This is a genomic window from Sphingobacterium suaedae (assembly GCF_042684625.1).
Lineage (GTDB): Bacteria > Bacteroidota > Bacteroidia > Sphingobacteriales > Sphingobacteriaceae > Sphingobacterium > Sphingobacterium suaedae.
This window is the reverse complement of the sequence record NZ_JBHULR010000021.1, coordinates 353,322-410,992: the sequence shown is the minus strand read 5'-3', so window position 1 is coordinate 410,992 and position 57,671 is coordinate 353,322. Positions and strand designations below refer to the sequence as shown.

Annotated in this window: 39 protein-coding genes and 3 tRNA genes (2 of these 42 cut by a window edge); 32 read left to right on the top strand and 10 right to left on the bottom strand. The window is 46.2% G+C overall.

The annotated features are described in order from the left end of the window. Positions 1-887, top strand: partial view of an aspartate-semialdehyde dehydrogenase gene (locus tag ACFSR5_RS21030; protein ID WP_380906548.1) — the 3' portion only. The gene continues 103 nt to the left of window position 1, outside the view; only the last 887 of its 990 coding nucleotides appear in the window; its start codon lies off the left edge, out of view; its stop codon occupies positions 885-887. Positions 888-1,127: 240 nt separating this feature from the next. On the opposite strand, the gene ACFSR5_RS21025 is transcribed toward ACFSR5_RS21030, so the two are convergent. Both ACFSR5_RS21025 and ACFSR5_RS21020 read right to left on the bottom strand, forming a co-directional pair. Continuing rightward, a complete protein-coding gene (locus ACFSR5_RS21025; protein ID WP_380906547.1) occupies positions 1,128-2,138 on the bottom strand; it encodes a Kelch repeat-containing protein in 1,011 nt (336 codons plus the stop codon). Between the two features lie 3 nt (positions 2,139-2,141). Then, a complete protein-coding gene (locus tag ACFSR5_RS21020; protein ID WP_380906546.1) occupies positions 2,142-3,512 on the bottom strand; it encodes a DUF4270 family protein in 1,371 nt (456 codons plus the stop codon). 223 nt (positions 3,513-3,735) lie between these two features. On the opposite strand from ACFSR5_RS21020, the gene ACFSR5_RS21015 reads away from it, so the two are divergent. The 3 genes from ACFSR5_RS21015 to pncA are packed head-to-tail and all read left to right on the top strand — an operon-like array spanning position 3,736 to position 6,435. Then, positions 3,736-5,160 (top strand): sensor histidine kinase, encoded by a 1,425-nt coding sequence (locus tag ACFSR5_RS21015; RefSeq protein ID WP_380906545.1) that lies wholly within the window; start codon positions 3,736-3,738, stop codon positions 5,158-5,160. 1 nt (position 5,161) lies between these two features. After that, positions 5,162-5,848, top strand: a complete 687-nt coding sequence (locus ACFSR5_RS21010; protein WP_380906544.1) for a response regulator transcription factor — start codon at positions 5,162-5,164, stop codon at positions 5,846-5,848. Further along, the gene (gene pncA, locus ACFSR5_RS21005; protein WP_380906543.1) at positions 5,845-6,435 is read left to right on the top strand and encodes a bifunctional nicotinamidase/pyrazinamidase; all 591 of its coding nucleotides are present in this window, start codon (positions 5,845-5,847) and stop codon (positions 6,433-6,435) included. The genes ACFSR5_RS21010 and pncA overlap by 4 nt, the downstream gene beginning before the upstream one ends. Before the next feature lie 64 nt (positions 6,436-6,499). Here the strand turns inward: pncA and ACFSR5_RS21000 are convergent, their stop codons facing one another. Next, positions 6,500-9,235 carry an outer membrane beta-barrel protein gene (locus ACFSR5_RS21000; RefSeq protein ID WP_380906542.1) on the bottom strand — a complete coding sequence of 912 codons (2,736 nt, stop codon included), beginning with the start codon at positions 9,233-9,235 and terminating at the stop codon, positions 6,500-6,502. Positions 9,236-9,354: 119 nt separating this feature from the next. Here ACFSR5_RS21000 and ACFSR5_RS20995 point away from each other — a divergent pair, with 119 nt between their 5' ends. The 5 genes from ACFSR5_RS20995 (at position 9,355) to ACFSR5_RS20975 (ending at position 14,698) form a co-directional block, all read left to right on the top strand. Then, on the top strand, positions 9,355-9,897 hold the full coding sequence (locus tag ACFSR5_RS20995; protein WP_380906541.1) for a TetR/AcrR family transcriptional regulator: 543 nt from the start codon (positions 9,355-9,357) through the stop codon (positions 9,895-9,897). Between the two features lie 91 nt (positions 9,898-9,988). Next, a complete protein-coding gene (locus ACFSR5_RS20990) occupies positions 9,989-11,692 on the top strand; it encodes a glycoside hydrolase family 3 protein (protein WP_380906540.1) in 1,704 nt (567 codons plus the stop codon). Between the two features lie 213 nt (positions 11,693-11,905). Continuing rightward, the gene (locus ACFSR5_RS20985; RefSeq protein ID WP_380906539.1) at positions 11,906-13,333 is read left to right on the top strand and encodes an L-serine ammonia-lyase; all 1,428 of its coding nucleotides are present in this window, start codon (positions 11,906-11,908) and stop codon (positions 13,331-13,333) included. A 2-nt stretch (positions 13,334-13,335) separates the two neighbouring features. Further along, a complete protein-coding gene (locus ACFSR5_RS20980; protein ID WP_380906538.1) occupies positions 13,336-14,166 on the top strand; it encodes an MBL fold metallo-hydrolase in 831 nt (276 codons plus the stop codon). A gap of 136 nt (positions 14,167-14,302) precedes the next feature. Continuing rightward, a complete protein-coding gene (locus tag ACFSR5_RS20975; RefSeq protein WP_380906537.1) occupies positions 14,303-14,698 on the top strand; it encodes a hypothetical protein in 396 nt (131 codons plus the stop codon). A gap of 30 nt (positions 14,699-14,728) precedes the next feature. Here ACFSR5_RS20975 and lipB read toward each other — a convergent pair whose 3' ends face one another. Next, on the bottom strand, positions 14,729-15,427 hold the full coding sequence (gene lipB, locus ACFSR5_RS20970; RefSeq protein ID WP_380906536.1) for a lipoyl(octanoyl) transferase LipB: 699 nt from the start codon (positions 15,425-15,427) through the stop codon (positions 14,729-14,731). A gap of 186 nt (positions 15,428-15,613) precedes the next feature. Here lipB and hflX point away from each other — a divergent pair, with 186 nt between their 5' ends. After that, positions 15,614-16,804 (top strand): GTPase HflX, encoded by a 1,191-nt coding sequence (hflX, locus tag ACFSR5_RS20965; RefSeq protein ID WP_380906535.1) that lies wholly within the window; start codon positions 15,614-15,616, stop codon positions 16,802-16,804. A 10-nt stretch (positions 16,805-16,814) separates the two neighbouring features. Here hflX and recG read toward each other — a convergent pair whose 3' ends face one another. The 4 genes from recG to ACFSR5_RS20945 all read right to left on the bottom strand — a co-directional run bounded on the left by recG (position 16,815) and on the right by ACFSR5_RS20945 (position 20,844). Continuing rightward, positions 16,815-18,920 (bottom strand): ATP-dependent DNA helicase RecG, encoded by a 2,106-nt coding sequence (gene recG / locus ACFSR5_RS20960; protein WP_380906534.1) that lies wholly within the window; start codon positions 18,918-18,920, stop codon positions 16,815-16,817. Positions 18,921-19,003: 83 nt separating this feature from the next. Then, positions 19,004-19,417 (bottom strand): hypothetical protein, encoded by a 414-nt coding sequence (locus ACFSR5_RS20955; protein ID WP_380906533.1) that lies wholly within the window; start codon positions 19,415-19,417, stop codon positions 19,004-19,006. Between the two features lie 119 nt (positions 19,418-19,536). Continuing rightward, entirely contained in the window at positions 19,537-20,454 is a 918-nt protein-coding gene (locus ACFSR5_RS20950) for an EamA family transporter (protein ID WP_380906532.1), read from the bottom strand. Positions 20,455-20,457: 3 nt separating this feature from the next. Continuing rightward, a complete protein-coding gene (locus tag ACFSR5_RS20945; RefSeq protein ID WP_380906531.1) occupies positions 20,458-20,844 on the bottom strand; it encodes a RidA family protein in 387 nt (128 codons plus the stop codon). An 822-nt stretch (positions 20,845-21,666) separates the two neighbouring features. On the opposite strand from ACFSR5_RS20945, the gene nagA reads away from it, so the two are divergent. From nagA to ACFSR5_RS20845, 20 genes are all read left to right on the top strand, one after another. Beyond that, complete coding sequence (gene nagA / locus ACFSR5_RS20940) at positions 21,667-22,782, top strand: N-acetylglucosamine-6-phosphate deacetylase (protein ID WP_380906530.1); 1,116 nt, start codon at positions 21,667-21,669, stop codon at positions 22,780-22,782. 73 nt (positions 22,783-22,855) lie between these two features. Beyond that, positions 22,856-24,502 (top strand): glycoside hydrolase family 10 protein, encoded by a 1,647-nt coding sequence (locus ACFSR5_RS20935; RefSeq protein WP_380906529.1) that lies wholly within the window; start codon positions 22,856-22,858, stop codon positions 24,500-24,502. Positions 24,503-24,589: 87 nt separating this feature from the next. Then, entirely contained in the window at positions 24,590-25,225 is a 636-nt protein-coding gene (locus tag ACFSR5_RS20930; RefSeq protein WP_380906528.1) for an N-acetylmuramoyl-L-alanine amidase, read from the top strand. A 207-nt stretch (positions 25,226-25,432) separates the two neighbouring features. After that, positions 25,433-28,564 (top strand): SusC/RagA family TonB-linked outer membrane protein, encoded by a 3,132-nt coding sequence (locus tag ACFSR5_RS20925; protein ID WP_380906527.1) that lies wholly within the window; start codon positions 25,433-25,435, stop codon positions 28,562-28,564. 4 nt (positions 28,565-28,568) lie between these two features. Further along, positions 28,569-30,209 (top strand): SusD/RagB family nutrient-binding outer membrane lipoprotein, encoded by a 1,641-nt coding sequence (locus ACFSR5_RS20920; protein ID WP_380906526.1) that lies wholly within the window; start codon positions 28,569-28,571, stop codon positions 30,207-30,209. Between the two features lie 100 nt (positions 30,210-30,309). After that, the gene (locus ACFSR5_RS20915) at positions 30,310-31,536 is read left to right on the top strand and encodes an exo-beta-N-acetylmuramidase NamZ family protein (RefSeq protein WP_380906525.1); all 1,227 of its coding nucleotides are present in this window, start codon (positions 30,310-30,312) and stop codon (positions 31,534-31,536) included. A 232-nt stretch (positions 31,537-31,768) separates the two neighbouring features. Beyond that, entirely contained in the window at positions 31,769-34,921 is a 3,153-nt protein-coding gene (locus tag ACFSR5_RS20910; protein WP_380906524.1) for a SusC/RagA family TonB-linked outer membrane protein, read from the top strand. A 14-nt stretch (positions 34,922-34,935) separates the two neighbouring features. Continuing rightward, on the top strand, positions 34,936-36,801 hold the full coding sequence (locus tag ACFSR5_RS20905; protein WP_380906523.1) for a SusD/RagB family nutrient-binding outer membrane lipoprotein: 1,866 nt from the start codon (positions 34,936-34,938) through the stop codon (positions 36,799-36,801). Between the two features lie 33 nt (positions 36,802-36,834). Continuing rightward, positions 36,835-37,701: a hypothetical protein gene (locus tag ACFSR5_RS20900; protein WP_380906522.1), complete on the top strand. Its 867-nt coding sequence runs from the start codon at positions 36,835-36,837 to the stop codon at positions 37,699-37,701. A 239-nt stretch (positions 37,702-37,940) separates the two neighbouring features. Next, entirely contained in the window at positions 37,941-41,405 is a 3,465-nt protein-coding gene (locus tag ACFSR5_RS20895) for a SusC/RagA family TonB-linked outer membrane protein (RefSeq protein WP_380906521.1), read from the top strand. Between the two features lie 11 nt (positions 41,406-41,416). Further along, the gene (locus ACFSR5_RS20890) at positions 41,417-43,285 is read left to right on the top strand and encodes a RagB/SusD family nutrient uptake outer membrane protein (RefSeq protein ID WP_380906520.1); all 1,869 of its coding nucleotides are present in this window, start codon (positions 41,417-41,419) and stop codon (positions 43,283-43,285) included. A 73-nt stretch (positions 43,286-43,358) separates the two neighbouring features. Beyond that, positions 43,359-45,221 carry an outer membrane protein assembly factor BamB family protein gene (locus ACFSR5_RS20885; protein WP_380906519.1) on the top strand — a complete coding sequence of 621 codons (1,863 nt, stop codon included), beginning with the start codon at positions 43,359-43,361 and terminating at the stop codon, positions 45,219-45,221. Continuing rightward, positions 45,214-47,691 carry a glycoside hydrolase family 9 protein gene (locus tag ACFSR5_RS20880; RefSeq protein ID WP_380906518.1) on the top strand — a complete coding sequence of 826 codons (2,478 nt, stop codon included), beginning with the start codon at positions 45,214-45,216 and terminating at the stop codon, positions 47,689-47,691. The genes ACFSR5_RS20885 and ACFSR5_RS20880 overlap by 8 nt, the downstream gene beginning before the upstream one ends. A gap of 70 nt (positions 47,692-47,761) precedes the next feature. After that, positions 47,762-48,571 (top strand): N-acetylmuramic acid 6-phosphate etherase, encoded by an 810-nt coding sequence (gene murQ / locus ACFSR5_RS20875; RefSeq protein ID WP_380906517.1) that lies wholly within the window; start codon positions 47,762-47,764, stop codon positions 48,569-48,571. A 101-nt stretch (positions 48,572-48,672) separates the two neighbouring features. Then, entirely contained in the window at positions 48,673-50,157 is a 1,485-nt protein-coding gene (locus ACFSR5_RS20870) for a sodium:solute symporter (protein ID WP_380906516.1), read from the top strand. A 77-nt stretch (positions 50,158-50,234) separates the two neighbouring features. Then, positions 50,235-50,309, top strand: a tRNA-Val gene (locus ACFSR5_RS20865). 194 nt (positions 50,310-50,503) lie between these two features. Next, entirely contained in the window at positions 50,504-51,319 is an 816-nt protein-coding gene (locus tag ACFSR5_RS20860; RefSeq protein ID WP_380906515.1) for a purine-nucleoside phosphorylase, read from the top strand. A gap of 51 nt (positions 51,320-51,370) precedes the next feature. Beyond that, entirely contained in the window at positions 51,371-53,371 is a 2,001-nt protein-coding gene (locus ACFSR5_RS20855; RefSeq protein WP_380906514.1) for a putative porin, read from the top strand. A gap of 120 nt (positions 53,372-53,491) precedes the next feature. Beyond that, a tRNA-Val gene (locus ACFSR5_RS20850) sits at positions 53,492-53,566 on the top strand. 11 nt (positions 53,567-53,577) lie between these two features. Further along, positions 53,578-53,655: transfer RNA gene (locus ACFSR5_RS20845), tRNA-Val, on the top strand. A gap of 25 nt (positions 53,656-53,680) precedes the next feature. On the opposite strand, the gene ACFSR5_RS20840 is transcribed toward ACFSR5_RS20845, so the two are convergent. Then, a complete protein-coding gene (locus ACFSR5_RS20840) occupies positions 53,681-54,139 on the bottom strand; it encodes an Lrp/AsnC family transcriptional regulator (RefSeq protein WP_380906513.1) in 459 nt (152 codons plus the stop codon). Between the two features lie 149 nt (positions 54,140-54,288). Here ACFSR5_RS20840 and ACFSR5_RS20835 point away from each other — a divergent pair, with 149 nt between their 5' ends. Continuing rightward, entirely contained in the window at positions 54,289-55,347 is a 1,059-nt protein-coding gene (locus ACFSR5_RS20835; RefSeq protein WP_380906512.1) for a PLP-dependent cysteine synthase family protein, read from the top strand. Positions 55,348-55,364: 17 nt separating this feature from the next. Next, positions 55,365-57,053 (top strand): protein-disulfide reductase DsbD family protein, encoded by a 1,689-nt coding sequence (locus tag ACFSR5_RS20830; protein ID WP_380906511.1) that lies wholly within the window; start codon positions 55,365-55,367, stop codon positions 57,051-57,053. A gap of 71 nt (positions 57,054-57,124) precedes the next feature. Here ACFSR5_RS20830 and ACFSR5_RS20825 read toward each other — a convergent pair whose 3' ends face one another. After that, positions 57,125-57,671 carry the 3' portion of a 3-keto-disaccharide hydrolase gene (locus tag ACFSR5_RS20825; RefSeq protein ID WP_380906510.1) on the bottom strand. Its footprint extends 176 nt past the window's final position, so only the last 547 of its 723 coding nucleotides appear in the window; its start codon lies off the right edge, out of view; it ends in the stop codon at positions 57,125-57,127.

The following is a 57,671-nucleotide window of genomic DNA, read 5'->3' as shown; positions in this document are numbered from 1 at the left end:
CTGAAAAGAGCAAGGGCAAGGAAATCGAGTTTAAGGGAAAGAAGTATAAGGTCGTGACACCTGCCGAAGCTATTGCACTTCAGCCACAGGTGGCGCTTTTCTCTGCAGGTGGTGGTACATCCACCGAATTTGCGCCTCAATACGCGGAAGCGGGCATTACCGTGGTCGACAATTCCTCAGCCTGGCGTATGGATCCGTCAAAAAAGCTCGTTGTTCCTGAAGTAAATGGCGACGTGTTGACCGCATCGGATAAAATCATTGCCAACCCAAACTGTTCAACCATTCAAATGGTTGTGGTACTAAAACCGCTACACGAAAAGTATAAAATTAAACGTGTGGTCGTATCTACCTATCAATCCGTAACAGGAACAGGCGTAAAGGCTGTGAATCAATTGATGGACGAACGTGCAGGTAAGGATGGCGAGAAAGCGTATCCGTATCCTATTGACTTAAATGTTATTCCACATATTGATGTATTTCAGGATAATGGCTATACGAAAGAGGAGATGAAGATGATCAAGGAAACAAACAAGATCATGGGAGACGAGTCGATCCGGGTGACGGCAACGACCGTACGTATTCCGGTAATGGGCGGACACTCTGAATCCGTAAACATTGAATTCGAAAGTGATTTCGACGTAACCGAGGTTCGCGAGTTGCTCGCCGCACAAGAAGGCGTCATCGTAGTAGACGATCCGGCGAATCTAAAATATCCGATGCCCAAAGATGCCCATGGCAAAGATGAGGTGTTAGTCGGACGTATCCGTCGTGATGAATCTCAAGATAAAACATTGAATCTCTGGATTGTCGCGGATAACTTGAGAAAAGGAGCAGCAACAAATGCTGTCCAAATTGCCGAGTTACTAAGTAAGAGAGGTTTAATCTAGCCTGACATTCTATAACAAGAAACAGCCGCTCCTTCAAGAGCGGCTGTTTCTCGTTAGGATTCCTGGGGCATGTGACGTAGGGTAGTTCTCATTCCGCACGACTCCATAAGCCGCTCATCGATGCGTGCTGAAGAAACCGATTATTGTACCGACAGGTATTAGAGATCTACACATAGCATCATAAAAAAGGTGGACTTTTCGCGAGTCCACCTTTTTTATGATGCTATTCGATAAGACGAATTAACGCACAGGAGCAAATTCGTACATATTGTCGAAAACAGTAGAACCGTTGACGCCAGTTACAATATAACCTTTTCCGTTTAGCGAGAATCCCACGGCTTTTTCGCGAGCATCAGCAGTCATGGCTTGGTGTTTGTCCGTCCACGTGTCTGTTGATGGTTCGTATTTCCAAACACTGCTCGTGATACTCGAGCCATTTCTTCCACTAACAACGTATCCATAGTTTCCGATAACAAAGCTGCTAGCGCTATATTTTCTCGCATCGTATGTGTTGTTGTCGTCCGAACGGTTCAAGCTATTCAACGTGCCCCAGCTCGTTCCATCGAAGGAGTAGAAGCCGTCTGGTAAGTTGGCACTTTTGTTGTAACCACCGCCGATGTAAGCTTTATTGCCAATCACGAATGCAAAAGCATACGCCAACTTATCTTTGAAAGGTAAGTTCTCGACCACAGACCAACTATTGTTCGCTGGATCGTATCGGTATAGGTCTCCAAGGCTACCTCCACCTACGTTGGTCCCTAGACCGACATAACCATAGTTTCCTAAAGAAAATGCAATTGCACCTGAACGAGCTACGCCAGGGAAGTCTGCAATTTTTGTCCACGTATCAGCTGCAGCGTCGTATTTATAAAAATCGTTGAAAAACTCGTTATTGAGGTTCTTGCCTGTTCCAACGTAACCATTATTACCGATGGCAAAACCGACAGCCTCATGACGTGCTGGACCTCCGAAGTCGGCAATATTACTCCATCCAGTACCATTGAAAGCAGCTCCGTCTAGCGTGATGCCAACGGCTGGATTTACATACCCACCCACCACGTAGGCTTCTTTACCATCTATCGTGAAGGATGCTGCTCCACTGCGTGGATCGCCTGTAAATACGATCGATTTACTCCACTCGGTTGGTCCTGTGTCCGTTGTATCCTCCTCATCATCTTTGCTACAGGAATTGAATGACGTAAAAGCAACAGCACAGGCTAAGATTAACAATAGCCAATTTTTCTTATTCATAAATTATTTAAATTTAGTGTACAATATATTCAATTTTATTTTCGGTTTTCCATTTTCTGTGGCAAAAAACGCCGTGTTAAATGTGTTAAATAGACCAGAACTGACATCGGCTACGTATAGCGAAGTATTGTCGTAAACACTCGTCGACTTAACGTTTTTTAAATAAACGATCATATTAAAAGTGTACGTTCCATTTCCTGTAACTTGACCGCTTGGTACATAGGCCGCCTGCTGAACACCGGTACCATACGGAGTCGTTAAGAACGACGTGGGGATACCCTCAGGATTGGCAACAAATAGCATCAGGCTTCCCGGGATCCCGTACACAGAATTCATGTTGGAAGCTGATTCAATAACCAGTTCCGCTTTATTGATCGCAATATTTTCATCTTGCAAAAACTCTTTTAACGAAGGAAAGGAGAGTTTTGCTACAACACCAGTCCCCGACTGCACATAGGTAAGGCCCGCTGTAGCCGTGGTTTTAATCTCAGGGGTTGTCGTTGATAAGCTTTCAAAAGCTGTTCCAGCGCGGTCATACGAAATATGATTGTATTGATAAGTCCGGTCCGTAATGTTTAATTCTTTCGCTGCGGTACGTTTATTTCCGTCGGCTCCTAAATAACTGTAGTTTATCTTAACCTGAAGTGTATCCGTGAAACCAAATACTGCGCTATTGCCTGCTTCAGGGACTAAAGCCATTCCTTTGAAATAATTTTGGAAATTTTCGTTCGAAGAGACACGGACGTCTCCCGATTTGATCAAATCAAATAGATTTTGGCCCAATGCTTGACTCAGTTTGATACTCAAGGTATCCACGGACGAAACGCGCGGACGGAATGTCAATGAACCCAATGGGGTATTATCGTAATTAAATTGTTGCCCCGAGAATATAGAGGCCCCCGTCACATAAACCGGAAGAGGCTGGTTCGGAAAAGAAGGAGTTGGCGTTTTCGTCTCCAAGGCCTGTGTTACTCGATGTACATGGATCGTTTGTATTTGGGTGGTGTCGCCAAAATAATAACGAGCACGATTTGGCTTTAATACAAGATTTAATGAATCAAATACAGCTGCGGCTGGAATATCATTTGCCACGTTCGAGAAGCCTATCCGAAAATAAGAGGATGCCATCACCTCACCGGCGTTTGGAACGGTTGCTTTTCCGACCAAAAGTGTACCTGTGGCTGCGCTAGGCATATGAGTCAACTGAACAGTCGATGTATTAACCGTAAAGGAATCCAAGGTCGAAACGCCCACATTGCCTGCTGTACCATTGTCGAGCGTGACACTCATGTCTTTGTCGCATCCCGCTACGATAAGTAAAAGAAAAATCGGTATAGTAAAAAAGTTAATACTTCTCTTAAAAAATTGATTCATACTTCATGTTTGACTAGCAAAAGTAATCAAATAGAACAGTTAATCAGTGTTATATTTTGTTAAAACTCCAATGATTCAGCCTCTTAAAAAGCTGCGAAATTTGCAAATGCTCGCAGATAACCACCACTATTTGCGCATAGAACTGTTAATCAGTGTTATATTTTGTTAAAACTACCCGATTACTTGTGCGTTGCAAATCTACTAATTTAAATTTGTTTTAATCATGTTAAAAAAGTATAAAATCCTAATCGCCATCATTGCCCTAACGGCCGCTGGAATCGCAATTGTGTTAGGCATTTGGCTCTACGGAAACTATCGAAATGAGCGCGAGTTATTTATCGGTACAGCTGAACGCTCCTTATTTAACGTACTTCAGAATTATTACCAGAACGAGTTCTCGGAGAGTAGGCGTGGTCTCGGATCCGACTCCCTAAGCACAAACCGTCGCCACAAAGGCCTACTGTCCCTCATGAGCACCGTGTATCCAAACTTGGATCTGTCGCCATTGAAGTACACCTTGGATACGATAGACCACCGTCGCTGGCAGAACAGACGATCCCGGGAGCGAGATCGTAAGGATTCTCCTGATCAACTACTACCGGTGTATCTCCTGGAGAAAATCGATTTTAATCAACCCTTGTTGGATACGCTGGAGCCTCGCTTAGAGCAGGCACTACGACGGAGAGGTGTACATACCGGATTTCAGCTGACCACCGAGGAGATCCGGCGCGAGGATTTTGACCGATATGTTAAAGGACGAAATGATCGAGGCGATTTAATTACCCGGCCCATTTTGATTAACCCAGAAAATGATCAATTTCTGTTGGCCCAATTTGATAATCCTTGGAGCTACCTCTTGCAAAAACTTGGCGGACAGCTTTTACTATCGGTGCTGTTGTTTACAACGCTAATCGGCTCGTTCATGTACTTGTTAAAGACCATTCGCAAACAAAATCAACTCGCCATCCTCCGGAAATCCTTCGTAAATAATATGACGCATGAGTTGAAAACGCCAGTGGCAACAGTTATGGCTGCCATAGAAGCAATCCAGCGTTTCGTAGCCAAAGATGATAAAGAAAAGATGCATAAATACCTAGAAATATCAAAAGGGGAGTTGGAACATCTGAATGCGATGATTGAGCGCGTACTACAACTAGACGTCGATGAGACCCATCGTATACGGCTAGAAAAACGGCAAATTGATCTGGTGCCCCTGGTTGCCAACAGTATAGAAACGGCAAGGGTAGGGACACGCAAACCAATAACTTTTCACTTCGCCCACGATTTGGACCGTTTGCTTTTGCGTGCCGACGAATCGCATATGAAAAATGTTGTTAGTAACTTGTTGGACAATGCCATAAAATATTCGGGAGATTCTGTTTATATTGTTGTTGGGTTGGAAGAAGCGGATGAGTGTATCGAATTATCGATCGCCGATCGAGGAAAAGGAATAGAAGCGGAGCATATCAAGTATGTTTTTGATATGTTTTATCGCGTTCCTCAGGGGCACCTCCACGAAGTAAAAGGGTTTGGCCTTGGGTTAGCCTATGTGAAGCAGGTTGTGGAACAACATGGCGGAAGTATACAAGTGGTCAGTGAGGTGGGCAAGGGGAGTACATTTACACTAAAAATACCGAAGGAAAAGTGATATGGTTGATGTTTTATATATCGAAGATGAAGTGAGCTTGGCACTCATCGTGGCCGATAGTCTGGAAGCCCATGGTTTCCGAGTTACCCATAAAGAAAATGGAAGGGATGCCGTGATCGCATTCAAGCATAGGAAACCGGATATCATCGTGTTGGATATTATGATGCCGCAAATGGACGGTTTTTCTGTGGCACAAGAGATCCGGAAGGTAGATATGGCCACCCCGATCTTGTTTTTATCGGCAATGACCCAAACCGAAGATGTGGTCAAAGGCTTTCATTTAGGAGCCAACGACTATGTTCGTAAACCCTTTAAGATCGAAGAACTCATTGTGCGCATCGAGGCGCTAACGAAAAAAGTGAATGCTCCGCTCCCAGCTAAACAGTACCAGATCGGGAATTACCTGTTGGATACTATAAAATCGACGTTAACCATAAGCGGCACGACAGAACGCCTGTCTTTCCGGGAGGTCGAATTATTGCGGAGGCTATTTGAACATAAAGATGAAGTGGTGCCCCGCGAAGAAATAATCCGCGCTTATTGGAACGAAGATACCTATTTCACAGGACGTAGCCTGGATGTCTTCATCAGCCGCATCCGTAAATACCTGGCCTTCGATGAACGTATAAAGATTACAAATATTCGTGGCGTAGGCTATATGATGACCATTGACGGAACAACGGAATGAACGCATTGATAATCGTTGACATGCAACATGATTTTCTGCCAGGCGGAAGTTTGGCCGTAGCAGGTGGTCATGAACTTATACCGATCATCAATAGCCTGCAAGAGCGGTATGAGCTAGTCGTCGCCACGCAAGATTGGCATCCGCCGGATCATGGGAGTTTTGCATCCCAGCACGAAGGGATGAGGCCATTTGAAACAACAACGTTGCAGGGGCTTCCTCAAGTTTTATGGCCGGATCACTGCGTGCAAGGATCCTATGGTGCTCAATTTCCGGAGACGTTGCATAGCAAGAAAATGGCCGCTGTATTTCGCAAAGGCATGGACAGAAATATTGATAGTTATTCCGGATTTTACGATAACGGAAGACGTAGACGAACTGGTCTGACGGGGTTCTTGATGGAGCTGAATGTACGTGAGGTGCATGTGTGCGGACTGGCGGCCGACTACTGCGTTTTTTTTACGGCTATGGACAGTCTAGCAGAGGGCTTTCAGACGGTGATTCTGCACGAGGCAACAAAAGCAATCGATGAGGAAAGCATGGCGAACAAATTCGACATCTTTTTGCAGAAAGGCGGCAAATTAAGCTGAATAATGCTCGTTTCACGTGAATCAGCTTTCCGGATCGAACACGATATGTTCGTCATGCCCTGTTTCATCGGTTAAAATGCCGTAGATTGTAGTTTACCGACAGCATAAAATAACGTGTCAAAGTATTGGACGTCACATCTGTGATCGAAATATCTGTCAGACGTCGGTTAATGTTCTGAGCATCGTTGAAAATGTCGAAAGCTTTAAGAGACACCGCGGCATTTTTACGTTTTAGAAACTTTGCGCCCAAGGAGGCATTCCATAATAACGTCTTTGTACCAGGATCACCCAATACACCACTGTTATAGATGTAGAGCAAGCTCGAATGAAAAACAAGAGCGCGGAAAAACTCATACGTTAAGGTATGATTCACGGTATGGGAATATACTTTATAAGTCGGCACCGTTGCAATGGGATTGTTGGTGTAGGTGAGATTTAGCCGGTAATTGATGCCCGAGACGAATTTTTTGTTGATGTTGCTGTGGACCCCGATACGTTGTTGTATTCCATAGTTATACCCATTTAGGAACGCATGATTGAGCACCGCGAAATTGCTGTTGTAAAAGGTGGTATTATTCAAATTGAGATTTAGTTTCCACATTTTGATCGGTATGCCGAAACTATTTGTCCAGCGTACGCCGTAGGCGCCGTCCACATTGATCGGAACCGTATATTGCCCTCCAGCTCCGAGCACAATGCCGTCGAATAAAACAACAGCGGTATCTGTAGTCAAGACCGAATTCACGATCTTATCGTTGGTATAATTAAAGTCAAAACTCGAGTTAAAGCTCTGCCCGCTCGCGCGTTTGACATCTTTATACTGAACCTTCAGGTTGTGGTTATATTCCTGATCCAGGTCAGGGTTGCCGTTGCTGATCCGTAATTCGTTTTGATTGTTGATGTAGTCCTGTAGTTGGTTGATCGACGGGGTGTTCGTATCGGTATGGTACTGGAGTTCTAGTCTTCGTTCCTTATTGATGTTGTAGGTTAAGGAAAACTCTGGATGAAAGCTGCCGAAGTCTGCGCGGGTCAGTAAGTTTATCGGAAAGGTCCGATCGTTATTGCGCACACCATGTTGGTAGCTCAATCCCACTTGAAACCGCAACGAATCTTTCTTGTTATAAGCGTAGCTCATTCCTGCCCGGTGGTACAGGTAGTCGTTCTTAAATTCATTCGATAGGCGCGCATTGAGCTCGCCCAATTGTCCTGTTTCGGCTAGCCATTCGAATGTTTGTCTATCGGAATAGTTGCGCGTATTCCGAAGGCTGTAATTGGCCTGCAGTCGGCTACGTTTCGATATATTTTCGGTAAGGGACAGCCGGCCGTTAAAGCCCGAACCGTAACCGTTGGTGATACTTTGGTTGTTGTTGGTGTCCAGACGATTCAGTAGCCCATCTTTATAATACTCCGTCAAAGCCAGGTTTTTGCCAAGAGCGTCGTTGCTGTTTTTGTTGCCTCCGACGTTAAGGGACACCGTTCGTCCTGCTTTCCGGAATCGATACATATACGTGAGCTCCCCCCCAAAAATAAAGCTGCCGTTTTCGTGATCATTTTTGCGCGTCGACCGGTTAAGGAGATCACTCCTATTCAAAAACATCGAGCTGTTGTTGCTGCCGATCCGATGAACGGACTGATACGATAGGTTGGGCGAAAAATCGAGACGTTGCATCGAATCGATGTTCCAACGCACGCGCGCATTGGCCTTATGTGCTGTTTCTTTGTTATGCTGTAATTGAGCCTGCTGCTGAAATTGATTGGCTCGGTTGCCAAGAATGTACTCGATATCCGAATTTGAGACCACATCAGTCCCAGACGACTTCACGTTGTAGTCGGCACTGACGTCCATTTTCTTTTCTAGAAACACATTGTTATAGTTGATGGCGCCGGCATAGGTGTCTGTAAGGCCGCGCTCGGTGTTGTTGTTCCCCCGCCGCGAACCGCCTCGTCCCTGTTCAGCAAAATTCGTCTCGTTGACATTGTTAGCCATGAGGTTGACCGCTAGCTTATGGTCTCCATCGAATCGGTTCAAGGAGCTGTTGAGGGCGAATTTCTGATGATCTCCATACCCCGAAGAAGCTTTTCCGAAAGTTCCTCTACGTCGGTCGGGCTTCGTGACGATGTTAATCACTTTCCGTCGGTTTCCATCGTCAAAGCCAGAAAATTTTGCTTGTTCCGATTTCTCGTCGATCAGTTGTATTTTATCAATGATTTCTGCAGGAAGTGTCTTAAGTGCGATACGTGGATCTGTGCTGAAAAATTCCTTACCATCCACAATAATTTTAGTGACCTCCTCGCCATGCGCTTTAACGTTGCCCTCTTCATCCAGTTCCACTCCGGGGATCTGTGCCACCAATTCATCGGCATCAGCGAACTCCCGTGTCGAAAACTTTTTAGCATCAAACTCAGTGGTATCGCCGCGTATGGACGCTGCGGGCGTAGCCGTGATCTCGATTTCCTCCAGGGCAATCTCCGAAGACTCCAGATCCATTTTCAATTGTAGGTCTGCATAAGCTTTTACGACCGAATCAAGCGATTGATAGCCTATGATACTCGTGCGTACGATGTACGTTCCGTTTTTTACATTTTTAATCGTGAACAGCCCAAATGCGTTGGTAGAAGCCGACTGTATCGTCGAATCATTTTTTATCAGCTTAACGGTCACTCCAGATAAAGCAAGAGTGGAGACGCGGTCTTGTATCTTGCCGGTAATGGTATGTTGTCCTGTCGAAAAATAATACAATAGCAGAAAGAAGGCGGTTAACGGGTAGCGGTGTAGGTTTCCGGATACAAAAAAATCCATGCTTAGGTTTTTAATCCGCCAAATATAATATAGGTTGTTGGTATTCGTGTCAATGTGACAGAAATTTTGCAAAAGGTTGTCGTACCGAAAATGCTATCTTTGTTAAAAATAGTGTATAAATGAAAGACACGACGTTAAGCCGCAAAGAACGGATAATGAAGGTGGCCCTTTCGCTCTTCGCGACGAAAGGTTACGTGGACACATCCACCAAAGAAATATCCGTGGAAGCGGGTGTGTCCGAAGCGTTGATATTTAAACATTTCGGGAACAAAGATTCGCTGTTGGCACATATCATTAAATCCGGATACCGCCGGGTGCTATCGCATCACCGCGGCATGATGACCTACAAAAACCCGAAGGAGTTTTTGAGAAATATGATTTTTCTGCCCAGCAAATTGGTGACAGAGGAACCGCAGTTCTGGAAGTTGCAGGAACGGCTATGGCACAACAGCTTTTCTAAGCAGCAACACGAACAGTTTATGAAACCGGTACAGCCTATTTTGGTTAGGGCGTTTACCGAATTAGGCTATGCAAACCCGGAATTGGAGACCCAATTTTTACTGTTAATTATAGACATGCTTTGGAAAAGGGAAGCAAGTGGAGATATCGACAATAGCTTGGACTTAGCGCTCTTGCTGGAAAAAAAATACGATTTATTGTAGTGCGACTTTGTGCATGTTTTGATGCAAAACTTGCTAAAATTTTGATGTGACACTTTTTTTTACGTACTTCGGTTCTTGTAATAGACTAAATATGACCAGAAAGCTCTTTATCCTTTTCTTTTTTTTTGCGGCTTTTAGCATGGCGCAGGCACAGAAGAAACCTGATTTTGTTCCCTTTATCAACAGCAAGAATCAATGGGTAGACTCTGTTTTTAGTGCCCTTTCTCCTAAAGAGCGCATTGCGCAACTTTTTTTGGTGCGGGCGCATACTAATCTCGGACAAAAGTATATCGATTCGGTAGCGCAGATCATCAAAAAAGAACAACTCGGAGGCTTAGTCGTTTTTCAGGGCGGTCCCGTGCGGCATGCCAACATGTTTAATCATTATCAAAAACTCAGCAAAGTGCCGTTGTTGATTACATTTGACGGCGAATGGGGATTAGGGATGCGCCTGCCAGATTCTACGATCTCCTATCCCTACCAAATGACATTGGGCGCTATACAAAATGAGCAGCTGATTTATGAAATGGGCCGTCAAGTCGCAAAAGATTTTCAGCGCATAGGCATGCATTTTAACTTTGCTCCCGTCGTGGATATTAACAATAACCCGAAAAATCCGGTGATCAATTTCCGTTCGTTCGGTGACAACAAGTTTAATGTGACCCGTAAAGCGAAGGCATACATGGACGGTATGATGGACGGCGGTATCATTTCCTCTCTGAAACACTTTCCCGGGCACGGAGACACTGACGTGGATTCGCACCACGATCTCCCACAACTGAAGTTCTCTAAAAAACGATTGGATACATTAGAAATATATCCATTCCGCGAACTTATACAAGTCGGCGCCCCCGCGATCATGGTTGCCCATATGAACATCCCTGCTTTAGATAACACGCCCAATATTCCCTCCTCGATCTCCCGAAAGGTTGTTACCGATCTCTTGCGGAAAGAACTTGGTTTTAAAGGGCTTACCGTTACCGACGCGATGGATATGAAGGGCGTCAAGAAATTCTTTCCAAATGGTGAAGCGGATGTCATGGCTATCGAAGCCGGACATGATTTATTGGAGGTTTCTGAAAATAGCGCAAGAGCCATTGATCTCGTAGAGAAAGCGATTAGAAACGGGCGGATCAAGCAAGCAGAAATAGATCAGCGTGTCAAACGCGTCCTGGCCGCCAAATATTGGCTCGGGCTCAATCACTACCGTCCGGTGTCAACACGGGGGCTGGTTACGGATCTCAATAACCCTTCGTCGCAATCGCTGGTACAGCGGTTGGCGGACGCTTCCGTGACGGTGTTAAAATCGGACAAACGGATCAAAATGTTTAATAAAAAAGTGGAAACAGCACTCGTCGTGGTAGGAATTGCACAGGCGCAAGATTTCGAGCGAGGATTGGCTGTGCAGTTAACGAATAGCACTTCTTTCTTTATCACCGGAAAGGAAACCGAGGAACAGTGGAAAGAGCTTTTGAAGCAAATCCGAAAACACGAACAGATTGTCTTGGCTATTCACGACAACCGGGGCCGCCCCAGAAGTGAGTCCGACGTAAACGACGCTATTCGTAACTTTGTGGACAAGCTCGCCGGTCGCCGCACCATTACTGTTATGTTTACCAATCCGTATGTATTAGACAATTTGCCCGTAGCACGTAGCGGTTCGGTACTACTGGCGTACCAAAACGATGGGTTTATGCAAAAAGCCGCTCTAAAGGTTTTGTTGGGACAAGTGAAATCTAAAGGCAAGCTGCCCGTTCACGTGAATAAAGAGTTTGCATACGGAATGGGATTATAAGATCGACCGATAAAAAACAAAAACAGGGCAGCACACGCGGCTCTGTTTTTGTTTTCTCCCACCTCTGAGGCTTTACAAATGGCGCAAATACCAATTTGACAAGCAAAGATCTTGTTAATTAGTATATTGCTAATTGATGGGCGTAAAAATTAGCACGAATAATTCACGTTATTGCACATTAAACAATATTTTTGTGGTGCTTAAATTTTGGAAATGGGTAACGAGCGGATCTCTATTTTTGACATGTTTAAAATTGGTATCGGACCATCGAGTTCGCATACACTTGGCCCTTGGCGTGCTGCGCAACGCTTTCTTGACGTGTTACGTCGTCGGGGCGTGCTCGATCAAACCGAAGGGATCCATATCCTGCTCTATGGCTCCTTGGCCAAAACAGGGGTAGGACACGGCACGGATATCGCTATTCTGCTGGGACTGAGCGGAGACGATCCCGTGACGTTCGACGTGTATCAAGTAATGCCTAAAGTACAGGACATCAAAACATCGCAACGAATCCGTTTGGGAGGGCAGCACGCTATTCCCTTTTCCTATACCGACAACTTGATGTTTTTGTATGCCGAGAGCTTGCCTTTTCATCCCAACGCCGTCACCTTTCAGGCATTTTTACAGGATGGAACGGCCGTATCCGAGACCTACTACTCCATTGGAGGAGGATTTGTTGTTCAGGAACACGATGCGGAAAGCGTGCTGAGTGAGGTGGACCTTCCTTTTCCTGTGGACACGGCGCAAGAGCTTATGGTTTGGTGTATGAAAACCGGTCTAAAGATATCCGAACTCGTCATGGAAAATGAGATGGCCTGGCGTCCCGAGGACGAAACAAAAGCGGGTATTATGCAAATTTTCCACACACTAAAAGACTGTATCTATAAAGGATGTCATACACAAGGCGTTCTGCCGGGAGGATTGCACGTGGAACGTCGGGCTGCGAAAATGAACAAACGCTTGTTAAAAGGACGACCCTATACAGACTATGATTCCTGGGTCAGCGCGATACGAGAGGGAGGGAAAGACTTCAACTATATATTGGATTGGGTCAGTTGTTTTGCCTTATCCGTGAACGAAGAAAATGCATCATTTGGACGCGTTGTTACGGCGCCAACAAACGGTGCTTCTGGTGTGATCCCCGCCGTTTTACAGTATTTAATAACCTTCCACGACTGCTATCGCGATGACAAGATCATGCAATTTATTGCTACGGCGTCGGAAATTGGATCTATTTTCAAAAAAGGGGCCACGATATCTGCAGCTATGGGTGGCTGTCAAGCAGAAATCGGTGTTTCGTCGGCTATGGCTGCCGCTGCATTGACAGAATGCCTGGGCGGTTCCCAGCGGCAAGTGCTGATGGCTGCCGAAATTGCAATGGAGCACCACCTGGGGCTGACATGTGACCCGATCGGCGGATTGGTGCAAATTCCCTGTATCGAGCGGAACACCATGGGCGCCGTAAAGGCCATCACGGCGGCTCAATTGGCGTTGAACTCCAATCCAGACAAAGCAAAGGTTAGCCTGGATGCGGTCGTAAGTACGATGTGGGAGACTGCACAAGATATGAATGTTAAATATAAAGAAACTGCAGACGGGGGGTTAGCGATCAAGGTGCCGCTTAGTTTGCCCGAATGTTAACTATGAAATACTGCGCAATAGCCTCAGGAAGTAACGGGAACTGTTACTACATCGCCGATGGAGAAGATGCCGTCTTGGTCGACGTCGGTATCAATACCAAGCATGTGGAGTTGCGGATGGCCAATTTAGGCATATCCCCTACGTCGGTTAAAGCGATATTTATAACACACGAACACACCGACCACATCCGCGGCCTCTCGGTATTCTGTAAACGGTATCAGATCCCGGTATATACTACGGCAGGGACCTACCAAGGTTCACGACTGCATCTACCAAACCATTTGGTCAATATTATCCTTCCCAACGCAAAAATACAAGTGGGTCGTCTGAGTGTATACGGTATTCCAAAGTATCACGATGCAAAAGAACCCTGTAGTTTTGTCGTGTCGAACGGTGCCGTTAATATCGGTGTGCTCACCGATTTGGGACGAGCCTGCGCAAACGTACAACACGTAATCCAGCACGCCGACGTGTTAGTGTTAGAGGCGAATTACGATGAGGATATGCTCGAGCAGGGACGCTACTCCTTTTTCCTCAAAAACCGTATTCGCAGCGGTTGGGGGCATATTTCCAACCGGGTCTCTTTGGAAACCTTTCTGGAATACCGTACGGATAGGCTTCGGCATTTGATATTGTCGCACCTGTCGGGCGAAAACAACAGCGTGGACCTCGTACACGGGACTTTTGCTCCCCATTGCAACACTATTAAACTTTCTATCGCGACACGCTATCAAGAAACAGAGCTGTTTGACATCCGAGACCTCGGAGAGCCGTACCTTAAGGAATCGGCATGCGTGCCGACAGAAACGAACCGTATAGTTGCGGATCGTTGATGGGCAGCCGCTGTCCAGAGGGCTGCCTGTATGTCTCACCAATATGCTTACGTAAAACGTACTTATGTACCTACAGACAGGCTGTCCCGAAATATTTTCTTAACTTCATGACCACAAATCAGTACGGAATATTACGATGAGCGAGATTTTGAACGTGAAGGATCGTGTGCTACTTATTGCCAATGCCTCAGGTCAACGTAAAAATGACTTTTTCCTTGCCCTTGGGCTATCATATGCGAATTTTAAGGGAGGACAGAAAAAAACGGGACTTAATTCAGACACCTTATTGAAGATATTGGCAGGTTACCCCAATATTGACCCGGCTTGGCTGCTGACTGGGGAAGGAGATATGTATCGACGTATGGATACGACAGCACCGACAGTATCCAGTGTAGAACTGCTTCATGCGAGTGAACCCGATATGATCAAGACGCTGCGGCAAGTAGTAGCCGTTCAGGAAAAGAATATCCAGCTGTTGGAAAAGCAGATCGATATGTTGGAACGAGAGTTAACGTCGTGGCGTACACAATAGTGTCCCCATAACTCTTCCGCGAGAAAGCCGCTACATCAGTTCCATTCCGAATAATTCAGCAATATGCTGTTTTAGTTTAGCCTTCACCTCCTCCATATCCAATTTTTTGCCTAGTTCGCGTTCGAGGGAGGTCACGTCCTTATCGTCGATCCCACAAGGGATAATATGTCCAAAATAACGGAGATCGGCATTCACATTGAATGCAAATCCATGCATCGTAACCCAACGTGAGGCCCGTACGCCCATAGCGCAAATCTTACGCGCCCGTTCATTCGCTGCATCAATCCAAACACCCGTAAATCCTTCATAGCGGCCTGCTACTATTCCATAATCGGCACACGTACGTATGATCGCCTCTTCCAATGTGCGCAAATATAGGTGGATGTCGGTAAAAAAATTGTCGAGATCCAAGATCGGGTAGCCCACGATCTGCCCCGGCCCATGATACGTGATGTCGCCTCCCCGGTTGATCTTATAAAAAGTAGCATGATTCGCTTTTAATCCATCTTCATCAAGCAACAGATATTCGGGATGCCCGCTTTTTCCCAATGTGTATACATGCGGATGTTCCGTAAAAATAAGATGGTTTGGCGTCGGCAAATCGGTTTCCTGCAATCGGTTTTCCTGCTTGGCTGCCAATGTACGGGCGAAAACGGCCTCCTGTCTATCCCACGCTTCTTGATAGTCCACTAAACCCCAATCTGCAAATTGCACTTGTTTGTTCTGCATCGATAATATCCTTAAACCCGATTACTGGCCGATTTTCAGACAAGTAATCGATACAAATTTACGCATTTATCGATGAAGTTACTTGCCCGAATATCGTGCAGGTGTCAAGAGTGATGAAAAACAATTATCTTTGCATCTACGTTAATAGGATGGGAGAAAGTCTGTCCCTCCTCCAAAATTGTACACATGGCAAGAACAAAAATATACGATACCGCTATAAAACCGGAAACCGCCGTATTGGTTTCTGTAATTACGCCCGATACCACGGAGGCCAAGGCGCAGGAATATCTAGAAGAATTAGCGTTCTTGGTGGAAACTGCTGGTGGTATTACCCACGCGGTCTTCACACAGAAGCTGGCTTATCCCGATCGGGCGACATTCATTGGAAGTGGAAAACTCGAAGAGATAAAAGCCTATATTGTCGCCGAAGGGATCGACATGGTCGTGTTCGATGACGAATTGTCGCCTTCGCAACTGCGGAATATCGAACGCGAATTTCAGATCAAAGTATTGGACCGTTCCAATTTGATCCTTGACATCTTCGCAAAACATGCAAAAACGGCTCAAGCAAAAACGCAGGTGGAACTGGCACAACTGCAATACCTATTACCTCGGCTAACACGAATGTGGACTCACTTAGAACGACAGCGAGGGGGGATCGGTATGCGTGGCCCAGGGGAGAGTCAGATTGAATCCGATAGGCGGATGATTTTAACTAAAATATCCCTCTTAAAGGATCGGTTGAAACAAATTGACAAGCAAAACGAAACGCAACGCAAAAACCGTGGTGAGCTGATCCGCGTCGCACTGGTCGGCTACACGAATGTCGGTAAATCGACCATTATGAACATGATATCCAAATCGGATGTGCTCATTGAAAATAAGCTTTTCGCGACATTGGACACGACGGTGCGTAAAGTCGTGATTGACAACCTGCCTTTTTTGCTCTCGGATACCGTCGGATTTATCCGCAAGTTGCCGCACCACTTAGTAGAATGCTTTAAATCTACATTGGATGAAGTCCGCGAAGCCGATATATTGGTTCACGTAGTCGATATATCCCATCCCAATTTCGAAGACCATATCCAGGCCGTAAACGAAACCCTTAAAGAATTAGGGGCGTTGGATAAACCTGTCGTAACGGTCTTTAATAAGATCGATGCCTACAAAGCGCCCGTCTTGGAAGGGGAGGACGGCGAAGAAATAAAAGTGACCCTCGACGATTTTAAAAATTCGTGGATGGCAAAAAATTCCGATCCGGCCATTTTCATCTCGGCAACCGACAAAATTAATGTGGAAGAGTTCAAAGATAAAATGTATCAAATTGTTGTAGAGCTACACAACGCGCGGTACCCCTACAATAACTTGCTGTACTAGTTGCAACATGCTACGAGATTTTATCCCAGGAAATCCCAGGGCTGCGTTGGGAAAGATAATGAACGAGTAGCTGGTTTTTTTCCTGTTGCAAGTTCGGATCTTCCTTGAAGATGGAAATCACCGCGTTTCGTGCTTCGGTCAACAACGCTTGGTCCGCAGTCAGATTGGCGATTTTCATTTCCAGTACACCCGACTGTTGTGTACCCGAAAGGTCTCCGGGACCACGCAACTGCAGGTCTACTTCTGCTATTTCGAAGCCATCCGAAGTGCGGACCATCGTTTCTAAGCGTGTCCGTCCTTCTTTACTCAATTTATTGCCCGACATGAGTATGCAAAACGACTGTTCGGCGCCGCGTCCAACCCGACCGCGGAGCTGGTGAAGCTGGGACAGACCGAAACGTTCTGAATTTTCAATCACCATAACCGACGCATTGGGGACATTTACGCCGACCTCAATTACCGTCGTGGCAACCATGATCTGGGTTTCTCCTTTTACAAAGCGCTGCATCTCGAAATCTTTATCCTTAACCGGCATTTTGCCGTGTACAATACTGATTCGGTAGGTGGGCAGTGGAAACTCCCGTTGTAGATTCTCCAGGCCCGCTTCCAGATAAAGCAAATCCATTTTTTCGCTCTCTTTGATCAGAGGATATACCACATACACCTGTCGCCCCTTCTCGATCTCCTCACGCATAAATCCAAATACACGTAAGCGTTGGTTTTCGAAGAAGTGCACCGTCTTAATGGGTTTACGTCCAGCGGGCAACTCATCAATAACCGAAATATCCAAGTCGCCATACATCGTCATGGCCAATGTGCGCGGGATAGGAGTAGCGGTCATGACCAACATGTGGGGCGGGATGACATTCTTCCGCCACAATTTAGCCCGTTGTTCTACCCCGAAACGATGTTGCTCGTCGATAACCACAAAGCCGATATTTTTGAATTTGACCTTATCTTCGATCAGCGCATGGGTACCGATCAAAATATCAAGCGTACCGTCTTCCAGTTGCTGGTGGATCGTCCGTCGTTCCTTGGACGGCGTAGAACCGGTAAGGAGCTTAACGGAACAGATACCGTCTCCCAATAAGGCCGATAAACCGGCAAAATGCTGCTGAGCGAGTATCTCTGTGGGGGCCATCATGCACGCCTGATAACCGTTGTCGATCGCCAAAAGCATTGACATTAACGCGACGACCGTTTTGCCCGAACCCACATCCCCTTGCACCAACCGATTCATTTGCGCGCCCGTGTTCGTATCTACCCGAATCTCCTTGATGACCCGTTTTTGTGCTTGTGTCAGCGGGAAGGGGAGTCGCTCATTGAAAAATGTGTTAAACTTATCCCCTACTTTATCGAAACGATGCCCCTTGTACTTCTGCGTATTCAGTTGTTTCGTACGCAGCAAACGGAATTGTATGAAAAATAGCTCTTCAAATTTCAAGCGCCGTATGGCTTGGTTGAGGTCGTCTACCGTTTGCGGAAAGTGAATGGAAAGCAAAGCCACCGGATAGGCCAGCAAGTGGTGTTGCTCTATGATGTAGGTGGGCAATGGATCGTAGAGTCCGCGGTATACGGTTTCCAGCGCCGTTTGCTGTAGACGTTGAATACCCTTTGTATCCAGGTTGAATTTTTTGAGTTTTTCAGTCGATGAATACACAGGTTGCATGGTCATGTTGCCAATTTTTTTCTCCTGCGCTTGGAAAAGCTCCATTTCCGGATGCGTTATAGAGAGCTGCCCGTTAAATTCGGTCGGTTTTCCGTAGATAATGTAGGCTGACCCCGGCTTTAAGCTTTTCTTGAGCCATGTCAGACTCTGAAACCAAACGAGTTCCATGCTGCCCGTTTCATCACGGAACTGACCAACCAACCTTCTCGCTCGCTTTTCGCCCACCTCCTGTACACTGACCAGACGGCCGATAATCTGGGCACCCAGCATCTGCGAATGGATCTCCCGGATTTTATGAAACTGGGTGCGGTCGATATAACGGAACGGATAGTACTGCAGTAGGTCACCAATCGTGAACAACTGCAGTTCCTTCTTGAGCACATCCGCCTTTTGCGGTCCAACTCCTTTCAGGTACTCAATGGGGGTAATTACAGATAAATCAGCCATGCGTAAGAAAGGCTAATTTACAAAATTAATTTCTTAGCATGAGCAGGGGTAAGCCTTTCCTTATTCCTTGCGTTTGATATATCTCATAGGCCCGAGAAACTATCGTTAGCATAAATAAGGAGCGGTTTCCCGTCGTCGCAATGCACGGCCTTAGGCGGCGATACGAACATGCAATCGGAAACGATAGTATACTTTTTGTTAAACGCATCGGTTGCGTCTGTATATGTGGCTACAGCGTCTAAGAATGCCGGAATATCTATCGTGCTGGGATAGGCCATATAATACTGAGGCCCGCCACACGCCTTATTCCCTACGGCGACAAAAGCCCAATCTTCGGTATCCGAACAGGTCTTGTCTTTCACATAGGCTTCCATTTCCGTGCGCAGCATGGTCAAATGAGCCTCGTCAGCGGCCCGGTTTTGCTCACTGGTTTTTTCGCAACCCAATAGAAACGGAAGGTAGATGCCTAGCACAATTGCAACCCAGATGCTTTTCATAAGCGTGTTTTTTAGTTTATTTGCTACTTAAACGCTTGCCAGAAAAGAAAAGCGACACCTGCCGACTTTTTCTCCCCTCCCCCACGTGAATGCACTAGGTTACGAAACTACGGGCTAACTCATCGTTGCGGGAAAAGCAAATGACGGATAGTTTGCCCGTTAAATAATAAAATAGCAACGAGCAAGATGCCATAAGCGATGTACCTATGCGGGTCCATCGGTTCATTAAAATAGAAGATCGCCAATCCGAATGCGATAAGCGGGTTGACATACAGCAAGATGCCCGTTGTGCTAGATGATATCCGGGTCAATGCATACATGCTGAGAAATAGCGGGATGATTGTGAACACTACTGCAATAAAACCAATAGTACCCCAAAACGTGAAACCTTGTGGGATGGGATGCCCTTGTACATACAGAATGGGCAAGAGGAATAGGCTGCAAATCGCCAATTGGACCGCTAAAATATGAAGTTTGTCAAATCCTTGCAGTACGCGTTGTGTAATCAGGTAGAAAGCATAGAAGGCTGCGATAGCCAGCGACCATAGTCCATCGGTGAACGATCCGCTGGCTAGAAGGCAAACACTAACCAACGCCAGCGCTAATGCAGCCCATTTCACCCCTGTGAGTTGCTCTCGCAGCATGAGAAAAGCACACAGCGTCGTGATCAAGGGACAGATCATGTAGGCAAAGGCGGCGGCCTGTACGCTGATGCTATTTATGGTATAAATATATGTATACCAATTACCGAAAATGAAAATCGAAGCCAGTAAAGTTAGCCAACATACGTTCCTCTTTTCCTTTCCCGACAAGGACCGAAAGCGGCGCACATCTTGTTGCAACGCGGCTCGCCGAAAGAGCAGTATAAACGTCCAGAGGGCTACCAATGCCACTAGGATGCGGAAGTTTAGAATGTCGTCGGCTGGCCATGGTTTGACCCAACGTACAGGAATAGCCATAAACCCCCAAATAAAGGGAGCTAAAAAAGCCGCTAGAAAATAACTTCTGCGGCTCGTTGTTTCTTGTTGATACTCCACAGGCTAAGCTTTCCAGGCGATAACGGAAATTTCGACGTTCACATTCTTGGGAAGAGTCTTGACGGCGACACATTCACGCGCCGGCTGATTGTCCGTAAAATACTGTGCATATACCTCGTTAATCGTCGCAAAATCTCCCATGTCGGCAATAAAAATACTCGCTTTGACAACGTCTTCGAACGTGTAGCCCGCGTGTTGTAAAATCGCACCCACATTTTTTAAAACTTGGTGGGCCTCATCCGCAACACCGGTGTTGACCAATTCCATTGTCTCGGGGATTAATGGGATCTGACCGGATACATATAAGGTATTTCCTGCCTGGATCGCTTGGTTATACGGGCCGATTGCAGCAGGTGCTTCTACGGTATTTAAAATCTGTTTTTGTGACATAGCAAATTAATTGGAAAAAAATAGTTTGTAGATAATGCCCAAGATAAAAACCGAGATGGCAACGATATTCATGATGCGCATCGCTTTCCTATTGAATTTTGAAGACCTGGAAAGTTCCGGTTGATGTTCGTTGGGTTTCATCAGGCTAATTTACAATGCAGAATCCGAAAAATCAAACCTTGTTCAAGATATAGCGCGACTGGCTGGTTTCGCAGTGTCTTAGGTTATTATCAGCATCCTATGCGTGCGATATAAACAAACCGGATTGGTCGGGCTGTATTCGACTTGCAACCCAGCCATGCTCGAGCCATGTTCGAGTGTTCTTCGGGACATGTTCGAGTGCCCTTCGAGCCATGTTCGGCAACTATTCGGCAACGACACGAACAGATGTCGAACAGAACCCGAAATGTTGTCGAGCACCAGTCGAGGCCCCTTCATCGTTGTCTCGAACTTGTGTGCCAGTTGTATGCCAGTTAAAGCGGACTTCAACGGACTTTAACGGACTTCAGCGGACTTTAACGGACTTTGTCTGGAAAAATAGTGGGCAGAAAGAAAGATAGGTCAGCTCGGGAAAAGTAAATTGAACTTAGCGAAAAGTAAGCAATTAAACAAACTGTTTAACGAAAAATTGTTGCGACCTTTCAATAAGGTAGATGCCGAAAACCAACGACAGATTTGGGCGATTTTTCATTGTGCCTGCGCCGATATTCGGCGGAAGTAGAAAAGGCGATCGAAAAAAGTAAATCAAAATCGCTAAATTGGCTACATCGACCGTGCGCGAATGCACGAATCGATTGGAAACACACCACACAAAAAAAACGGATGGAAACAAAAAAAATCGCGTTGGTTAATGGGCAGATCTTTAACGGGGACGACACGTTTTTAGGCCACGCGCTGCTGATAGAGGACGACCGCATACACGGAATATTCCCGCGGCATGCCGTGCCGGACGGCTATCGGAAGATCGATGTACACAAAGCGAATATCTGTGCCGGACTTGTTGACCTTCAGATTTATGGCGCGGGCACGGATCTTTTCTCGGCCGAGCTGACTGTGGAAAGTCTACACCGCATTGAGCGCCATTTGCTCAAGCAGGGTTGTACATCGTATATGCTCACCTTGGCAACCAACACGATAGCAGTCTTCAAAACAGCCATTCGTGTTTTCCAGGCCGCGGCCCCACGAACAACCTTGGGCTTACATCTGGAGGGGCCGTTCTTGAATGCTGCCAAACGAGGTGCACATCCGGCGGAACTGATCGTTTCGGCATCTGTCGAGCAGGTTAACGACTTGCTGGAGGAAGATAATGGTAGTGTTAAGATGATGACGGTAGCACCGGAGTTATTGGACGAGGTCAGTGCAAATTTGTTGTTAGATCGCGACATCCTGCTAAGCGCGGGTCACAGCGCAGCGACATTTGAGCAGGCAGAGCAAGGTTTTGAACAGGGGATAAAGGCAGTTACCCATCTGTGGAATGCCATGTCGGCTTTCCATCATCGGGACACGGGGCTTCCGGGCGCTGTGTTTCGTCACCCCAGGGTGTGTTCGTCCATCATCGTCGACGGTATACACGTGGATTTTCAAGCTGTTAAAGTCAGCAAATCCCTGTTGGGGCGTCGTCTGTTTTTAATTACCGATGCGGTGGCCGAATGCCGTAAAGGTATTTATCAGCATGTCTTCCGGGGTGATCATTACGCACTGCCGGATGGGACGCTCAGCGGATCGGCACTCACGCTTTTGCAAGCCGTCAAAAACAGCGTGACGCAGGTGGGCATTCCGTTGGACGAAGCGATACGTATGGCGACCACCTATCCCGCTGAGCTGATTTCGCGGGACGATATAGGCAATTTGCATACCGGATCATGGGCAAATGTGCTGGTTTTTGATGCAGACTTTCAGGTGCAACAAGTTTATTTTGAGGGAGAACGAGTGGTGTAACTTTTCCGTGCGGTGACGGTAAAGTAAAAGCATGTTTCGTAGTTGTAGGAGGAAAAGTGTAGTTTTGCATTCTATGAACTTAAAACCGATAAAAAGTGCAGCAGCGCTGACATTACTATGTTCAATTGTGCTGTTTTCTTGTGCATCGCGTAAGAATAAAAAAGCGGCAAAAGAACTGAAATCACCAACGGTAGAGGTCGTGAAAAGTGATTCAGTCCCCGCTACCCAATCTCCCGCTATAGTCGCTCCACCAGTGGTTACGAAGACAACCGTAACCGAAAAGAAAGAGGTGGTCGAAGCACCGTTACGGGTCACGTTGCCCGCAGTTTCCCGAGAGTTCCGCGGTGCCTGGGTGGCCACGGTAGCGAACATCAACTGGCCAACAAAGAACAATTACAATACCGAATCACAAAAAAGGGAGGCAATCCGTCTTCTCGACTTCCTGAAGGAAAATAATTTCAACGCGGTGATCTTTCAGGTGCGTCCCTCTGGAGATGCCCTGTACGATAGTCCGTATGAGCCTTGGTCTTACTTTTTGACAGGAGCGATTGGAAAACGTCCCGACCCGTATTACGACCCGTTAACATTTTGGGTAGAAGAGGCACATAAGCGCGGTCTAGAACTCCATGTCTGGTTAAATCCTTATCGGGCGCACCATGCAACAGGTGGCGCCGTAACGAGCGAGTCAATGGTACGAAAAGCTCCAGAAATGGTCGTCCGTTTACGCAACGGTATGTATTGGTTTGATCCGGCTAATCCGAAAACCCAAGATCACGCCGCTAAAGTCGTGCTGGACATTGTGAAACGTTATGACATCGATGGCGTGCACTTCGATGATTATTTTTATCCCTATGCCAGCTACAATGGTGGAGCGGATTTTCCAGATGACGCTTCGTGGAATGCATACAAAAGAACCGGAGGAACACTATCGCGCGGCGATTGGCGTCGAGATCAAGTGAATAAATTTATTGAACGGGTATACCACGGAATAAAAGCGGAAAAGAACTACGTGAAGTTCGGGATCAGTCCGTTCGGTATCTGGAAACCAGGATATCCGGCCGGCATCACAGGATCGTCTCAATACGATGAATTGTATGCCGACGCGAAATTGTGGCTGAACAAAGGATGGATCGATTACTTTACTCCTCAGCTTTATTGGCCTATAGAGCCGGCGCGCCAGAGTTTTACGGCGTTGTTGAAATGGTGGGAATCGGAAAATACGCAAAAGCGTCACGTTTGGCCCGGACTGAATACGGTCGAAGTACGCTCGGCCAATCGGCCTCAAGAGATAGTACGGCAGATCGAGGCGACACGGCAGCTTATTCCAAATAGTATTGGGGCTGTGCACTGGAGCATCGCGGGCTTGTTGCAGAGCCCGAGTATGACACAAGCCGTGAAAAATGGCCCTTATCAGCATAAAGCATTGATCCCTCGTACGCCGTGGTTGAATGCAAGCCCACTCCTTGCGCCCACGTTATTATTGACCAATGAAAACAGCAGCGTTTTCGCCAAGTGGCTACATAAACAACCAGAGCAGGTATTTCAGTGGGTTGCCTATGCGCAATATGGAGATACGTGGGAATACGAAATTCTGGACGGTTTGCAAAGTGAAAAAAGCTTTCCACGTGTGCGTAATGGCAAGACATTAAAAGCAGTGGCTATACGTGCCGTAGACCGGTTAAGTAACGAAAGTGACTACGTGGCGAAGCCAGTGCGGTAATGGTTTATAACTAACTCTTTACAGAACTACCTTAATTTTTTAGGTAGTTTTGTTTTTATGGGTATGCGGGTATTTAGTTTGTGGATCATGTTTTTACTCTATGTGATTTCGTGGCCAATACAGGCACAGGAACGTCCGGAGATCGTGCAACGTCCCGTTACGTGGAATGCAAAGCGGGAACAGCTTTCTTTGGAATACCTGAAAAGTCGGCATGGTATTAAAAGGCCTTCGGTAGAGATTGTTCCTAAAATCGTGGTGGTGCATTGGACCGATGTGCTATCTGTCCATAAAACGTTTCGTACGTTCGACCCTGTGGAATTGCCGGGGCGTCCGAATCTCCAAAAAGCCAGTTCATTGAATGTGTCTGCACAGTTCGTGATCGGACGCGACGGGACGATCTTCCAATTGTTGCCCGAAACAACTTTTGCCCGCCATACCATCGGGCTCAATTACTGTGCCATCGGGATCGAAAATATCGGCTCCGCACGTTACCCATTGACGGATGCCCAACTGCTGGCGAATACCGCGCTGGTTAAGTACTTGATGGCAAAATACCCGATTGAATATGTGATCGGTCATCATGAATATCAGACTTTTAAAGGTACCAAATGGTGGAAGGAAACAGATCCAGATTATATCACGCAAAAATCGGATCCTGGCGATGTATTTATGCATCAGTTACGGCTTAATTTGGGCCTTACCGGAAGCCTTGTCTTAAACTAATCCTGTTTTTTTTAAATTTGTTCGCTTGTTTTTGCGATTTTATGCCTGTTTGCAATGGTGTGCCGGTATTTCTGTAACTTTTCGTGGTTTTTCAGAAATAATGTCTGCAAAATGTTGCGTGTTTGTGAAAAATGTTCTAGTATTGTTTCATAAATAGTGAAAAGACTGCATAAGCCTTTTTATGAATTAAACCCAAAACGAACTAATATGAACAAAGCGCTACTTTTAACAGTGGCTTTCGGGTGTGCCCTACACAGCACGTATGCCGGGTTTCGACCGACCAAGACGGAGACGAAACGGGCAATCTTCCCCAGAGCAAGTGTTGTCATTCAAAATCAAATTTCCGGGACCGTTCGAGATGCGTCGGGGCCGCTTTCTGGCGTAACAGTGGCCGTAGTCGGTTCAACAACGGTTGTGCAAACGAATCAAGAAGGAAAGTTCTCCATCGCGGCACCTGCCGGAAGTACGTTGCGGTTTACGGCGGTCGGATTTAAAGCCAAAGATGTGCTTGCAACGACAAATCAGATCACGGTTCAATTGGAGGGCGACGATACGGCTATCGACGAGGTTGTGGTGACGGCGCTCGGGATCAAGAAAGAGAAAAAGGCTTTGGGTTATGCGGTACAAGATATCAAGGCCGACGAATTGATGAAAAACAAAAATCCGAACGTCATTAACTCCTTGAATGGCAAGATCGCTGGGGTTAATGTGACCAACTCGGGAGGTGCGCCTGGTGCTTCCGCGAATATCGTGATTCGGGGAGGAACGTCATTGGAGCGCGACAATCAGCCCTTGTTTGTGATTGATGGTATCCCGATGGATAATTCGACCGGTCAGGGCGACAATTCTGCATTCGACGGCAACACCAATATTTCAACGACAAATGGGAATCGAGCGCTGGATATCAATCCAGAAGACATCGAATCCATGTCGGTGCTAAAAGGCCCCGCTGCTGCTGCGTTATATGGCTTGCGTGCGGCGGCTGGAGCCATCGTTATCACGACCAAAAGGGGAACGGAAGGAAGTACTCAAGTGGGCATCAGCTCCCGTTTTGGGGTGAACTGGGTGAACAAGCTGCCTGAACAACAGACCCAGTATAAACAGGGATCCTATTATAACAACAAGTTTGTTGGTCAGACATTTGAGTCCTGGGGCGACGCTTTTGCCGAAGGAGAAACACGATACAACAATATGAAAGACTTCTATGAAGTTGCTCAGATGTATGATAATTCGTTCAACGTGTCTGGTGGCTCGGCAAAGGGGAATTTTTACCTGTCGGGGTCGAATATATACCAAACAGGAGTGGTACCCACGACGGATTTCAACCGGTCTACCGTGCGTTTTAACGGAGAACAGAAGTTAGGCAAATTTACATTTGGTGCCAACGCTTCTTACTCCATGAGTGATACGCGTAAAACATTGACCGGTTCCGGGCTGTGGGGCTCGTCTGGAAACGGATACATGGAATCCGTTTTGATCTGGCCCGGAAATGATAATATGAAAGATTACCAGACTGGGGATGGGCGGAATAAGTTGCTATTGCCTCAGATTGCTTTAGAGAATAATACGGATAACCCGTATTGGCTCATTTATAAAAATCCGCAAACAGATAAAACAGACCGAATCTTAGGAAATATTTACACGAATATTAGTGTGACCGATTGGTTTGATATTACCTACCGCTTGGGTGTGGACAACTATACCTCCCAATTTAATACGCTTGTCTCCCCTGGATCGAGCGTAAAGTTGGCCTGGCAAAATGGGATGATGTCGAACACGGACAAAAAATACCAATACCTGAACAGCAATTTGATGTTGAACTTTAAAAAACAGTTTAACGATTGGGATTTTAATTTGTTGGTGGGTAATAATGCTGAAGATACCAAGATCAAGTCGTCTTCTCTACGTGGGGAAAGTTTTGAGTTGGCCGGTTTTGAGAGTATGGAAAACTTCAAAAATGAAAATAAGTATTACTCGCAGGTGTATAACAACCGCCGGATCGTAGGTGTTTATGGCGATTTCCGCGTAGGTTATAAGGGGATTGCTTATTTGAATGCGACGGGTAGGAACGACTGGTCATCGACGTTACCTGTACAGAACCGTTCGTTTTTCTATCCCTCTTTATCTGGATCGTTAATCTTCACGGAGCTGTTTGAGAAGAACGATATCTTGACCTACGGGAAAATACGCTCGTCTTGGGCGTCTGTGGGAAAAGACGCGCCGGCGTATGTGACCACCACTGGCCTGTTTGGCCCAGAATTAACCATAGGTGGAGGGTTTAGGAACCACTGGACCCGCGGTAATGACCAATTAAAACCCGAACGTACGAACTCGTTTGAGATTGGTGCCGACTTACGGTTCTTGAAGAATGCGATTGGATTGGAGTTTACCTATTATAAGACCAATTCCGTTGATCAGATCCTTCAACCGCGTGTTTCCAATGCAACGGGATATATCTTAACGTATTATAATATCGGCGAGTTAAACAACGAAGGATTTGAATTATCGTTAACGGCAACACCGATTAAACGAGGTGATTTTGCATGGAATACCACGTTGAATCTATCCCACAATAACGGACGTGTGGCCGAATTGATCGGCGGATTGGATATTCTGTACGTCACGGATGTTCAGGTCGGAACAGGAAAGGCTGCATCGTATAACAATGGAGACTTTATGGGGATCAGTGGATCTATTTGGCAACGGGATACAGAAGGTAACTTGTTGTTGGATTGGAAAACTGGAATGCCATTGACATCGTCGTCCACAACAACGTATGTCGGTAACCGGGAGCCTGATTTTATCGGCGGATGGAACAACTCCCTGACCTATAAAAATTGGGACCTGTCGTTTTTATTTGATTTCCGCAAAGGTGGGGATGTATATAACGCTTCCGAATATTTAATGACCACATACGGTACGAGCAAGCAAACGGCCAACAGAGGAGAAACCATCCAATTCACGGGAATGGCGCTCAATCCGGACACGAAGCAATATGAAGCCGTTACGCGCGATGTTGTAGCCAGCGAAGCGTATTATAAGGATGTTTATGCTAAGCATACCCCACATTTTATTGAGAAGGTCAATTGGTTTCGTTTGCGTTCTGTAAACCTGAGCTATTCCTTGCCGAAAGATGTGCTGGCAAAATCAAAATTCATAAAAGGCGCAACGTTTAACGCGATGGGTACAAACTTATGGCTGTTGACAAATTACTCAGGAGTAGATCCGGAAACGTCCGCTGCAGGTGCAGGGGTAGTTGGCTCCGGTTCGGTCGGTATTGATTACGCAGGCGTACCCGCGACTGCCGGTTTTACTTTTGGCGTAAACTTAAAATTCTAGTGGCATGAAAAAGATACTTTATTTAGTGACAGCAACAGCCGTTTTATCGCTCTCATCTTGCGACAAATGGCTCGATATAAACGATAATCCAAACAGTGGTACAGCAGACAAGCCGAATGCAGAACAAAGGTTGCCTTCTATATTGGCTCAATTCGCTGATGGTTATGAAAGTGCGGGCACACGCGCGGCACATGTCACGCATCAGCTAGCGAATACATATGGGGCTTCAACGAGAAACTACCTATTGACACGGTGGTATTCTGATGCATCTGCTGCCAATTGGCCGTGGCAGGCTTGGTACGTAAATACGGCGGTCAATCTCCAACCGATGATGGAAGCGGCACAACGGATGGAGGCCCATCATTATGTAGGGGTTGCTAAAATCATAAAAGCGTGGGGTTTTGGCTATCTGGCCGATTATTATGGGGTGTTGCCTTATCAAGAATTCGACAACAGAGACATTTTGACCCCCAAATTTGACGACGCGGAATACGTGTATGGAGAAGTTTTCAAATTGCTGGAGGAAGCCATCGTAGAATTGAAAAAAGATCAAGGTGAGTTTGCTCCAGCGTTGACCGCGGGCGACACCTACAATAAAGGCAATGTCGATAATTGGATCAAGCTTGCCTATGGATTGAAGGCAAGGTTTCTTTCGCACCTGAATAAAAAGTCTGTTTACGATCCAGATGCGGTACTTGCGGCATTGGAAAATGCTCCGAAAACGGCTGCAGAGTCCACCATTTATCAGTACGTGGATCAGAGTGCAACAACAACATCTACCAGTCAGTCGGCTTTACAATATGTCAATACATCGGCATCTACCCGCGTATCGAAACTCTATATCGATTACATTCAGAACAACTATACCGGTGCGCCGACGGGTGCGAATGATATGGAAGATCCTCGGTTCCCGCTGCTCGTACCGCGCTCTCAAGAGGGAGACGGCACCATGAGGGCTTCTATAGGGGTTGACTTCGCTTCAGAGAAGGTGCTAACTGGACCGGTCGCTTATGCGTATGACTCGAAGACAAACAAATTTGATAATGCGGATTCCGTATACGTGCAGTTAAGAGAAGCAAAGGCAGCCAATGGACGGATCTTGTCGACGGGTACTTGGTACAATAAAAAGGATTCTAAAGGGTTGTTACTGACCGGGGCAGAAATGAAATTTATCGAGGCCGAGGTTCGCCTGCGCAAGAGCCAACGTGACCTAGCCTTAGCGGCATATAAAGAAGGTATTAAGATTCATATGCAAATCATGGGTATAACGGCAGCGCAGATCGACGCCTTTTTGGCGAGCACCTCCGTGGTACAGGATCCGGGGACGTTGACACTAAGTCATGTGATGATTCAAAAATATATCGCACTTTCGTATTCCCCCGAGCAGTGGGTCGATATGCGCCGTATGAACTATTGTACGGATGAAAACGGAAATTACAATGAAGCGACAGGTATTTATAAGGGCTATAAACGACCAACGCATGTGTACACCCAGTCCTATCCTGCAGCAACGGATTGGCCTCGACGCTTCGCCATGGCTTCGTATGAGTTGAACTTCAACAGTGCGCAATTGCGGTTGATTGCTCCTAATTACGACTTGCCAACGTACATCAATGAACCGATTTGGTGGGACAAAAAAGATTAAGTGAAGAAAGCCGGAGGTCGACCTCCGGCTTTTTTTTGCTTTTTTCAGGAATTGTCGATCTTCTTGTTTATGTTTGTTGTACAATTAAAAACGCATAAATATGAAAAATAAGTGCATGCTTTTTGTCCTATTGCTGTTTTCTTTCGCTGCGTGTACAGCGGGAAACAAGCAAACTGCCGTAAGCGAGGGTGTGATGGATTCCAGCCAAGATACCAACATGATCCGCCCTGCTGCAGACCAGCTCGCCGCATATTTACCCCTGTTGAAAGGAAAGAAAATTGGACTTATGGGGAATCAGACCTCTGTAGTCGGTCCTGAAAAAGAACATCTGGTGGACGTTCTGTTACGTGAAAAAGTGGACCTTAAATTTGGCTTCGCACCGGAACATGGCTTTCGGGGGGATGTAGAACGTGGAGAAAAGGTAAGTAACGATGTGGATAAGAAGACTGGATTGCCGTTGTTTACGTTGTACGGCGGGAATGCCAAGCAGGATTCCATCGTGCAGTCTATCGACGTCATGATTTTTGACTTGCAGGATGTAGGTGCCCGTTTCTATACATATATCACGTCTCTTCATCGGGTGATGGAGTTATGTGCAAAACACAATAAAGAGCTTATTGTACTGGACCGGCCGAATCCCTGTGGTGATCAGGTGGATGGTCCGGTTCGCAAAGATGACAAGTTTAAATCGAATGTCTCCTTTCATAAGATCGCGATGGTTCACGGACTAACGGTGGGCGAACTGGCTAAAATGATCAACGGAGAGAAGTGGCTGGAAGCTGGCCGGTCTTGTCAGTTGACAGTGATTCCTGTGCAGAATTGGAATCATGGGATGATGTATGAACTGCCGGTGATCCCATCACCGAGCCTGCCCAATCATCTTTCGGTTCGTCTCTATGCGTCATTGTGTCTGTTTGAAGGTACAGATATATCGGTCGGACGTGGTACGGATTGGCCCTTTCAGGTCGTCGGTTTTAACGATCCATTGTACGGCGACTTTACATTCACGCCTGGAGAAAAGGCGGGCATGGCAAAGCATGTGGAAGGTAAAGGAGAGAAGATGTATGGTTTAGACCTTCGCGGACTGGATCCGAATAAGCAGCAGTTTACACTGACTTATCTTTTGGACTTTTATCAGAAGATGCCGGACAAAAGTAAATTCTTTTCTCGTGCAGCTTTCTTTGATAAGTTAGCTGGCACAGATGAGCTGCGTAAGCAGGTCATCGCCGGTCAAAGTGAAGCAGAAATCCGAAAAAGCTGGACAAAGGATCTAGAAGTCTATAAAGCCATGCGAAAGAAATATCTCCTCTATGCGGATTTTGAGTAATAGAGTTACTAATCTTGGAACAAGAAACACGCCTTTGTGCGTGTTTTTTTTTGTTTCGACAAAAAATCGTTAAAAAAGGCATAAATGTTTGATTATTAACATTTATTGGGTATATTGGTGCATGTTTTAGCAATTTATGATGTTTTTGTGTTATAAACATGCATTTTCTTACTGAAACGGATCGATAGATCACTTATTAACAAACTACTAACTAACAATTAATTAACTAAACATGAGAAAATCCTTGCTGTTTTCTATTGCGTTGGGGGTGGCTGCGTCTATGCCTCCGGATAGGGCGCATGCATCAAGCTATTGGAGCCTCTCCGCGGCAGTCTTTGATCCGCGTACGGCGGTCGAACAAGAGACTGTTCAGGGCGTCGTACGGGTGGGTGGTAGTCCCGCTTCGGGAGTGTCGGTAACCGTAGTCGGTACATCCACATCTACGCAGACTGATGCCGACGGGCGTTTTGAGATCCAAGCATCGCGAGGAGCCGTCCTTCGGTTTACAAGTGTAGGGTATCGTCCGAAAGACGTTACTATTGGCGCGAGTCGGCAGATTGCCGTTGCCTTGGAAATGCAGGAGGGCGCGCTGGAAGAAGTTTTGGTCACCGCTGAATTTGGGGTTAAGCGTATCGCGCGTGCTGTCGGATCGTCTGTGCAGCAGGTGGATGGTGCCGTTATCAGTGAATCTGGTCGTGAGAACTTTATTTCGGCATTAGCCGGACGTGTACCGGGCTTAAACGTGACATCGACTAGCGGTGCGCCGGGTGCATCGACAACGGTTGTTTTGCGGAATATCACGTCGATCTCCGGAAACAACCAGCCGCTGTATGTCGTTGATGGTGTGCCGATGAATAACTCTACCTTTGACCCGCTGGGAGGAATGGCGGGGGGCGGATCGGATACGTATTCGGTTAGGAATTTAGACTTTGCGTCAAGAGGTAACGATTTTAATCCGGAAGATGTGGAGTCTGTCACCGTGTTAAAAGGAGCTGCTGCCGCTGCTCTATATGGTTCTGACGCTTCTAATGGTGCCATCATTATCACGACAAAAAAGGGACGGGCAGGCAAAGGCCGGGTGAATTACGGGAATTACTTCAAATGGGATGAAGCATATGGATACCCAGACATGCAGACCAAATACGCCAACGGAAATTACGGAACCACAAACTATTATTTTACCTCAAAATTCGGCGGCTTGTATCCGGAGGGCATGCAGCTATATGATAACATCGGTGCATTATTGCAAACCGGATTTTCGGCCCGGCACAATGCGTCTGTCGAAGCCGGATCGGATAAAGCTACCATTCGGGCAGGATTTTCGCAACTAAACCAAAACGGAGTGTTAAAAACGACCGGGTACGATCGGACAAATCTAAGTCTGGCCGGGCAAGCTCAGATAACGGAATGGTTGAAGTTCGAAGGCGCGATACAATATACGAAGACAAGCAATAATAAAGTGTTACGGGGTACCGACGGTCCGTTGTATCGGGCCATGTTATGGCCTATGGTTGATAACATGGCGAATTATCTCGCTGCCGACGGGAGCCATATGAAAGTACCGGATTATTACGTGGATGAAGATCTGCTTAATCCATTGTTCGCGATGAATAAAAATAAATTCTTTGACAAATCGGATCGTTTTCTCAGCAATATAGCCCTGAATCTGACGCCTGTAAAGAATTCGTTTGTCCGCGCACAGATTGGATGGGATGTCGGGATGCAAACCTTCGAAACGTCGACGCACCCCTATTACTTTAACCGAAATGCAGGCCTGGGGCAGTACAATTTAGTGCAGTCCAACTTTTCGGATCCGACTGTTAACCTCCTGGCAGGATACAACAATAAGTTCTTTAATGACAAGTTTTCTTTTTCCGGACAGGTAGGCTACCACCAGTTGGAAAATGCGATCACGCGGTCGGCTTCTAATGGTACAGGCTTTATAGTCCCTGATTTTCAATCTATCAATAATACCAATCCCGATACACAGACCGCAACCCAGCGAAACACCAAGAGAAGAATTCAGGCGATTTCCGGTCAATTTGAACTGGGGTACAACAATATCGCGTTTATTACGTTGCGTGGCCGTAACGATTGGTCATCGACGTTACCATTGAATAATAACAGCTATTTCTACCCGGCTATCGAAGGATCGTTTATTTTATCGGATTTGAAATTTATGAAGGCTATCCCTGCGATCAATTATATTAAACTCCGAGGATCGCTAGCGCAGGTCGGTAAAGACGCTGGTCCCCTAGAGATCGATCCGCAATTGGTGGGAACAGGCTTGACGGGGGGCGGTTTCAAGTATGGAACAACGGGGCCGAACCCCAATCTTCGTCCGGAGATGACAACAGCCCATGAAGCGGGTATAGATCTTAGGCTGTTCAGCAACAGGCTGAACGCTAGCTTTACCTATTTCGGTACCCGAAATGAGGACCAGATTGTAAAAGGCTTTCGCTTAAGTTATGCCACCGGGTTCGTGTTGAATAATATGAATGTAGGATCGTTCAAGACCTGGGGATGGGAAGGGCATATTGATGGCGATATCATTAAAGTGCCTGATGGTGTGACCTGGAATGTAGGTGTTAACGCGTCTAGGGGATTTTCGAAAGTGCTTTACCTTCCTGACAACGTAACCGAGTATTACAATGCCTATACGTGGAATTCTGGAAATATCCGGAATGGGATTATGGTGGGACAGCCGATTACCTCGTTGACAGGATTGGCGTACGAACGGAACGACAAGGGGCAGGTCTTGATCAATCCAACCACGGGCTTGCCGATACCGATGGCGACATGGTCGGTCATCGGCGATCGCGAGCCAAAGGTGCGATTTGGGATCACCTCGAGCGTCAGCTATAAAAACCTGCGCTTATCGACATTGTTTGCCGGCCGCTTTGGAGCGACAGTGGTCAATGGTACGAAGCGTACCATGATGACAAACGGGACTAGCTGGGAGTCTGTTGCTCTACGGGACAGTGGACCCTACGTGTTCGACGGCGTATTGCGAGATGGAAACGAAAACAGCGATAATCCGACAAAAAATACGATTGCGCTCGACTACCGAATATACGGAGCGACAATATTTGGCGGAGGCGACGAAGATTGGTTAGAAAAGAAGGTCAACTATCTGCGCATGCAAGAACTGCGCCTATCCTACCGTTTGCCACAGGGGCTGCTGAGCCGGGCGAAGATCGTCTCTACAATGGACGTTTATTTTGTTGGTAACGATTTGTTTACGTGGACCAATTATTCGGGTATTGACGCGGTCGGAAACACGGTTTCTGCAGCTGCGGGTGGTACTGGGGGAGAAGGGTACGACGTTTGGTCTTTACCTAACCCCAGAGGGTTTTCCGTTGGTTTGAGCTTAACATTGAATTAAAGAGATAGGAACTCATGAAAAAGAAATTACTATATGTACTCCCATTGCTTTTCCTTTTTGGAAGTTGTGAGAAGTATTTGGATGTGAATAAGAACATCGATGCTCCCGCACAGGTCGAGGGATATTTATACTTAGCGAATATAACACAACAATACCAGGGGTTATATTGGGATATACGTGCGATTGGCCCTTTAACGCAAATGATGGGGACGAGTTCCTCTACGTACGTGAACTTCGCAAATCAATACTACGTGGAGGGTAGCGATGCCGGTGGTGAGATCTGGCGTATCGTTTACTGGAATCAAGGGATGAATCTGGAAAATCTGATCAATCAATCATTGGAAGCGGAGGATTGGACGTTGGCGGGTATTGGGTATGCCTTGAAGGCCTTCAGCTGGGATCAATTGACAAAGGTACACGGCGAAGTGCCGTTGAAAGACGCTTTTGTCCCGGGACTACTCTCACACAGGTACGATTATCAACCGGATGTGTATGCACAAGTTCGGGAATGGGCTTATAAAGCGGTTGAACTGCTGGAAAGACCGGACGATCACAATTACGGAAGCAAGATTAGCGCCAACGATTTTATATATGGTGGGGATAAAGACAAATGGATCAAGTTTGCGTATGCGGTAATCGTCCGCAACCTTGCGTCTCTTACCAACAAGGCCAACTTTAAAGATGCGTATGCGCAAGAATTGATTACAGCTGCAGGAAAAGCTTTCCAAAGTGCGGCAGATGATGCCACCGTGAAAATTGCTGGAGGATCGCAGACAGCCCCATACGACGATTACAATAATTATTGGGGTACAGCGAGGCCGAATTTGTCCTACACGTATTTTCAGCACGAATGGGCGGTGCAGGTGTTAACGGGGACTGTGCCCGAATATGACGAAGCCACCGGCGATAAGATCCGGCTAGATCAAAATCCTTATTATCCGTTTAAGCTGGCGGCAAAGCAAATCATAACCGATACGTTGCTGAAAGAGGTTGGGCATTTTGATCCGAGGGCGGTGCTCAAGTTAGGGACAACGAGCAACAAAACATTTGAGCACTTAAATAATGCCGATAGTGTCAAAAACTATAGGTACTATGGCGGCTCCTTTTCAGGTACTGTCGGGCCGATCGGCACCGCTCCTTCCTATTTTGGCCGAAATATCGCATCCGCATTCAGCGGTACTGAACACGATGGATCCGGGCGATGGATCTATCGGGACGATGCCCCTTATATACTGACAACGTATAGTGAAATTCAGTTTTGTCTGGCAGAGACCTATTGGAAACTCGGGCAGAAAACACAGGCATTCGATGCATTTAAAAAAGGCGTGGCTGCGGATATGGAGACAACCGCCCGATATATCTTTCCGGGGAAAGAGGGAAGTGCGACTGGGGGAGATAAAATTACCAGAGAGTTATTTACCTCCTTGGCTAATCAATATGTGGATGGACCGTATGTAAAGAACCTGGCAGACTTTAGCTTGTCGCATATCATGATGCAAAAATGGGTTGCTTTATATCCGTGGGGTGCGCCGGAGGCTTGGGTAGATATGCGAAAATATCACTACGATATAAGCTATACGGGTGATTATCCAACGCATGGAAATGGCTGGGTGCAGGCATTGGTCGAGCAAAAGTGGGACTCGGATCCTTCTAAAGTCTATAAAGGCCTGTATTTGGGGCCAGCTCAGGTCCAAGGAAGAAAACTTTCGTATAATGTCCGTAACGAAGGGGCGCCGAGCTACCGACTGCGGCCAAGATATAATTCGGAATACATGTGGAACCTGAAGTCATTAGAAACATTGAAACCGATAGCTGGTACCGCGGATCATTATCAAACATCGATCCCTTGGTTTGCTTATCCGGGAGAGATGCCGCAATAACGAGATTCGTTTATGTTTAGAAATAGAAAACGTATGAAAAATTTAGTTAAAATAGGGTTGCTTTTTTTAGTCGTGTGTATCTCTGTATCCTGCGAGAAGCATGTGGTAGAATATGCCGCGACACCGATCAACGACGAAACGGATGCACAATTTCAGTTGCATTATATGGTGCCGATTGCAACAGGCACTGCGAATAATATAAATAAGGTGGAGTTGAATGATCAATTGTTGACAAATGAAACGGCTCCTTTGGCTGTATACAATTTTATACCAAGCGGAGCTGTCGGAAAATTTTTTGCTGCACAGCCCGGTAATGTGAATCTAAAGCTCTACCGTGGGGCAGTAACGGATCTGGCATTGGCTTACGACCAACGTTTTGATTTGCCTGCTGGAAAGTATAATGTGGTCGTCCACGATTTTGCGAAACCGCCAGTATTGTTCAAGAACGATGCACCTTACCCAAAAATGACCACTGAATATACAGGGACAACGGCTTGGGTAAAATTCTATAACTTTTTGTATGAAAGCCCTGGTGTGCCGACAACATTAAAGTTGCAATATCAATTTCAGTATACGAAGGATAACGAGACTGGGGAAAAGAGCGAATGGGAAAACCTTGGAAGTCCCGTTTCATTTGGTGAGGCAACAGGCTGGCATCCGGTAACGGTAAATAAGACAGTAATCATATCGGCCGGAACCGCCCGTATCGATTATCGTATCCGGATGATAGGTGCCGACGGCGCCGACCAAGGAAGTCTAGTGGTTCGGAATGCTGCAGGCAATATGGTGAACTATGCGGATTGGTGGAATGCCGCCATTGGTCGGGTGTACCATCATATGTTGGCCGGTTTTCGTGCCGCCGCACCGGTTTCTGGCGTGCGTGTTGGGACAGCATTATAGGGAGATCCTAACGGCCCAGATAGAAAAAGCCGCCTGAAATGGGCGGTTTTTTTTATGTATCGCACTACGTATTTGTGCCGTTTTTTATTATATATCGGCAATAAAACGTTAAAAAATGCACAAATATTTTTCATTTCACAATTCTTAACTATATTAGTGCAGGTTTTGTCTTATATCTACCGTGATTACGATATAACATGCATGACCGATTATGATAACTAATATAACTAACTAATCACATGAGAAAATCCTTATTATTTTCCGTCGCATTGGGTATGCTAGCTTCTGTAGACTCCAAAGCGAATAAGACGGTCGACTGGAATAATCTCTCTGCAGATGCATTCTTTCTCTCAGAAAGGAACATTCAAAATACGGTGCGCGGAAAGGTTACTGGCGTCGAAGGGCCCATAGTAGGTGCTACCGTGGCAGTAGTCGGGGGGACCCAGTCCACGATGACGGATGCAGAAGGGAACTATACCATCGATGTTCCGATCGGAACCACGTTGCGCTTCAGCTATATTGGATATGTATCTGCTGACTTTGTTGTCTCGGGTAACTCATTACATGTCACGTTAAAATCTGACAACACATCCTTAGATGAGGTTGTCGTTGTGGGGTATGGTACACAACGTAAGGGTAATCTTACAGGGGCAGTATCGTCTATTAATGTTAAAGAAAACTTGGAGGGGCGACCGATAGCTGATGTTGGACGTGCTATTCAGGGAACTACACCTGGGTTATCGGTTACTTTGCCAAGTGGTGAAGTTGGATCTGACCCTGTTATGAAAATTCGCGGGGCGATCGCTTCGGTACAGGGAAATGGAAATCCGTTAATTTTATTAGACAATGTGGAAATACCTAGCATTCAGTATGTAAATCCGGATGATGTAGAGTCTATCACGGTTTTGAAGGACGCAGCATCGTCTTCCATTTATGGAGCAAAGGCGGCCTTTGGTGTTATTTTGATAACCACAAAAACAGGAGGAGCGTCAGACAAGGTCAATATTAGCTACTCAAATAATTTCTCTTTCCAAAATCCTTCGAAGAAGTTTGAAATGGGGAGAGTAAATGCGCTCAAATATACGGTGGATGCAATGGATCGTGTGGGAGAAACAGAAACTGGAGCTTTTTATCGAGTTACTCGAGAGAGTTACGAACGAGCAGTGGATTGGGATAATAAATACGGAGGGACTATAGGCGCCGATGATCCAACCGTATACGGCAGAGATTGGTATGTTGATCCTGCATTTCCCACTAGAAAATATGGGGTGCGAACGTATGATCCATATGATTATATGATTAAGGAATGGGCACCTACGCAAAATCATAATTTATCCGTAAATGGTAATTTGGGAAAGACGAAGTTCACGACTTCGTTCGGTCTCGTCGAGCAAAGTGGCATGTTGAAGCCTGGCAATTCTGACAAGTTTAGTCGATATAACGGCGCGGTACGCGTAACAAGTGATCTCGGAAAATATTTGACTCTACGTGGCGGAGCTATGTTTTCGCAGCGCAGAAAGACTTATCCATACGCGACGAATTCAACAAGTGCAGATCCTTGGCTATATATGTACAGATGGAGTTCTTTGTATCCGATGGGATATGATGAAAATGGAAATCCCATACGTAGCCCTTGGAGTGAGAATGAATTCGCGAACGACGCAATTATGCGCCGGAATTACATCAACGTTAATGCCGGAGCTACCGTCAATATTAAATCGAATTGGAAAGTTGATGTAGATTACAATTTCACCAATGAGGATTATAATTGGCGGAGAAATGGCACTCGATTTACGGCGGCAAACAGCTGGGTGGCCGCAAAGCCTCGGACAGATGCAGATGGTAATCCTGTATATGTTAACTCAAATGGAGATGTAGTAAGTGCGACAGATGCCGATGGAATGTTAGCCTATGATTTATCAAATGACGCATATACGGCGGCGGGAGCAAATCCCGACCACATTTATGTTCGATCGGCAAATGAATATAAGAGCACATTAAATGCTTTTACAACATACAGTCTGAATTTAAACGAAGCGCATGATTTTAAGTTTATTTTAGGGACAAATATTGTTGCCGATCATAGTGATTTCCATTGGTCTCAAAAGACAACACTTTTGGATATTACCAACCCTCAGTTTGATCTAGCAACGGGTACTCAAACATCGAGTGGCGGAGAAGAATGGGCAGCACAGTTGGGATATTTTGGTCGCGTTAATTATGCCTACAAAAACAAATACCTTTTCGAAGGAAATCTTCGGTATGATGGCTCATCCCTGTTTTCAGGAGATCTCCGATGGCGTTGGTTTCCGTCGTTGTCTGCGGGTTGGGTGGTTACAGAAGAGGAGTTTATGGATTGGTCCCAACCCGTACTCAGCCACTTAAAATTACGGGGATCTTGGGGCTATATCGGTAACCAGGCGGTTCCAAATGGACTTTATAAAAATTACATGGAGGTATCGGAAAGCAATTGGATTGCTAATGGAGGTAAGCTGTTTGGAGTTAATAATCCTTCCATAACGGTGCCCGATGTAACATGGGAAGATTTGGAGTCTGTTGATTTTGGGGTGGATGCCCGATTCTTTGGAAACAAGTTGGGGCTGACCTTTGATTGGTATCAGCGGAATACAAATAATATGTTTAGTCCGTTGGAAGGAACGACCTATACATTAGGGGGACCCGCGCCATTGGGAAATTATGGGACATTGGAAACGAAAGGGTATGAAATAGCTGTAGACTTTAGTCATCGATTCGAAAGTGGTCTGGGTATTAATTTACGTGCAAACTTCGATGATGCTAAATCTCGATTCTACGATTATACATCGTCGCGTTTGACATCGTCAAACTACGATGGAAAGATGTATGGAGAAATCTGGGGATATGAAACCGACCGTTTATACCAATACGATGATTTTATATTAGAAAATGGAAAACCGCAGCTTGTAAATTTGACAGAGGATATGACAAGGTACTTTACGAATGGCGGTGGTAAGGCGTATCTATTAAAAGGAGATAGTCCAGTGTATCAGCCCCGTTTCCAAAACTCCTCCAATTTTTATTTTGGGCCAGGTGACGTCAAATTTAAAGATTTAAATGGCGACGGAGAGATCGATAACGGAGATGGTACTGTCGACAATCCCGGAGATATGAAAATTATAGGTAACTCTACGCCTCGTTACTCTTATGGGTTCCGTTTAGGAGCTGACTATAAAGGGTTTGACTTCTCGGCATTCTTTCAGGGCGTTGGTCAGCGCAGTGTTTGGGGAGCTGGGTTTTTAGCGATTCCAGGTTTTCATGTCTCTGACGGAGCAATGCCTGCAGCTTTTGTCGACGATTACTGGACGTCGGAAAACCAAGACGCATTTTATCCTGCAGCATTTAATAATGCTGGGACAGCAAATGTAAATAATATGCAGATACAATCGAGGTATTTGTTGGATATGTCTTATTTGCGTCTAAAGAATGTGACGCTAGGTTATTCTTTGCCGCAAAATGTTCTTAAACAAATACATGTGAACAGTTTACGCGTTTATGTGGCGTTAGAGAATTTCTTCACTTGGGATAATCTCCGCGGTTTGCCGATCGATCCGGAAGCTGTGGCGGGTTACTCTATGTTTGACGAGACGAACTACAATTCGGGTAGGATCGGTGTGGGGACACCGACATTTAAAAGCGCTTCTTTTGGGGTGCAGCTAAATTTTTAATTTTGAAGGACATGAAAAATATCACATATATATTTCTAGGGCTCACCCTTGCATTTTCTGGTTGTAAGGATCTCTTGGATAGACCAGAACTTACTAAAATCGAAGATTCTGAAGGAACGTTTTGGCGAAATGAAAACGACCTCCGCCTTTTCGCTAACGATTTTTATACAAATTATTTCGTCGGTTATAACTCCGGATATGCTACCGCATATGCTCCTTTGACAGGATTTAATTTCTCAGATGATCTTACTGGGCAGGGAGCGCAAGTAAGTCTCCTTGGTTCTATTCCGACGGATGCCGGAGGCACCTCAATGACCAATACAGCACTACGGACAACAGAAATTTTGAGGGCAGAACACCCTGGTCCAAAGTGGAATTTTTATTGGGTGCGAAAAGCAAATATCATGATTGACCGGCTAGAAAATTTTTCGAAAGCAAGTCTTACAGAGGAAGAATTTAATCACTGGTCAGCGGTAGCACGGTTTTTCAGGGGATATGAGTATAGCAGGTTGGTCAGTAATTTTGGCGATGTACCGTATTTTGATAAACCCTTTGAGGCAAATGATTTTGATCAAATGTACAAATCAAGAGATGAACGAGGAGAGGTAATGGACAGGGTTTTTGCCGATTTCCAGTTTGTATTGCAAAATATGCGGGAAGGTGATGGGGTGGGTTACGTAAACCGTTTTGCCGCAGCGGCGTTAATTTCGAATTTGATGCTTTTTGAGGGGTCTTGGCAGCACTATCATGGTCTGGACGCCGCGAGGGCAAAAAAATATTTGGAAATGGCGAGAGATGCTGCTCAGTACGTAATGGACAGTGGGAAATGGAGTTTCACGGCGGACTTTAAGAGCTTATTCGCATCTGATAACCTTGCGGGAAATCCAGAAGTGATTTTTTACCGCTCGTACGATGATGGTTTGGCTGTTCGGCATGCGGTAGGATCATATAGCAACGGGACCGAAGGACAGCCTAGATCCGCCAATTTAAAATTGCTGAAGGCGTTTATTTGTAAGGATGGTAAGGTTTGGCAAAACTCCTCTGTTTCTGATGCAGAGAGTTTTCGATTGAAAAATCTTGTAAAAACAAGGGATCCTCGATTTGAAGCTACGTTTATGGATACCATCAATACACCCGCTACTGGGACGTATGTGTATGTGCACAAGTTTGCCGGAAGGGATGCCCTTTCCTTTATTGGTAAGACATATCCCGCAAAATGGGCGAGTAATACCAATATAAATGATGCCCCTGTCGTTAGGCTCGCTGAGGTTGTGTTAAATTGGATAGAAGCAAAACAAATTTTAGCTGAAGTATTTGGCGGAGCAGCCGTCACTCAGGGAGATTTGGATAAATCTATTAATGCCATACGAAATAGACCGTTGGACGCTGATGCGGTTCGAAAGGGCGTGTCAAAAACAGCACCCTTATCGATTGCTGATTTGCCGAACGATCCCGATCGAGATGTAGATGTTTCACCGCTGATGTGGGAAATACGTAGAGAAAGACGGATGGAATTCGTTTTTGAATATGCTCGTATACAAGATATAAGGAGGTGGAAAAAACTAGATTATTTAAGTTTTGAGAATAATGATTACAAACTCGGCTCTTGGATTATTGGCACAGTAGATTTAGGTGATAAAAAGAATCCTGGGAAGATCCTGCCAACATTTAAGGATGTATTACAGGTAATGAAAACAGACGGTACCATCGTAACGTACGACGGAGAAAATGACGCCGAAATGATTGGATTTTATGTAGTGCGAAATTTTACTAACCGATTACCTGTGCAAAGGAGAAATTACCTAGCTCCATTAAGCGAGCCGCTTATTCAGGAGTACACGGATCGAGGCTATACCATTTCTCAGACTATAAATTGGTAAAATCCGTTTTTTGCGAAATAGTAAAACGTCAGCTGGCTGGCTTTTTACTATTTCGCTAAATATTTTTTTACATATGGCTAAAATACTTATAACGAGTTGCTTGCTTTTGCTTGGGTTATGTGGCTTTGCCCAAACATCTTTCAAATTCGCCCAAGTGACCGATACGCATGTTGGGGGGGCTACTGGCGCTGAAGACCTGCGGCGGACGGTCGCTGATCTCAATACGCAGAACGATATCGACTTTGTTATCTTGTCGGGGGATGTGACCGAATTCGGATCTGATGAGGAGCTGGCCTTGGCCAAACAGATATTGGATAGCCTAAAGTTGCCCTTATATGTGGTCCCCGGTAACCATGACAGCAATTGGTCGGAAAGCGGAGCGAACTCTTTTCGAAAGGTGTTTGGAAGTGAAACATTTTTCTTTCGACATAAAGGATACATGTTTATGGGAACCACCTCCGGGCCCAATATGCGTATGAGCCCGGGGCAGATACCGCGCGAGAATTTGGTGTGGATGGATTCGGTATTTACGGCAAATCCGGATCGGGATACGCCATTAATTTATATAAATCATTATCCGCAGGACTCATCGTTGAATAACTGGTACGAAGCGGTGGACAGACTCAAGCAGCGGAATGTGCAACTTGCGTTATGTGGGCACGGACACGCGAACAAAGTGTATGATTGGGAGGGTATTCCTGGAGTAATGGGACGTTCCAATTTGCGCGCTAAGGATACCGTAGGAGGGTACAACATTATTTCGATTAGTGAGGGAAAGGCGGTGTATCGGGTGCGGCGGCCGTTGTTGCAGACGGAGGAAAGTTGGGCGGTGGTGCCTCTTGTGAACCAGCATTTCGCAAAACAGACGCAGGCCTATAAACGGCCGGATTTCGCAGTCAACACCACCTACACTGATCAGGTGAGCCTCGAGTGGACATTTCAGGACCAAGCCGACCTCGGCGCAGGCTTTGCATTGTTCGGAAACCTCATCGTGACCGGAAATACGGCGGGAAAGGTCTATGCCTTGGATGAACGTAATGGGCAGAAGGTATGGGAGTTCCAGACCGGAGGCAAAGTATATGCTACTCCCGCTGTCTGGAAGAAAACGGTTGTTGTAGGCTCTTCTGATGGTTATATTTATGGTTTGCATGCTGCAACAGGCGGGCTTAAATGGAGGTTGAAGGCGGAAAAGGCTGTTTTGGGAAGTGCGGTAATGGATCAAGGAGTTGCTTATGTGGGCGCCTCCGACGGGCGATTCCGGGCTATTGATGTCGAAAAAGGACAACTTAAATGGGTTTTCGAGGAGGTAAAAGGATATGTTTCTGCGCGTCCTACATTCTATAAGGGCCTTGTGATTTTCGGTTCTTGGGGAAACGGATTCTATGCATTGGATAAACGGGATGGTAGGCTGGCTTGGTCTTGGAACAATGGACATGCCAACCGAATGTTTTCTGCAGCGGCATGCTATCCCGTTGCGGTCAATGACCGGATTTTTGTGGTCGCACCGGATCGTTTTATGACCTGCTTAGACGCGAAAACAGGTACAGTAATTTGGCGGGAAAAACGCGATTCCATCCGCGTGCGTGAATCTATGGGTGTAGCAGCGGATGGACAATATGTATACGTGAAAACGATGGATGGAAATGTGCTGGGGATCTCTACGACAGCCGATCAAATGGATGTACGTTGGACGTCCAATCTGCAGCTTCCTTACGAGCTGACACCTTCTTCTATAGAAACCAATGGAAAGCAGGTGTTTGTACCAAGTCATTCGGGGACCTTGTCTGGACTGCGCGCTTCCAATGGTGATTTGATTTGGCAATATAAGTTGTCGAATGCGATGGTGAACCCTGTGCTGGTTCGGGGCAAAGATTATGTCATCGCTTCGACTATGGATGGTATGGTGGCTAAACTAAAGTTGTTGATCCATGATTAAATTCAGACTGGCGCTGAGTGCAGCATTGCTGTTTCTAACTACCACATGCGTGATCGCACAAGATACCTGGATACGTATCAATCAGATGGGATACCGGCCGACATCAAAAAAAGTAGCCGTTTGGGTGAGCAAACGAGATCAAAAATTGCAGACGTTCCAATTGCGGGATATTCGTACAAACAAAGTGGTGTTTCGAGGCAAAGTTTCCAATCCGTTTGGTGCATACGGCCCATTTGTACAATCTTATAGACTTGACTTTTCGGGGTTCGATCGGCCGGGAAGCTATGCCGTGGAAGTCGGAAAGGTTCGTTCGGGCGAAGTTCGTATAGGTGAAGGCGTTTATAATGGCGCTGCTGACTTTGCCTTGCGCTATATGCGGCAACAACGTACCTTGTTTAATCCTTTCCTAAAAGACAGCTGCCATACACACGATGGTTTCGTCCTATACGGTACGGAAGCGGGGCTGCCCGATAGCACGCGTATTGATGTGGGCGGTGGATGGCACGACGCGTCGGACTACTTGCAATATTCGACGACATCGGCCAATGCGACTTATCATTTATTGGCCGCATACCGGGATTTTCCTGACGTATTTTCGGATACCAAACAGGCTAATGGCTTGGAGGGTGCAAACGGTGTTAGCGATGTATTGGATGAAGCAAAATGGGGGCTTGATTGGCTGTTAAAAATGCATCCTACAGCTGATTTGCTATTTAACCAGATTGCAGATGACCGTGATCATGCATCTATGCGTATGCCTGGGGAGGATCCTTTCTATGGACGGGGATACGAAAGGCCTGTATATTTCGTGGATGGTAAGCCACAACAGCGCGGAAAATTTTTAAATAATACAACAGGAACCAGCTCTACAGCGGCAAAATTTGTCGGAGCGTTTAATCTAGGGGCTGACCTACTGCGTGAAACATTGCCTGGCTACAGTGTTTTGTTGGAAAAACGGGCGAAAACGGCGTTTGATTTTGCACATCGGAAACTGGGCGTGACACAAACCGTATCCGTGAAATCTCCGTATATCTATGCGGAAGATAACTGGGTTGATGATATGGAGTTGGCTTATGCGACGATGTTCGGCCGTTGGAACGAGGTGTCATACAAGGCCGAGGCGTTGCGTTATGCGACGGAGGAGCCGGTTACGCCGTGGATGGTACGCGATACAGCAAATCATTACCAATACTATCCGTTTATTAATTTAGGACATTATGAGCTGGCCAAACAACTGCATGGCGATGAGCGTAGCAAGGTGCTCGATTACTACAAACAAGGGATAGAACACGTTTGGGAGCGGGCTAGACAGAATGCATTTTATCGCGGAGTGCCCTTTATCTGGTGCAGCAACAACCTGACCGTATCTTTTGCTATTCAATGTGCATGGTATGCCCAGCTTAGCGGGGACCACCAATACGCGGAATTGCAACAGGCCAATCTGGATTGGCTATTTGGCGTGAATCCTTGGGGCACCAGCATGGTATTCGGTTTGCCTGCCGACGGAGACACGCCGAAAGACCCGCATTCTGCGTTTACACATTTGCACAATTATCCGATAGACGGCGGTTTGGTGGATGGCCCGGTGTATACCTCTATCTTTCAAAATTTAATTGGTATTCAACTACATGAAGCGGATGAATATGCAGAGTTCCAAAGCGATTTGGTTGTGTACCATGACGACTACGGAGACTATAGTACGAACGAGCCGACCATGGACGGAACGGCCTCATTGATCTATTTGCTGGCTTCGCAAGAGCAGCCCAACAGCATACGCAAGGACCGCTATGGGGCTACCGTGCAGGGCGCGCGCAATAAAAAGGAAGTTGCTTTGGTATTTACCGCGCATGATCTTCATGATGGAGCTACGGTTGTGGAACAGGCACTGCAACGGAATCACGTGCCAGCCAGCTTTTTTCTGACAGGGGATTTCCTACGGGACTCCCGCAATGCATCGTTTATCCGCCGTTTGAGCAGAAAGCATTATATCGGGCCGCACGGCGATAAACACCTGTTGTATGCGGCGTGGGACAATCGTGAGAAAACGCTCGTTGATCCACATGTATTTAAACAGGATCTGATAGACAACCTGAATGCCCTGAAAGCGCACGGGATTAGAGCAGAGGATGCAAGCGTGTTTTTGCCCTCGTATGAATGGTACAATGCGGACATCGTTCGGTGGACGGAAGAACAAGGGCTCGACCTTATCAATTATACGCCGGGTTTACGTACCGCGGCGGATTATACCTTTCCTGAAATGGGCGACCGATACCGCAGTTCAGATAGCCTATGGAAAGAATTTTTTCATCAGGAAGAGACAAAAGGGCTCCAAGGACATATTATTTTAATACATTTGGGCGTTGATAGTCGAAGGGAAGATAAGTTTTATAACAAATTGGATAGCCTGATCGTCGAACTCAAAAAGCGGGGATACGTATTCCGACGTGTTGATAAATTGTTGCGGGAATAAAAACGTGCGTGTTTGTGCATGTTTTGCCAAGAAATTTGCATATTTGTATATTGAAGATTTTTTATTGTATATGGTAAGAGTTACGGAAAAGGAGTCGAATTATCAGGACTTAGACAAAATGTCTGTTAACGAACTGTTGACAAACATGAATAACGAAGATAAGACAGTACCGCTTGCCGTTGAAAAGGCGATTCCTCAACTGGAGGCGTTGGTGAATGTTACAGTGGATAAAATGAAGGAAGGAGGACGCTTATTTTATATTGGTGCCGGAACCAGCGGCCGGTTGGGTATTTTAGATGCATCGGAGTGTCCGCCTACCTTCGGGGTTCCTTTTGATTGGGTTATCGGCCTTATAGCCGGCGGTGATACGGCTATCCGGAAGGCTGTTGAATTTGCCGAAGATGACATGGAACAGGCGTGGAAAGATCTTCAAGAGTTCGGAATGAATAAAAACGATGTCGTCATTGGTATAGCGGCTTCCGGAACGACACCTTATGTGATCGGAGGATTAAAACGTGCCAATGAGGAAGGGCTCGTTACGGGATGTATCGTGTGTAATAACGGATCGCCTATTGCAAATGTTGCGCAATATCCTGTGGAAGTGGTGGTGGGGCCGGAATTTGTTACGGGGTCTACGCGATTGAAATCTGGGACAGCGCAGAAGCTCATACTCAATATGCTAAGTACCTCCGTGATGATACAGTTGGGGCGCGTGAAAGGAAACAAAATGGTGGATATGCAGCTTTCCAACGTAAAATTGGTCGCCCGAGGCGTTCGCATGGTCATGGACGAAACAGGTGTTGATGAAGAAACGGCCACCACGCTGTTGGAACAGTACGGTAACGTGCGAAAAGCCATTGAAAGTACGCAAAAGATATAGTGCCTAGGCCCTATTCTTTTGCGTGAAAGCACCGCTGATTTTCGGAATTTTAATTGGGCCAGATACAGGCCGTTCTTTTATAACTTTTTTTCAACCTTATTATGTCGCCATTTATCCTGTTGATGTTCTTGTTTGTGTACTTCGGTGTGCTGCTTGGCGTCTCTTATTTTACCTCCCGAAAGACTGCTGATAATTCCACATTTTTCGTAGCAAATCGAAATTCGAAGTGGTATATGGTCGCATTTGGGATGATCGGCACCGCATTGTCTGGGGTTACCTTTATTTCCGTGCCAGGCGCCGTCGGCGTGTCTAACTTCAGTTATTTCCAGTTTGTGATCGGTAACGCGCTTGGTTTTTTGGTCATCGCTTATGTCTTGTTGCCGTTGTATTATCGGATGAATCTGACATCTATTTACACCTACTTAGAGGAGCGACTGGGGCATAAGAGCTACAAGTCGGGGGCGATGATTTTCCTGATTTCACGGACCATCGGATCAGCATTCCGACTGTACTTGGTCGCGATCATCCTACAGAAGTTTATTTTCGATGCGTGGAATGTTCCGTTTGGTGTGACCGTTGCGGGATGTCTGGTACTCATTTGGATGTATACCAATAAGGGAGGACTGAAGACAATCATTATTACGGATACGTTGCAGACATTTTGCCTCTTGTTGGCGGTGTTATTGTCTATATACTTTATGGCGGACGGTTTAGGCATTTCGGTATTGGAAGCATTTGAACGGGTCAAAGACAGCTCCTATTCGCAGATTGTCGTTTGGGAAAATATATTAGGCGACAAGAACCATTTCTGGAAGCATGTCATCGGCGGCGCTTTTGCAACGATTGCGATGACAGGCCTTGATCAAGATTTAATGCAGAAGAACTTGAGTATGAAAACGATCGGTGAAGCACAGAAAAATATGCTGACGTTTACCAGTATCTTTGTGGTTATTAATCTCTTTTTTCTGGCGGTAGGGGCTTTGCTTTACATTTATGTGGCCGATAAAGGTATTGATATCAGTACGCTGCGGACCCCGGACTACCTGTATCCGGAGATTGCCCTAAATCACCTCTCCATCGCCGCGGGGATCATTTTTATGATGGGGTTAACGGCAGCCACTTTCGCGACGACCGATTCGGCCCTGACAGCACTTACGACGTCGTATTGCGTCGATTTTCTGAATTTTAATAAGAAAGAGAACCCGAATGATCCGCGACTGGTCCGCCAACGAAATATGGTTCATTTCGTTTTTAGCGTCGTTATGCTGATCGTGATTTTGATATTCAGGCTTCTGAACGATGACTCGGTCGTGACGGCTATATTTACCGCGGCTAGTTATACGTATGGCCCGCTTTTGGGTTTGTTTGCGTTTGGTATTCTAACCAAGTATCGCGCAAAGGATAATCTCGTACCTTATTTCTGCGTCATATCTCCTATTTGTTGGTATGTACTGAATACCTATTACATCATACCGCATACGGCGTACCGAGTTGGATTTGAACTGATTGTCTATAACGGACTCACGACATTTTTGTTGTTATGGTTAACCTCGCCGGGCAGGTTGATGAAACTGTCGAAGGTTTAGGTAAGAGAATCTGTAAAGTTTTCTTTTGAAAATCGGTAAAAAATGTATCTTTGTGTCGTCTTACGACATAAGGAAAAGGGAAATTAGCTCAGCTGGTTTAGAGCACTACCTCGACAAGGTAGGGGTCACTGGTTCGAACCCAGTATTTCCCACACAAAAAAGGCCTGTGATTCACAGGCCTTTTTTTGTGTGGGAAGGCAACGTCGACGCCGAACAGCGTATGGTAGGTTCGGCGTTCCGTTTCCAAGGAGTACGCCGGTTAATCTTTGTTAAACCTCCGTACCGCAATGGCTTGACGCTTGTGAAGAAGCAAAAAATAAACTAAGTTTGAATAAAGAGAATATTCATGTATCATTTGATCGAAGAAACCATTGTGGCGATCCGCCGGAAAATTGGAGAGTTTTCTCCAGAATTTGGGATCATTTTAGGGACCGGTTTGGGAAAATTGGTCAACGAAATCGAAGTGGAATACCAATTGATGTACTCCAATATTCCGAATTTTCCAATCTCTACCGTGGAATTTCACAGTGGTAAACTGATCTTTGGCATCTTAAACGGACGTAAAGTCGTGGCGATGCAAGGACGACTACACTATTACGAAGGGTACAATATGCAAGAAATCACTTTTCCGATCCGTGTGATGAAGGTATTGGGTATTCAGAAATTATTCGTGTCCAATGCTTCGGGATCCTTGAATCCGAGTGTTTTGCGAGGCGATATTGGCATTATAGAAGATCATATTAATTTGCTACCGGACAACCCGCTGCGTGGGCCTAATGACGATGATTTTGGTCCTCGGTTTCCAGACATGAGCCAGCCTTATAACCGGAAAATGATTCAGCAAGGACTTGATATAGCCAATAATCTCAGGATACGCGCGCATAAAGTGATTTATGTATCTGCACCAGGACCAAATCTTGAAACAAAAGCAGAATATCGATACATGCGGATTATCGGTGGAGATATCGTGGGAATGAGCACGGTGCCGGAAGTGATTGTGGCAAACCATATGAATTTACCGGTCTTTGCTATTTCTGTCGTTACCGATGAAGGTTTTCATGCCGATTTAAAACCGGTATCCCTCAGCGAGATCGTCGAAGTAGCCACCGAAGCAGAACCGAAAATGACCAAGATATTAAAAGAATTAATAGCATTGCAATAATGGGAATTTTAGCCTTATTTTTGGCATAAAATAAAGAACAATCCGGCATTGATGAACAGATACTTGAAGCAGCTCCTATTCTTTTTCGTTTTTTTTCTCTGCGGGGCAACATATGTGTCTGCGCAGGTAGAGGATGAGTTCAGTAGCGCGTTGGATTCGGCGAGGGCCAAAGAAGATAATAAAAAGGATTCGGTTGTTTTTACCGCAAAATACGTGCGCTATACGACGTTAGCCATGATGAAACAAGCTACCCGTACGGTACAGATCGATACATCGCATGTTAACTTCCAATATTACAACAAGCAGAATTTGCCCTGGGATCCCTCGATTAATTTAGGTTCCTATGGTTTGGCGACTAGAGACCTGCTCTTTAAGCCGAACAAAACGATTGGATTTCAATCGGGTTTCCATGCCATGGAACGTTATTTGGTACATCCGGATTCCATACAATATTTTCGGGCGCGAGCAAGATATTCTGAGCTGTATGCCGTTGGTTTTTTTTTCGATGACCAAGTTTTTCGGGCACGGCTTGCACAAAATATAACCCCACAGTGGAACATAGGTGCTGAATATCACGCGACCAATACGGATGGTTATTATTACAACCAAGATTATAACGATCGCAAAGCGGCGGTATTTACATGGTATGAGTCCAAAGACAACCGGTACAATTTACTTCTGAATGGTACATTTAACATGTTGAACGCGGCTGAAAACGGATCAGTCGTGGATCGGGATATTTACGGACAGGATGTATTTAAAGATACCAGCAGTACTTCGAATATGGGCTATCTCACCCGATTGCGTGGGCAGAATGCCAACAGGCCGTACAACAAGTGGAAAGATAACGGGTTATTTCTCCGACAATCATATTTCTTAGGTCGGTTGGACACCGTGAATAAGGGGACACCCGAGATGGAAATACATCCGACCAATGTAGTGGCACATAATTCGTCCATCAGGCAACGTAAGTTTATTTTTTTTAAAAATGAGGTGGATGCCGAAGGCGCGTTTCCGACGGGAAGTGCCGAGTTGGTGGACGACACGACTAGTATTACAACCATAAGCAACGAATTTACATATAGTTTTTATCTGCGTGGAAAAGGGGTATTTAAAAACGAAGCAAAATTAGACTTAGCTTTTCAGAATGATCTGATCTGGTATGCAGACAGTTTAAGTTCCGATTTCTATCAAAACAGTATGTTGAAGGGAACCTTAGGATATAAATTTAGTGACCGTATCGACGTGCAGGCCAATGTGCAACAGATTGTTGTTGGGCGGAATGCAGGGGATTTTCTTTATGAGGCCAATGCGGATGTACAATTGGGTAAAAATGTGGGGAAGATCAGTTTTGGAGCGTATTCCCAAAATAAATCGCCCGAGATGGTTTTCGAACGGATGAATTATACCTACCATCAATGGAATAGCAGTTGGGAGAAAATCAAAACCCAGAATCTGAATTTTTCGTACCAAAACCGAAAAATAGGGTTCAGTGGCCGGGTGGACTACTTCCTAATGGATAAGTATCTATATTTTAAAGAAGTAGATAATCCCGACAATGACGAGCTGTTATTGAGACAAATCACACCCGCACAGTCGGGAAGCTTGAACCTGCTGAAAGTTTCGGTGGGACAGAGTTTTCGGTTGGGGCGTTTCCACTTGGACAATTTGGTGGTGTATCAGAAGACGGATGCCGAAGCGATTTTGGCAACACCGGAAATATATACCTGGCATAGCTTGTATTACGCTAATAAGTTGTACAACGTAATGGATTTTAGACTCGGTATGGATGTCCGTTTCAATACGCCATTCCGGTCGCCCTCTTACGCGATTAATGCGGGGCAGTTTTATAATGATAATGTTGGTATAGAATATTCAACATATCCGATCGGAGACCTTTGGTTTACGGGAAACATCGACCGGGTTAACCTGTTTGTTTCCTATAATTTTTTCAACCAGTTCGCCTATCCTAAGGGCTACTACACGGTGCGCCGCTATCCCATGAATGATGCCAATTTCAGGCTCGGCGTCTCTTGGAAATTTTATGATTAGTGGAAAAATTATATGATTGGTAGCGAGGAGATTGCTTCATCGTCTGGAAAAATGTAGAAAAATAATTTTGCAAATCAGATTTTACACCTATATTTGCACACGCAATAAGCGAAAAGACTTGGAGAATTAGCTCAGCTGGTTCAGAGCATCTGCCTTACAAGCAGAGGGTCACTGGTTCGAATCCAGTATTCTCCACAGAACGAATAGGAGGCTTAGCTCAGCTGGTTCAGAGCATCTGCCTTACAAGCAGAGGGTCACTGGTTCGAATCCAGTAGCCTCCACCAAAGCACCGATACCGGTGCTTTTTTGTTATATGGGATAGGCCGTTTCGCTTTTTGTCTCGGAAAGAACGAAATAGGTTTGTACAGTACTCACCTGCGGGAGAACAGCCAGTTTGTGGCGGAGGAAAACATGATAAGCCTCCATATCCTGAGTTGCGATACGGAGCATAAAATCGTACGAACCTGCCATTTGATAACATTCCATCACCTCGGGAAACTTCGCCACCTCTCTTTCAAAATCATTTAATACTTCTGCCGTGTGGGCTTTTAAAAAGACTTGGGAAAACGAGATGAGCCCGATACCTACCTTTTTTCGGTCTAAGATTGCTACTGTTCGGGTGATGTATCCGTTTGCTTTCAGTTTTCTTACCCGTTCGTGTACGGCGGCAACCGATTTGTTGAGGTGGTAGGATAACGCTTTGTTACTCAGGGAAGCATCCTTTTGAAGAAGTCGGAGAAGTTTCAGGTCTACGGCATCCAATTCCATCGTACGTTTTTTTTGATTTCACTCAAAAATAGAAAACATTACGGTAAAAAGTATGGAAATTATCAGTATTTCCATAAAATTTACGGATTGTGATATTAGATGTTGAATAATATATGGTTATGGCGGACTTTTGTGAAAATTGCCTCGTAATGGAAGAAGTTTTAAGTAGATGCCTGTCTCCGGCATTAGATAGTAAGTTTAAGCACTTATGGTGTTTAGTCGGGAATACCCCGATGCTTGAGTTACAATATACCTACCGGGGAAAGCCCGGTCAGATTTATGTGAAATGTGAACAATATAACCTGACAGGAAGTATCAAGGATCGAATGGCTCTTTATATTTTGTACAAGGCGTATATGCAATGTGCCATTCGTCCGACAGATACCATTGTAGAGGCTACAAGCGGAAATACCGGTATCGCGTTCTCTGCAATAGGGAAAGCATTAGGTCATCCGGTCAAAATTATTATGCCGAACTGGTTAAGTAAGGAGCGGATAGACATTATTAAAAGTATAGGTGCCGATATTCAGCTGATCAGTAAAGAAGAGGGAGGTTTCTTGGGGAGTATCCGCCGGAGTGAAGAACTTGCCGCAGGTGGTGATGTTTTTCTTCCTAAACAATTTGAGAATGCCTATAATGCAGAAGCGCATGAGATGACAACCGGACGGGAAATTGTATTACAACTGCAGGCGCTGGGGCGGGTCCCAGATGCTTTTGTTGCGGGCGTGGGCACCGGGGGTACGGTCATGGGCGTGGGCAATTATTTGCGACAGGTCAATCCGTTGGTACGCGTGCATCCGTTGGAGCCTGCGGAAAGTCCGACGTTAACGACTGGTTATAAAATCGGATCGCACCGTATTCAAGGTATTTCCGACGAATTCATTCCTGCGATCGTCAAGCTGGATCAACTGAGCGAGGTGGTGCAAGCTGCCGATGGCGACGCTATTGTGATGGCTCAGAAGCTCGCCAAGCAGTTGGGATTGGCGGTTGGTATATCTTCTGGAGCCAACGTGATCGGTGCCATTAAACTGAAGGAGCAATTGGGGCCGGAAGCCACGGTCGTGACGCTTCTGTGCGACGATAATAAAAAATACCTAAGTACGGATCTGGTACGGACGGAGCCTATACAAGATCATTTTTGGAGTCCTGAAGTGGATTTTACAGGCTTTCACCCGATCAGTCGTCTGAATAAGACATTAATTGGATAGCATTTAATTCGAATGTCATGAAGACCATTTTATATGTATTGATCGGAATGTTTGCTGCGCTTCCTTTACGGGCGCAAGAAACAGATAGCTTGTTATCGACGGATGGCTTGATGTTTCAAGACGCGGCGTCAACAACAGATTCCTCAACAGCGTTGGAATCGACGGAGGGCCTTGTTTTTTCGGACGGCACGGATAGCCTCTCCCAAGATACCACGGCTGCTGCGGCACCTGTAACGGAAAACATGTCCGGCACCTCGGCCAAGCCATCCCTTTGGGGTATTTTTCTGGCGGGCCTGCTGGGCGGTTTCGCGGCATTTATTATGCCCTGCATCTTCCCGATGGTGCCCCTGACGGTCAGCTTCTTTACCAAGCGGGCCGGGTCGCGTGCCAGGGCCATTGCACAGGCGCTCCTCTACGGACTGTTCATCATCGTGATCTATGTCGCCCTGGGCATGCTCATCACCATCCTCTTCGGATCGGATGCGCTCAATGCCCTGTCCACCAACGGCGTGTTCAACTTTTTGTTCTTCCTGGTCCTGGTGCTCTTCGCCGCCTCTTTTTTCGGCGCTTTCGAGCTTACCCTGCCCAGCTCCTTTGTCAACAGGATCGATGCCCGCTCGGACCAGGGCGGACTGGTCGGCCTGTTTTTCATGGCCTTCAGCCTGGCATTGGTATCCTTTTCCTGCACCGGTCCCATCATCGGCACCCTGCTGGTCGAAGCGGCCTCTAAAGGTGAGCGCCTGGGGCCAGCCGTGGGCATGCTCGGTTTTTCTATCGCCCTGGCCGTACCGTTCGTCCTGTTTGCCGTGTTCCCCTCCATGCTCAAGTCACTCCCCAAATCGGGCGGATGGCTCAACAGCGTCAAGGTGGTGCTCGGTTTCCTGGAACTGGCCCTGGCCCTCAAGTTCCTGTCCAACGTAGACCTGGCCTATCACTGGAACTGGCTCGACAGGGAGGTGTTCCTGGCCCTGTGGATCGTCATCTTCGGCATGATGGGGCTTTACCTCATCGGCAAGATCAGTTTTGCGCACGATAGCCCGCTCACGTACCTGTCGGTACCCCGTACGGTGTTTGCCATCGTCGTGTTCGCCTTCGTGGTCTATATGGTCCCCGGTATGTGGGGGGCGCCCCTGAAATCCATATCGGCCTTCCTGCCGCCGTCGGCCACGCAGGACTTCGACCTTTCCACGGCCGGTTTTGCTGCAGCCCCCGCTCCTAGCGGTACGAAGGACAGGAAATATTATGAGATCTTCCACGAACGCGGCACACCGAAAGGGTTCGAGCCGTATTATGACTATGAAGAGGGGCTTGCCGCAGCTAAGCAAGTCGGCAAGCCGGTACTCATCGATTTTACGGGGTGGAACTGTGTGAACTGCCGCAAGATGGAAGCCAACGTGTGGACCGACCCCAAAGTGGCCGCCCTGCTCAGGAACGAATTCGTGATGGTGGAGCTATTTGTCGATGACCGCACGGAACTGGCGCCCGCCGAACAGTATACCTCCACCTATTCGGACAAGAAGATCAATACGATCGGCAAGAAGAACAGTGATTTCCAGGCGGCGACGTTTAACAGCAATTCACAGCCGCTATATGTCATCGTGGATGAGAACGGCAAAGTCTTACTGCCTCCGAGCGGAGCCAACTATGATGTAAACAGCTATGCAGCTTACCTGCAACAGGGTGTCGATTTGTATAAAAATAAGTAAATTGTGTCAGGAGGCGGTTTTAAGCATCTTCATCCTTTCCGCATGTTTTGCAAATAGACGGCTGTCGTGTTTTATAACGTTCGGATGCGAATGTTCCGGAATGAAACGGAATCTGTATGATTTTGAAGAGCAATTTTTCCAGAGGCCTGTTTGCCGAAATCGGGATAGGCTTTCATAGAGGTGGAACTCACCTTGTTTTTGAATGCTTCTGTTTTGGTTTCTGCTTCAAATGTTAGTTTGCCGTTTAACCAGAAACTCACTTTTCCATCCTGCTGTACGATCCGACTTTTATTCCATTCCCCATGAGGGGTTGGTGCAGAATTTTTTCCAAAGCAGTCTACTGCATATAGACAGCCTGCCCAATGGGTTGAATCAATTTGGTGTCTATGTTCTGCATATGCATTATCCAACAGTTGCATTTCTAATCCTGTTGCAAACGTGGCAGCATAGGCCGGTGATTCCTGCACATTGATAAAAATACCGCTGTTTCCACCTTTGGAAATCCTCCATTCCAATTCCATCTCAAAGTTCGCATAGCTGCTATCCGTCACAAGATCGCCAAAGATACCGTCCGCCTTCTTGGGGTCACATACCAGGACGCCCTGTGTTGCCGTCCAT

Bases quoted from the DNA above. Each gene is read 5' to 3' on its own strand.
- ACFSR5_RS21025 (WP_380906547.1), bottom strand. From the start codon at position 2,138: ATGAATAAGAAAAATTGGCTATTGTTAATCTTAGCCTGTGCTGTTGCT.
- ACFSR5_RS21020 (WP_380906546.1), bottom strand. From the start codon at position 3,512: ATGAATCAATTTTTTAAGAGAAGTATTAACTTTTTTACTATACCGATT.
- ACFSR5_RS21015 (WP_380906545.1), top strand. From the start codon at position 3,736: ATGTTAAAAAAGTATAAAATCCTAATCGCCATCATTGCCCTAACGGCC.
- ACFSR5_RS21010 (WP_380906544.1), top strand. From the start codon at position 5,162: ATGGTTGATGTTTTATATATCGAAGATGAAGTGAGCTTGGCACTCATC.
- pncA (WP_380906543.1), top strand. From the start codon at position 5,845: ATGAACGCATTGATAATCGTTGACATGCAACATGATTTTCTGCCAGGC.
- ACFSR5_RS21000 (WP_380906542.1), bottom strand. From the start codon at position 9,235: ATGGATTTTTTTGTATCCGGAAACCTACACCGCTACCCGTTAACCGCC.
- ACFSR5_RS20995 (WP_380906541.1), top strand. From the start codon at position 9,355: ATGAAAGACACGACGTTAAGCCGCAAAGAACGGATAATGAAGGTGGCC.
- ACFSR5_RS20990 (WP_380906540.1), top strand. From the start codon at position 9,989: ATGACCAGAAAGCTCTTTATCCTTTTCTTTTTTTTTGCGGCTTTTAGC.
- ACFSR5_RS20985 (WP_380906539.1), top strand. From the start codon at position 11,906: ATGGGTAACGAGCGGATCTCTATTTTTGACATGTTTAAAATTGGTATC.
- ACFSR5_RS20980 (WP_380906538.1), top strand. From the start codon at position 13,336: ATGAAATACTGCGCAATAGCCTCAGGAAGTAACGGGAACTGTTACTAC.
- ACFSR5_RS20975 (WP_380906537.1), top strand. From the start codon at position 14,303: ATGAGCGAGATTTTGAACGTGAAGGATCGTGTGCTACTTATTGCCAAT.
- lipB (WP_380906536.1), bottom strand. From the start codon at position 15,427: ATGCAGAACAAACAAGTGCAATTTGCAGATTGGGGTTTAGTGGACTAT.
- hflX (WP_380906535.1), top strand. From the start codon at position 15,614: ATGGCAAGAACAAAAATATACGATACCGCTATAAAACCGGAAACCGCC.
- recG (WP_380906534.1), bottom strand. From the start codon at position 18,920: ATGGCTGATTTATCTGTAATTACCCCCATTGAGTACCTGAAAGGAGTT.
- ACFSR5_RS20955 (WP_380906533.1), bottom strand. From the start codon at position 19,417: ATGAAAAGCATCTGGGTTGCAATTGTGCTAGGCATCTACCTTCCGTTT.
- ACFSR5_RS20945 (WP_380906531.1), bottom strand. From the start codon at position 20,844: ATGTCACAAAAACAGATTTTAAATACCGTAGAAGCACCTGCTGCAATC.
- nagA (WP_380906530.1), top strand. From the start codon at position 21,667: ATGGAAACAAAAAAAATCGCGTTGGTTAATGGGCAGATCTTTAACGGG.
- ACFSR5_RS20935 (WP_380906529.1), top strand. From the start codon at position 22,856: ATGAACTTAAAACCGATAAAAAGTGCAGCAGCGCTGACATTACTATGT.
- ACFSR5_RS20930 (WP_380906528.1), top strand. From the start codon at position 24,590: ATGTTTTTACTCTATGTGATTTCGTGGCCAATACAGGCACAGGAACGT.
- ACFSR5_RS20925 (WP_380906527.1), top strand. From the start codon at position 25,433: ATGAACAAAGCGCTACTTTTAACAGTGGCTTTCGGGTGTGCCCTACAC.
- ACFSR5_RS20920 (WP_380906526.1), top strand. From the start codon at position 28,569: ATGAAAAAGATACTTTATTTAGTGACAGCAACAGCCGTTTTATCGCTC.
- ACFSR5_RS20915 (WP_380906525.1), top strand. From the start codon at position 30,310: ATGAAAAATAAGTGCATGCTTTTTGTCCTATTGCTGTTTTCTTTCGCT.
- ACFSR5_RS20910 (WP_380906524.1), top strand. From the start codon at position 31,769: ATGAGAAAATCCTTGCTGTTTTCTATTGCGTTGGGGGTGGCTGCGTCT.
- ACFSR5_RS20905 (WP_380906523.1), top strand. From the start codon at position 34,936: ATGAAAAAGAAATTACTATATGTACTCCCATTGCTTTTCCTTTTTGGA.
- ACFSR5_RS20900 (WP_380906522.1), top strand. From the start codon at position 36,835: ATGAAAAATTTAGTTAAAATAGGGTTGCTTTTTTTAGTCGTGTGTATC.
- ACFSR5_RS20895 (WP_380906521.1), top strand. From the start codon at position 37,941: ATGAGAAAATCCTTATTATTTTCCGTCGCATTGGGTATGCTAGCTTCT.
- ACFSR5_RS20890 (WP_380906520.1), top strand. From the start codon at position 41,417: ATGAAAAATATCACATATATATTTCTAGGGCTCACCCTTGCATTTTCT.
- ACFSR5_RS20885 (WP_380906519.1), top strand. From the start codon at position 43,359: ATGGCTAAAATACTTATAACGAGTTGCTTGCTTTTGCTTGGGTTATGT.
- ACFSR5_RS20880 (WP_380906518.1), top strand. From the start codon at position 45,214: ATGATTAAATTCAGACTGGCGCTGAGTGCAGCATTGCTGTTTCTAACT.
- murQ (WP_380906517.1), top strand. From the start codon at position 47,762: ATGGTAAGAGTTACGGAAAAGGAGTCGAATTATCAGGACTTAGACAAA.
- ACFSR5_RS20870 (WP_380906516.1), top strand. From the start codon at position 48,673: ATGTCGCCATTTATCCTGTTGATGTTCTTGTTTGTGTACTTCGGTGTG.
- ACFSR5_RS20860 (WP_380906515.1), top strand. From the start codon at position 50,504: ATGTATCATTTGATCGAAGAAACCATTGTGGCGATCCGCCGGAAAATT.
- ACFSR5_RS20855 (WP_380906514.1), top strand. From the start codon at position 51,371: ATGAACAGATACTTGAAGCAGCTCCTATTCTTTTTCGTTTTTTTTCTC.
- ACFSR5_RS20840 (WP_380906513.1), bottom strand. From the start codon at position 54,139: ATGGAATTGGATGCCGTAGACCTGAAACTTCTCCGACTTCTTCAAAAG.
- ACFSR5_RS20835 (WP_380906512.1), top strand. From the start codon at position 54,289: ATGGAAGAAGTTTTAAGTAGATGCCTGTCTCCGGCATTAGATAGTAAG.
- ACFSR5_RS20830 (WP_380906511.1), top strand. From the start codon at position 55,365: ATGAAGACCATTTTATATGTATTGATCGGAATGTTTGCTGCGCTTCCT.